Raw genomic sequence first — 57,122 nt, 5'->3', positions numbered from 1 at the left:
CCCCGGACGCACATCCAGCTGAGGAGCATTCCCGTGGCCCAGAAAGTTCTCGTCGAGATCCTGGACGACATCGACGGCAGCACCGCCGCCCAGACCGTTCAGTTCGGCCTCGACGGCGTCACCTACGAAATCGACCTTTCGGACGAGAACGCCTCCGCCCTGCGCGACGAACTGGCCCGCTACATCGCCGCCGGACGGCGCATCGGCGGCCGCAAGGTCCGCGTCGCCACCGGGCAGTCGACCACCACCAGCACCACCGACCGCGAGCGCAACCAGCAGATCCGCGCCTGGGCCAACGCGAACGGCTACGAGGTCTCCGAGCGCGGCCGCCTCTCCTCCGAGGTGATCGCCGCCTACGAGCAGGCCCAGGTCGAAGAGGCCGAGGCGCCCGCCGCCCCGCCGCGCAAGCGCGCCCCGCGCAAGAAGGTCGCCGCCGCCAAGAAGTAACGCGGTGGGCGGCGGATCACTGGGGAGAGATCACCGCAACCGTCGGTGGCGAGGGCGGAAACCCCTCGCCACCGACTCCGCGTGGGAGACGTCACACTTCCCCGCGTTGTCAAGAATTGTCATCGCATTCCCCGGCGGCGTTTCCGGAAACGTCAGCCGCGCAGCGCCGGCCCGATCCAGCGGCGGACCAGGGCACGCAGCTCGTCGTCGCTGAGCGGCGGTGTCGAGGGGTACTGCAGGAACGACAGGAACAGCCGCATCAGGACCTCGGCGAGGCCCTGGAGCTCCTCGTCGGACGCGATCCCGGCGCCCGCCCAGTCCACCGTCAGGTTCCGGAGGATCCGCGCCCCGTACGAAAACGCCAGCGGCGAAATGACGCCGTCGGTGAAGAAGTCCGCTTCGCCCGCCTGCAGCAGCAGGCCCATGTGCGGCTCCCCGGGCAGCGTCCGGACGGCGAACACGACGGACTCCACCGCGGCTTCGGCGGCCGTGCCGAACGCGGCCAGGTGCCGCTCCATCCGCCCGGCGAACTCTTCGACGCCGTCCAGCGCGACGGCCCGCAGGATGTCCTTCAGCCCCGGGAAGTAGCGGTAGACGGTCTGCCGGGTGACGCCCGCTTCGGCGGCGACGTCGGACAGGCTCGTCTTGCCCAGGCCGGCCCGGTCGAGGCACGCCGTCGCCGCTTCGACGATCCGCCGGCGTGCCTCGTCTTCGGTGCCGGGCGGGTTGCCCTGCCATCCGTGGTGCCCCATGCCGCCATCTTCCCCGAGCGGAGCGCTCAGCCCGGGACAGGGGCGCGGACGCGCCGGTACAGCGCCACCAGCAGCAGGCCGGCCCCGGCGAAGCAGGCGAGCGCGTACAAACCGCTGCCGATCGGGGTGCCGTCCGCGGTGACGCCGTCCTCCGCGGTGAAGTAGGACGGCAGCGCCCCGAGCCAGAACACCGCCATCGCACCCAGATAGACGGCGGGGTAGAACCGCGTGAAGGCCGGCAGGGGCTCGCCCGGTTCTCCGGAACGCAGGTGCGCCACGACGATCCAGGCGCCGGCCACCCACAGGAGCCCCAGCTCGATGCCGAGGATCCAGGCCCGGGCGGTGACGTTGTCGCCGGCGAAGCCCGACGGGATCCCGGCGATCGCCATGGCCGGCGGGGTGAGGACGCCCGCCAGCAGGATGCGCAACGGCAGCCGGCGCCGGGGCGGGCCACCCGTCAGGCGGACGACCAGCCAGGTCATGGCGGCCATCGAAACGGAAGCGAACAGCAGCATGCTGTTCAGCGGCACCGACGCCAGGGCCGGGTGGTTGACGATCGTATTGGCCGGGTTCCACGCCCACCACTTCAGCTGCGGGCCGAGGTGGTCGAAGACTTCGTAGAACACCTGGCAGGCGAAGGCCACCGCCACCGAACCCCGCAGCGCCCCGCGCCGGAAGAGCCCGAGCGAGCGGACGACTTCGTAGGCGAGCTGGCTGATCACCGGGTAGAACGCCACGATGTAGAGCGGCAGCCGGTCCCCCATGAACTGCGCGGTGAACAGGTTGTGGGCGAAGATGAAGCCGTACAGCCGGTCGAGCCCGAACCACTCCGGGAAGTACAGCGGCGGTTCGGTGACGAACAGGTAGACCAGCGAAGCCCACCACAGCGCCAGGTTCGCCGGATCGCCGGCACGACGCCGCCGCAGCGCGTGCACCAGAGCGAACACCGCGCCGCCGACGATCAGCACTTCCAGCAGCGGCATCGTCCAGTGGGCGAGCGCCCACGGCGGCCGGACCGACACCACCGGCGACACGTCGTGGCAGTCGAACCCCAGCCCGCGGGTGACGGCTTCGGCGTCCGGCCCGCACGCCGTGCTCATCGCGCGGTCGCCGTCGCCGCCGAGTAGTCCGTGGCCGGCGGTTCCGCCTGGGGGTCGAACCCGAACGGCACGCGGTGGCGGCCCAATGCCGCGCGGACGCGGTAGCGCACCAGGCCCGCGAGGACGCGCGGGTTGCGCAGCATCTGCGCCAGCGATTCGTCCAGGTTGAACACCTTCGCGAAGTGCTCGTCGACCACGTCGTCCTCGCGGGCCGCGCCGACGACGAGGCTGAACGCCGGTGCCGACATCGCCGCGACGATGCGCCGCCGCCACTCCGGTAGCCGCTCGGTGCCCACCGCGCACGCGTAGCCCTGGTCGCGGGCCATCGCCAGGCTCCACGGCACCCGCAGCGATCGGCGTTGCGCGGCGAAGAAGCGCGCGGAGAACTTCGCGTCGAGCCGCTCGGCGCGGGACAGGTGCTCGCGCAGCAGCAGCGCCGATCCCGAGGCGGAGCTGATGCCCTGGGCGTAGAAGGGGTTGAACGCGCAGATCGAGTCACCGACGAAGACCAGCCGCCGCGCCCGCGTGCGCAGGCGGTCGTAGCGGCGCCACTTGTTGCCGGTCGACCGCGTGAGGTGGACCGGCGAGGCGGGCACGCAGCGGTCCATGGCGTCGGCGAACAACGGCGTCCGCACCCGGCGCGCCGTCTCCGCGAAGGCGGCCGTGGTGCTGGGCATCTCCAGTCCCCACGAGCCCATGCAGGCGATGACGCGGTTGCCTTCGATCGGGAAGAAGTTGACCAGGAACTCGTGCTCGGCGGGGTGGTCGCCCTTGTCGGGCGTCGGCATGATCACCAGGTGCCGCCACCACCAGGAGGCGGGGCGTTCGGCGGGCAGGTCGTACCAGCGCGAGGTGTAGGTGACTTTGGCGTCGAGGGTCTGCACCTCGGGTTCGGGCCAGCCGGCCGCCGCGAGCCAGCCGGAAACCGGGGAACCGCGGCCCATGGCGTCCACGACGAAGTCGGCGTCGACGTGCTCCTCGTCGAGTTCGACTCCGGTGACCTCCCCATCCGAGGTGGTCAGGCCACGCACCGAGACCCCTTCGCGGACGACGACGTTCGCCAGCTCGCGCACCTTGTCCCGCAGCACGCGTTCGATGAGGATCCGCGAGCCGTAGACCATCGTCATGGCGCTGCGCTTGCGGGCCGACCAGCCCGGCCCGTCGAGGTAGGCGGCGTCCATGGACGGCATCAGCAGCAGCCCGCCGGCCGCGATGAGGTCGTCCTCGAACCCGGGGAACAGCGCGCCGATCGCGCGCCGCCCGGAGTTGAGCAGGAAGTGCGGGTGCTTGCTCTGCGGGACGCCGCGGCGGTGTTCGGCGCCGTCGGGCAGTTCGTCGCGTTCCAGCACCAGCACGCGGTCGAAGTGCGGGGCGAGCGCTCCGGCCGTGCACAGGCCGGCGGCACTGCCCCCGAGGACGACGGCGGTCTTGCCGAGCCGCATGCGGATCAACTCCCGTCATTCATACAAAGAGACACCGAATGTATGAATGACCACCCATGGGTGTCAAGCCCCCGGTAGGTCCACAGTGGACACGGCAGGCAGATTTCCGGCTTACCCGGCGCCCCGTCGGCCCTGCTCGCTTCAGCCGGGGGAATGCCGGTCGGGGCACCCCGCACAACCGTGCACGCCGGGCGGAGGCCGTCTCACGGGCTCACCCGGCTCCCGGAGGAGTCCTCTGTGGTCGCACGAGCGAGCGGCACCGGAAATGCCGAAGGGCCCCGCACCGGCTCGGTGCGAGGCCCTTCGGGGAAAGCCCGGTTACTACTTCTTCTTGGCCGCGGAGGTGCGCTTGGCCGGGGCCTTGGCGGCCGCGGTCTTCGCCGCGGTCGTCTTGGCCGCGGCCGGCTTGGCGGCGGCGGTCCGGGTGCGCGTCGTCGTCGCCTTGGCCGGGGTCGCCTTCGCCGTGGTGGCCTTGGCCGCCGTGGTCTTCGCCGCGGTGGTCTTCGGGGCCGCCTTGGTCGCGGTGGCCTTGGCGGCCGGCTTCGCCGCGGTGGCGCGGGTCCGCGTGGTCGTCGCGGCCGGCTTGGCCGCCGCGGCGCGGGTGGTGCGAGTCGTGGTCGCCTTGGCCGGCGCGGCCGCCGCGGCGGTCTTGGTGGCCGTCGCCCGCGTGCCGGCGGCGGCGCGCTTCACCGGGGTCGCCTTCGGGAGCTTCTTGGTGCCGGAGATGACATCCTTGAAGGTGGTGCCGGCGCGGAACGCGGGCACGTTGGTCTTCTTCACCTTCACGGCCTCACCGGTACGCGGGTTCCGCGCCGTGCGAGCCGCGCGAGCGCGCTTCTCGAACACCCCGAAGCCGGTGATGTTGACCTTCTCGCCCTTGTTGACCGTCCGGATGATGATGTCCACCAGACCGTCCACGGCCTGCGCAGCCACCTTCTTGTCGTCGCCCAGACGCTCCGACAGCGCCTCGATCAGCTGGGCCTTGTTCGTCATTCCAGTCCTCCGTAGTGGAACTACCAGTCAGGCCCATCACGGCCGACAGCGCACAGGGTATTACCAAAGCCGCACAAATCCAAACAGCGCAAGCACCTTAACTCTGTTGTGTCGCGCGGGATTCCGGCCCGGACGGACCGGCACCGGCGGACCCGCGTCCGACCCCGAAGCCGTGACCTGCGGCTTTCCTTCGCGGAACACCGGCCCGGCGCCAGGGAAGTCCTCATAGGACAAGTCGGGGCCTGTGCCCGACACCACGAGCATTCCGGCGGGACGACCGCGAAATCGAACAATTGATCGACGTCGAGCCATCGGAAAACCCTCCGCCGCAACCGAATCGCGGCACGGGCGTAACGACCTCGGTGCCCCACGCGACCCCTTGAGTGCCGGGAGATATTCGCCGGCCCCCGGGGGTCGGCGGGGGTGGAGGCACGACCATGCGGAGCCGCAACACCGCCGATTCGTTGCAAGTCCATGCCGTGGCCGGATCCTACGTCGTGCTGTTCGGGATCGACCTGCCGAAGCGATTCACCAAGAACCTCCTCGGTTTCGCCATCGAGCGCACCGACCGCGCCAAGAAGGAGCGCTACTGGCTGCGCGGCCTGAAGGTGTTCGAGGAAACCTCCCGCGGGATCCCGCCCGGCACCTCGGTCAGCCTGCGCGACCACCCGCTGCAGTCCTTCCAGTGGGGCGACTACACCGCCGAGCCCGACCACGACTACGAGTACCGCGTCGTCGCCCTGTACGGCACGCCGAAGAACCTGGTGGTGCGCCGCGAGGTCACGGTGTCCGTCCACACCGAACCCGTCGACACCGGCACCCACGCCGTCCACTTCAACCGCGGGGTCGCCGCCAGCCAGGCCTACGCGCAGGAATTCGGCCGCCCGCCGCGCGACGGCGACCGCGGCGATCCCGCCTACGACTGGCTCTCCCGGGGCCTCGAGGAAGCCCTGCTGGAGTTCATCGGCTCGGCCGCCGGGCCCGGGTACGCGCTGCGTGGCTCGGTCTACGAGTTCTCCTACCCGCGCGTCCTCGACGCCCTGAAGGCCGCCGTGGACCGCGGCGCCGACGTCAAGCTGGTCTACGACCGGCGCGGCCGGGCGAGCACGGATCCGAAACGCGCCAAGGTCTGGCAGCAGTCGGAACCGGCCATCGCCGCGGCCGGCCTGGACGCGTGCGTGATCCCCCGGAAGACCAACAGCGCCATCTCCCACAACAAGTTCCTGATCCTGCTGCGCGACGGCACTCCGCAAGCTGTCTGGACGGGCTCGACCAACATCACGTGGGGTGGCCTGTTCGGGCAGTCCAACGTCGGGCACCTCGTCCGCGACCCCGCGGTCGCCGCCGAGTACCTGGCCTACTGGACCCGCCTGTCCGCGGACCCCGGCTACGACGAGATCCGGCCCGCCAACACGAGCGCCACCCCCACGCCGGCCACGCCGCCGCCCACCGGGATCTCCCCCGTCCTCAGCCCGAGAACCACCCTCGACCTGATCGACTGGTACGCGGGCGTTGCGGGGCGCGCGAAGAAGTCGTTCTTCATGACCGCGGCGTTCGGCGTGCACGACAAGATCGCCGAGGCCATCGCCGCGGAGTCCGACGTGCTGCGCTACCTCGTGCTCGAAGAACCGCCCGACAGCGGGGACGTCGAATTCACCCGGGACAACGACGTCAAGGTCGCCGTCGGGTCGCTGCTGAGCACCGACATCCTCGACCGCTGGACCAAGGAACAGCTGACCGGCCTGAACTTCCACGTCCGCTACACCCACACGAAGTTCATGCTCGCCGACCCGCTGGGCGACGACCCCCTGGTGATCACCGGCTCGGGCAACTTCAGCGACGCCTCGGTCCACGAGAACGACGAGAACATGCTCGTCATCCGCGGCGACACCCGCGTCGCCGACATCTACCTCGGCGAGTTCATGCGCCTGTTCACCCACTTCTACTTCCGGTACCTCCGGCAGAAACTCCGCGACGACTCCCGCGACGTCGCCCACCTCGCCCCCGACGACAGCTGGGCGGCCCGCTACTACGACCGCAGGACCCCCGGCTACCGCCAACGGCTGCTGTTCCGCTGACCGGAGGAGAACGGATGCCGCCGGCCGGCTACGGCGTCCTGATCGGCACGCTGGTCGCCGGTCCGCTCGCCACGACGGTCAACGCGATCGGCGCACCAAAAAACCCGCCTGACCTGGGTCAGACGGGTTCCGTTACTGCTGGTACCCCCGATGGGATTCGAACCCACGCTACCGGCGTGAGAGGCCGGCGTCCTAGGCCGCTAGACGACGGGGGCTTAGGATCTTCCCTGGTTTCCCAGGGGCTTTTCGGTTTTTCTTGCTGAAGAGAACCTACCAGAAGCGATTTCCCGCTTCGCAGGGGGGTCACTCTCCGCAGCTGGGGTACCAGGACTCGAACCTAGACTAACTGGACCAGAACCAGTCGTGCTGCCAATTACACCATACCCCAGTGAGGTACTGCTCCGGCTGGCCGGTTCAGCACCGCACGAGGAGAAATACTAGAGCACGCCGTTCCGGACGGTGAACGCGGGGGTGCCCGTGGGGGCGCCGCCGCCGCGCTGGGCCGGGACGCCGATCGTCGCGTACTCCGAAACCAGCAGCTCAGGCAGCTCCGCGAGGCCGGCCACCGTGTGGACGCCCTCCGGGGCGCGCTCGCCGATGCGGTCGCGGTCGAGCCAGACCGCTCCCAGACCCGCGTCGCGGGCGCCGATCGCGTCGGTGTCCAGTTTGTCGCCGACGTGGACCGCCTGGGCGGGCGCGCAGCCCAGGCCGAGGCACACCGTGTGGAACATCACCGGGTCGGGCTTGGCCACCCCGAGCTCGCCGGCGATGGCGACGTGGTCGAAGAAGGGCGCGAGCCCCAGATCGGCGATCTTCTTCCGCTGGTGCCCGCCGGAGGCGTTGGTCACCGCGGCCAGCATCAGGCCGGCCGCGCGCAGCCATTCCAGGCAGTCGAGGACGTCGTCGAACAGCTGCCAGGAGTGGTCGAGCAGTTCTCTTCGGCGGCGCTCGAACGAACTCACCTGCTCGGCGTCGGCGCAGATGCCGATCTCGGCGAGGAAGCAGTCGGTGCGCCGCTGGTGCATCGTCGCGTAGTCGAGTTCGCCCGCGACGACGAGCGCCACGTGCTCTTCGGTGATGAGGTCCCACAGCGGCCACAGGTCGCCCCGGCCGGTGAGGATGTGGAGGCTGCGGCGGATCGCGGCGGTGCAGTCGATGAGCGTGTCGTCGATGTCCAGGCACACCAGCCGGAGCTCGGGCGGCGCCCAGGGCTCGGACGCCGCCGCGGCGGGCGGGGCGGTTCGCGACGGGGTCCGGGGTGCCAGGGCGAAATCCACCCAGTGAGGCTAGGGCAACCGCAGCGTTCGCGACGCTGCCAAAGAGGTGATTGCCGCTCCCCTGTTCCGGCGCACCGGCTCTACTCCCAGTCGGTGCGCCGTCCCCGTTCGGTTATCCGGCCGCACGCGCCGACCTCGCCCGGGGTGACCGTGCGGCAATCGATTCCCCGGTGAAACCCCTTGTCCCGCTTGGGAATCCGCTCCGTCCACAAGGGCAGGTCCGCATTCCGCCGCCGCTCCCGCACCCGTCCGGTGCACGGTCGACCAACTGTCGCGTGTGGACGGTTTCGGGCAACCGGGCGGCGGACGCGCCGCCGTCGCCCGATCAGCGTATCTCCGGTCACACCCCTTGACGCCGGTGCCGGACGGGTGCATCCTCGACTTATTCAACACGCGATGAATAAGGGAGATGGTCGAGATGACCGAGCGCACGACCTGCGTCGTCATCGGTGGCGGGCCGGCCGGGATGGTCACGGGGCTGCTGCTGGCCCGGGCGGGTGTCGAGGTGACGGTGCTGGAGAAGCACGCCGATTTCCTGCGCGATTTCCGCGGGGACACGGTCCACCCGTCGACGCTGACGCTGCTCGACGAGCTGGGCCTGGGCGAGAAGTTCCACGCGCTGCCGCACAGCGAGTTGACCGCGGCGGGCTTCCCGGAGGAGGACGGCACGCTGATGAAGCTGGCCGACTTCACCCGGCTCAAGGTCGCGCACCCCTACATCGCGATGGTGCCGCAGTGGGACTTCCTCGACCTGCTGGCCGAAAGCGCCCGCAAGGAGCCGACGTTCGTCCAGCGCATGGAGACCGAGTGCACCGGCCTGGTCCGCGAACACGGCCGCGTCGCCGGCATCACCTACCGCACGACGGCCGGTGAGACCGGCGAAATCCGGGCCGACCTGGTGATCGCGGCCGACGGCCGCTGGTCGCTGGCGCGCCGCGAAGCCGGCCTGGTGCCCCGCGAGTACGACTGCCCGTTCGACGTCTGGTGGTTCCGGCTCTCGCGCGGCGACGACGAGGAAGGCGGCATGCTGCTGCCGAAGATGCGCGACCGCCGGTTCGCGGTGCCGCTCCCCCGCCCGGACTTCTACCAGGTCGCCTACCTGGCGCCGAAGGGCGAAGACCTCCGCGCCCAGGGCATCGAAGCGTTCCGCGAGAACGTGACGCAGATCTGCCCCGAGTTCCACGACCGCGTGCACGAGCTGGAGACGATGGACGACGTCAAGTTCCTCGACGTGCGGCTGAACCTGCTGCGCAAGTGGCACGTCGACGGGCTGCTGTGCATCGGCGACGCGGCGCACGCGATGTCGCCGATCGGCGGTGTGGGCATCAACCTGGCGGTGCAGGACGCGGTCGCGGCGGCGACGCTGCTGGCCGAGCCGCTGCGCCGGGGCCGTCCGACGGAGGCCGAGCTGGCGAAGGTGCGCTCGCGCCGGCTCGCGCCGACGCTGATGGTGCAGGGGCTGCAGCGCCTGATGCACCGGACCGTGGTGCGCGGGGTGATGAGCGGCAAGCGCAACGGCCCGCCGCTGCCGATGATCAAGGCCTTCGCGCGGTTCCCGCGGCTGTCGTACTTCCCGGCCCGGCTCCTCGGCCTCGGGCTGCGGCCGGAGCACGCTCCGGCGTTCGCCCGGCGGCCGATGGAGCCGGTGGCCCGGGGTTAGACGTTCTCGACCGGGTTGGTCAGGGTGCCGATGCCTTCGATGGTGATCGAGACGCTCTGGCCGCCCTCGATCGGGCCGACGCCCTCGGGGGTGCCGGTGAGGATGATGTCGCCGGGCAGGAGCGTCATGACGCCGGAGACGAACTCGACCAGCTCGGGGATCTTGTGGACGAGGTCGGACGTGCGGCCGTCCTGCTTGAGCTCGCCGTCGACCTCGGCCCTCAGGGAGAGGTCGGAGGCGTCGATCGAGGTCTCGATCCACGGCCCGATCGGGCAGAAGGTGTCGAAGCCCTTGGCGCGGCCCCACTGGCCGTCGGACTTCTGCAGGTCGCGGGCGCTGACGTCGTTGGCGACCGTGTAGCCGAGGATGACGCTCGCGGCGCGGGCGGCGGGCACGTTCTTCACCGGCTGCCCGATGACGATGGCCAGCTCGCCCTCGAAGTCGACGCGGCCGACGTCCGGGCGGCGGATGGCCGCGTTGGGGCCGATGACCGTCGTCGACGGCTTGAGGAACAGCATCGGGGCGCTGGGCACCTCGTTGCCGAACTCGGCGGCGTGCTTGGCGTAGTTGCGGCCGACGGCGATCACCTTGGACGGCAGGATCGGCGCGAGCAGCCGGACGTCGGCCAGCGGCCACCGCTTGCCGGTGAAGTTCGGCTGGCCGAAGGGGTGTTCGGCGATTTCGAGGACCTGGGCGTCGTCACCGTCGCCTTCGATCGAGGCGAACGCGACACCACCGGGATGAGCAATTCGGGCTAGGCGCACGCAGCCAGTCTACGTGCGCCCCTCCCTTGCTTCAGGCCACGGTCGTGCTCTTGTGCACCAGCGCGTCGCACAGGGCCAGCCAGCTGGCCTCGACGATGTTGCCGTGCACGCCGACGGTGGTCCACTCGCGTTCGCCGTCGGTGCTCTCGACCAGCACGCGCGTCACCGCGTCGGTGCCGGGGTGGCCCTGGAGGATGCGCACCTTGTAGTCGGCCAGCTCCACACTGTCCAACCAGGACAGGTGCGGGCTCAGCGCCTTCCGGAGGGCGGCGTCGAGGGCGTGCACCGGCCCGATGCCCTCGGCGGTGGCGATCACGCGCTCGCCGCCGACGTGCACCTTGACCGTGGCCTCGGCCATGATCTCGCCGTCCGGGCGGTGGTCGAGCACCACGCGGTAGGACTCGAGCTGGAACGGCGCTTCCACCGGGACGTCGGCTTCCTGGCGCAGCAGGAGTTCCAGGGAGGCGTCGGCGGCCTCGAAGGACCAGCCTTCGGCTTCGAGCCGCTTGACCTTGGTGATGGCGCTGGTGAGCGCTTCGGGCCGGCCGGCAAGGTCGACCCCGAGCTCACGTCCCTTGAGCTCGAGGCTGGCCCTGCCGGCCATCTCGGTGACCAGCACCCGCATGTCGTTGCCGACGGAAGACGGATCGATGTGGTTGTACAGCAACGGATCCACCTTGATCGCGCTCGCGTGCAGTCCCGCCTTGTGGGCGAAGGCCGACGCCCCTACGTAAGCCTGGTGGGTGTAGGGGGCGATGTTCGCGATTTCGGCAAGGGCATGGGAGACCCGGGTCAGCTCGGCCGCTCCTCCGGTCGGGAGGACGTCCATGCCGAGCTTGGTCACGAGGTTCCCGGTCACGGCGAAGAGGTCGGCGTTGCCGGCCCGTTCCCCGTAACCATTGGCGGTGCACTGGACGTGCGTCACGCCGGCCTGCACCGCGGCGACGGAGTTCGCCACGGCGCAGGAAGTGTCGTCCTGACAGTGGATCCCGAGCCGGAATCCGGTCTTTTCCTTGATCTCCTCGACCGTCCGGGCGAGGCCGAGCGGCAGCTGGCCGCCGTTGGTGTCGCAGAGCACGAGAACGTCGGCGCCGGCGTGCGCGGCGGCGTCCAGGATGCGGAGCGAGGTCTCGGGGGAATACGCGTAGCCGTCGAAGAAGTGCTCGGCGTCGAGGAAGACGCGCCGTCCTTCGCGGGTGAGGAATTCGACGGTGTCCCGCACCATCGCACAGGCTTCGTCGACGTCGACGCGGAGGGCGCGTTCGATGTGCCGGAGATCGGACTTGGCGACCAGGGTGACGACGGGTGCTTCGCTGTCGAGAAGGGCCTGGACCTGCGGATCGGCGTCGGCGGTGAGGCCGGCCTTGCGCGTGGCGCCGAACGCGACGAGCGCGGCGTGCTTCAGCTTCAGCTCGCCTTTCGCGGCGCGGGCGAAGAATTCGGTGTCCTTGGGGAGCGCCCCGGGCCAGCCGCCTTCGATGAACCCGACCCCCAGCTCGTCCAGCAACCGCGCGACGGCGAGCTTGTCCTGGGCGGAGTAGGAGATGCCCTCCCGCTGCGCACCGTCGCGCAGGGTGGTGTCGTAGAGGTGGAAGGCGTCGCCGAGCGGGGTATCGGCGGGCTCCTTGCGGGTCACGGTCTTCTCCTCGCGGTTTCTGGCGTCTTCCTGGCGTTTCGAGGCAACAAAAAAACCTCCCGCATGGGTGCGAGAGGTTGCGCGCCGGGGGCTCTTGTGGAGCTATCGTCCGGCGCGCTCGTCGATAATGATCGCGAAGCTGGTCACGGTCGCATCATGCCACAGGGGTTCCGCGAAAGTCCACAAGCTGGGGCGAGCTCCCACCATTCGGGAACCGCGCCGGAGTTTGTTGCCCGCCGGCTTGGGCGGATCGTCCGGCGAGCGGCTCGGTGCCCACCACCCCGAAGCCGCAATTGTCACTACGGCCGGTGCTGGCTTCGGATCGGGGTGCCGGGGCAGGCCTGGGCGGGGTGCAAGTCCGGCTTTGCCGGAGCCCCGCCGGAGAGGGTGGGGTCCGCTCGCGAGTTGCGAGCGGCGCCGGCGGGGCCCGTGGTGCCGCGAATGACTCATTCGGGACGTGCGAGGTCTCGAATGAGTCATTCGCGACCTCCGGCGGCCCCCCGAACGGGCACGAAAAAGCCCCGCACCCACCACCGGGCACGGGGCTTTCCCGAAAAAGATCAAGCAGTACGCACGTTCGAAGACACCAGAGCCGCGAGCCGGTCCCCGATCGCCTGGGTCGCTCCCGGCGAAGACTGGTCGCGCGTCGCCAGGTCGAACGCCACCGATGCCTCGATCCGCCGGGCCGCTTCCTTCTGGCCCAGGTGGTCCAGCAGGAGCGCCACCGACAGCACCGCCGCCGTCGGGTCGGCCAGGCCCTGGCCCGCGATGTCCGGGGCCGAACCGTGGACCGGCTCGAACATGCTCGGGTTGCGGCGGGTCATGTCCAGGTTGCCGCTGGCCGCCAGGCCGATGCCGCCGGTCACCGCGGCCGCGAGGTCGGTGATGATGTCGCCGAACAGGTTGTCCGTCACGATCACGTCGAACCGCGACGGGTCCGTCACCAGGTGGATGGTCGCCGCGTCCACATGGGAGTACGCGACCGTCACCTCCGGGTGCTCCAGCGAAACCTCTTCCACGATCCGCGACCACAGCGAGCCGGCGAACGAGAGCACGTTGGTCTTGTGCACCAGCGTCAGGTGCTTGCGCGGGCGGGCCTCGGCGCGGTTGAACGCGTCCGCGACCACGCGCCGGACCCCGAACGCCGTGTTGACGCTGACCTCGGTCGCGATCTCGTGCTCGGTGTCCTTGCGGATCAGGCCACCCGTGCCCGCGTACGGGCCTTCGGTGCCTTCGCGCACGACGACCATGTCGACGTCGCCCGCGTCGGCCAGCGGTCCCCGGACACCCGGGTACAGCCGCGCCGGGCGCAGGTTGACGTGGTGGTCCATCTCGAACCGCAGGCGCAGCAGCAGGCCGCGCTCGAGGATGCCGCTCGGCACCGTCGGGTCGCCGACCGCGCCCAGCAGGATCGCGTCGTGCTGGCGGAGCTCGCCGAGGACCGACTCCGGGAGCAGCTCGCCGGTCGAGTGCCATCGGGCGGCGCCGAGGTCGTAGTTCGTGATCTCCGCCGTCGGTACTACCTCGCCGAGCACCTTCAGCGCCTCGGAGACCACCTCGGGCCCGATCCCGTCTCCTGGGATCACCGCGAGCCGCATCCACACACCTCCGTCGACCGGACCACCGGCCGCACCGATGGCCCACCGCAACAAAACGCCAGCAGCCGGAAGGTTACCGGCCGTAGACAAACCGCCGTAGCCGCACCACCCTTATGCCGCATCCTCCCACGGGGTGAGACACCCAATCGGGTGAACGCCAGCGGGGCGCCCCCGGCGGAAATCCGCCGGAGACGCCCCTGGTCCTGCACGAATCGATCTTGCCGCGGACTAGCCGCGACCAGCCCCGATCGGTTGACGCTCGTTCCCCGGCCGGGCGCCCTGCGTCGCGTCCACCTTGACCACGTTCGCCCGGTTGCCCGCGGCGTTGTGGTGCTCGATGGCGAGCAGGCCCAGCGCGTTGTCGGCCGCGGCCGAGGCCGCGTTGCGGGTGACGACCAGCGCCGTGCCCGGCTTCGCGACGTAACCCAGCGCGGCGTCGCCGCCGCCCTGCACCGCGTAGCCCGGCGCGAGCGCGTCGAACGAAAGCGGCGTGCCGACGTAGTCGATCAGCCCGTTCGTCGTGCCCGGCGCGACGTAGAAACCGCTCACGCCCACCGTGTAGGAGATGCGGTGGGACTCGGCGTTCGCGTCGATGCCCAGCGCGGCCAGCGAAACCGGCAGCGTGAGCACGTTCGTGTCGAACACGTTGGTGTCGACGTCGCCGAGCTGGCCGTTGACCGCCTGGACGTCCACGGTCGGGAAGCCCGGGGTCAGCGCGACCGTGGTGGCCAGGAGGACGTCGGTCGAGGTCGCCTTGGTCACGTAGGTCTCGAAGTCCGGTTGCCCGTCCCCGGTCGTGTCGATGTCGACGAACGGCGAGGTGTTGCTGCCGATGTTCGCCCAGTCACCCCAGGTGGACAGGCCGAACGCGAGGATCGCGTTCTCCGGCTCGCCCTGGGCCTTCGCCAGCGGAGCGGTGGAAGCCGCGCCGATGTAGCGGAGGTCGCCGCCCTTGGCCGTCTTGTTCAGCGTGCAGTCGGTGACCACGTCCGCGTCGCACTCGGGCAGCTGCGGGGACTCCGCCTGCAGCTCGAGCACGCTGATCAGCGAGCGGTACCGCTGCGCGCCGGTGCCCTGGTCGACACCCTTGCCGGTCAGGTTCAGCACGGCCTGGGTGGCGTCCGGCGCGAACTTCACCGACGGCGGCGTCGAAATCGTCGACACCGGCTTCGGCGCGGCGTAGACCGACACCCGCAGCGGCACCTTGGCCCCGCTGACCGGGGTGAAGGCGACGCGCCCGGAGGCGTCCGCGACGAACTGGCGGGCCAGGCCGGCCTGGGTGGCCTGCATGGTCGGGTCCATGACCTTGCGCAGTGCCTTGGCGTCGGTGATCTTCAGCGTCACCTTGACCTTGGCGGTGCCGCGCGGGGTCAGCTTCACCGTCGGCTTGTCCACTGTGTACTCGACACCCGGCAGCGCGTTGACCGCCTGGTAGGCGACCGAGTACTCGGCGGGCGTGACGCCCTTGTTGACCAGCTTGATCGTCTTCGACAGCGTCACCGGACCGGCCGCCTCGACCGTGCCGAAGCTGACGCTGACCGCGCCCGGGTCGTCGACGACGTAGGCGAGCACCTGGTTGTCCAGCGCCGCCTTCGCGTCGATCCGGCCGCTGCCGACGCGCTGCGGCGCGTAGGTGTGGCCCGCGCCGTCGGAGACGTCGTGGCCGGCGGTGTCGATGACCGAGGCCTTGACCTCCTCGACCGACCAGTCGGGGTGCGACTGGCGGATCAGCGCGGTGATGCCCGCGGTGTGCGGGGCGGCCATCGACGTGCCGCTCAGCACGGTGCGGCCGTTGCCGCTGCCGCGGAAGGCCGAGGTGATCGTGTCACCGGGGGCGGCGACGTCCGGCTTGAGGGCCGGGCCGCGGGTGCCGCGCGAGGTGAACGAGCTCGGCGTGTCGACGATCTTCTTGTCGTAGGTCTGGATCGAGGCACGGCCGGTGCCGTAGAGCCGGACCTGCAGCGTGCCCGCGGTCAGCGCCGCGCGCAGCGTCTTCGTGGCGGAGCCGGTGAACTGGAACATCGGGATGGCCGCGTTGCCCGCGATGCCCGCGCTGAAGTGCTCCAAAGTGGACGAAAGGAGCGCGCCCTTCGCCCCGGCGGCCTGCGCGTTGTTGGCGCGTGCGGCCGAGCCGCAGGCGCGGGTCGAGTCGTTGTCGTCCCACTCCAGGAAGACGAACTTGCCGGCGGCCTTCGCCTTGTCCTCGGCGGAGTACGGCGCACAGCCCGCCGCGTTCGCCGCCGACAGGGCGACGACCGGCGCGGTCAGGTCGAGGGTGTCGTAGCCGGTGTAGTTCTGGCTGTACTGGCCGGTCTTCTGGCCCGCGGCCGTCGCCGGGGCCTTGACCTCGGCGGCGTCGCGCAGGATGCCCGCGTCGCGCGTGCTGGCGACGGTGAGCGCCTCGGGGGTGTTGCCCGGGGAGCCGGCGACGTCGTTGATGTCGCCGCCGTTGCCCGCGGAGATGACCGGGAGCACGTTGTTCGCGGCGAGCTTGCGCACGAACAGCGAGTCCGGGTCGTCCGGCGCGCCGAAGTCGGAGCCGAGCGAGAGGTTGACGATGTCGAGGTGGTCGGTGAAGTCGCCGTCGCCGTCCGGGTCGAGCGCCCAGTCCAGGGCCTGCGAGGTGACGTTCGTCGAGCCGGTGCAGCCGAACACCTTGATCGCGTAGAGCAGCGACTTCGGTGCGGTGCCCGGGCCGATCTGCATCGCGTCGACCTTCTTGGCGTCGAGCTTCTTGTAGTCGCCCTTGAAGGTCTTGCCGTCGGCGGTGACGCCGAAGCCGCCGATGGTGCCGGCGACGTGCGTGCCGTGCTCACCGCAGGCGAGCGGGTTGGGGTCCGGCTTCGGGGTGGTCTTGCCGGCCGTCGCGGCGTCGTAGTCGTCGCCGACGAGGTCGGTGCCGCCGACGACCTTGGCGCTCGGGAAGAGCGGGGTCGGCTTGGTCGAGTCGACGCTCTTGTAGGCGGCCTGTGTGCCGGGGCCGCCGAAGTCGGCGTGGGTGTAGTCGATGCCGTCGTCGATGACGCCGACGCGGATGCCGTCGCCGAACTTGCCGGTCTGCTGCCAGGCGGTGAGGGTGTTGGTCAGCTGCTCGGCGCTGGCGTTGGTGCGGGTCTTCGGGACGACCGTGCGCACGGCGACGACGTCGGCCCGCTTCGCGACCTCGCGCAGCTTCGCGGCGTCGGCGGTGACGACCACACCGGGAACGGCGTTGGCGGTCTGCGTGACGACCTGCGGCTTGGCGTCGGCCGCGCGCAGCTGCCCGACGACGGAGTCCACCGCGGCGGCGGTGTCGGCCTTGGCGGCCTTGGCGGCCCGCTTGGCCTGTTCCTTGCCCTGCGGCTGCGCGGCGGCGAACGCGTCGACGGCCGGCTTCTTGGCCAGTTCGACGAACGCGGTGACCCGGCCCTGCGCGGCCCCCAGGCGCGGCGAAAGCTTGCCCTGCAGCTTCGCGTCGTCGATCTTGGCGGGTGCGACGCCGTCGGCGAGCGGCACATCGGCTGCGCTCGCGACCGGCGCCCCGAGCGCGGCCGCCAGAACGACGGCGAAGGCCGCCGTCGTGGCGCGCGCGGGGAGGCGGGATCTGCTCATGAGTCGGCCCCTTACTCGAGGTCTGGACCCGAACCTGCCTGCCGCTCCGGACACCCCCGACGGTGAAGCGCGGCACAGCGCCGTGCCCTCGACGACGCGTGGTTCGACCTCGCGCAGAGAACCTAATGCCCCAAAACACCTACTTACGTAGGCAAAGGACTCCGTTATGTAGTTGTGATTGCGCTCGAAGGCCCCCTACCGGGTGGCAGGGGGCCTTCGAAAGGGTTACGTCAGTTGAAGTCGACGGCGCGGATCGTGTGCGCCCCGACCGAGGCTCCGATCGGCTCCAGCAGGTGCGCGTCGATGTGGCGGTCGACGCGCAGCAGCATCACCGCGTCCGAGCCGTCCGTGGTCTGGCTGATCTGGGCGGCCTCGATGTTGATGCCCGCCTCGCCGAGGAGCGTGCCGACCCGGCCCATCACGCCCGGGCGGTCCGGGTACTCGACCAGCAGGACGGTGCCCTCGGCGCGCAGGTCGAAGCCGCGGCCGTTGACCTCGACCAGCTTCTCGACCTCGTCGAGGCCGGTGACCGAACCCGACACGGTCAGCACCGAGCCGTCCGCGTGCACCGCGCGCACCGTGACCAGGCTGCGGAACTTGGGGCTCTCCGGCTCGGTCTCCAGCTCGACCTGCACGCCCAGCTTCTCCGCCAGCTGCGGCGCGTTGACGAAGGTGACCTGGTCCTCGACCACGCCGGTGAACACCCCGCGCAGCGCCGCGAGCTGCAGCACGCCGGTGTCCTCGCTGGAGATCTCGCCCTTGACCTGGACGGTCACCGTCGTCGGCGACGTCGGGTTGAGCGCCGTCAGGAGCTGGCCGAGCTTCTGGACCAGCGACAGGTACGGGCGGACGTGCTCGCCGACCGCGCCGCCGCCGGTGACGTTCACCGCGTCCGGCACGAAGTCGCCGCGCAGGGCCAGCAGCACCGACCTCGCGACGTCGGTGCCCGCGCGGTCCTGCGCCTCGGCCGTGGAGGCGCCCAGGTGCGGCGTCACGACGACGTTCTCCAGCTCGAACAGCGGGCTGGAGGTGGTCGGCTCGGTGACGAAGACGTCGACGCCGGCGCCGCCGACGTGGCCCGAGCGCAGCGCGTCGGCCAGGTCCTGCTCGACGATCAGCCCGCCGCGGGCGGCGTTGACGATGATGACGCCCGGCTTGGTCTTCTTCAGCGCCTCGGCGTCGATGAGGCCCTTGGTCTCCGGCGTCTTCGGCAGGTGGATGGAGATGGCGTCGGCGCGGCTCAGCAGCTCGTCGAGGGTGACGAGCTCGATGCCCAGCTGCGCGGCGCGGGCGGCCGAGACGTAGGGGTCGTAGGCGATGAGCTTCGTGTCGAAGGCGGCGAGGCGCTGGGCGAACAGCTGGCCGATCTTGCCGAGACCGACCACGCCGATGGTCTTGCCCTGCAGCTCGACGCCGGAGAACGAGCTGCGCTTCCACTCGCCGCCGCGCAGGCTCTGGTCGGCGGCCGGGACGCGGCGCGCGACCGACAGCAGCAGGGCGACGGCGTGCTCGGCGGCGGAGACGATGTTCGACGTCGGCGCGTTGACGACCAGGACACCGCGCTCGGTCGCGGCGGGCACCTCGACGTTGTCGAGGCCGACCCCGGCGCGGGCGACGACCTTGAGCTGCGTGGTGGCCGCGAAGACCTCGGCGTTCACCTGGGTGGCGGAGCGGACCAGGAGCGCGTCGACGCTCTTCACCGCCTCGAGCAGCGCGGACCGGTCCGTGCCGTCGACGTGCCGGACCTCCACCTCGTCACCGAAGACGCTCAGCACGGAGGGGGCGAGCTTCTCCGCGATGAGGACGACGGGCTTATTGGGCTTGCTCACGATGCGGCTCCCACTATCTGGTCACTTCCAGGACGCTCTGTGTCGACAAACGGTCAAAGCACGTCGTTGTGCCCCGGTCGAGCCGGAGTTTAACGCGAGGTGGCGCCCCTTGGCGTCCCCCGGCGTTAACTCGCCCGTAATCCCTCGAAAACAAGAGCCAGGAGGCGTTGCATGCCCCCTTCGCCGGGCAGGTGACCACCCGCCCAGGATGCCGCGTGCAGCAACAGAAGCAGCTCCTCCGCGGTGACGTCCCGGCGCAGCTCCCCCGCACGCTTCGCACGTTCCACCAGTTGGGAACCGACCTCGCGCATTCCGTGGCACGATTCGTACAACCGGGACGTTTCGTCGTTCAGCGCGTCTGCGGTGAGCTCGACCAGGCCACGGAAGGTGCCGGTGGCGTCGCCGAGCCCGGCGAGCCACGCGTGCAGGGCGTTCAGCGGCTCGGGGTGGGCGAGCAGTTCGCGGGCCCGCTCGGCGTGGGCGTCGAACCGGGCGCGCAGCAGCGTCTCGAGCAGCGCGTCCCGCGTCGGGAAATGCCGGTACAGCGTGCCGATGCCGACGCCGGCGCGGCGCGCGATCTCTTCCAGGGACGCCTCGACGCCGTGTTCGGCGAAGGCGCGCTGAGCCTCTTCAAGGAGGCGCTCGTAGTTGCGGCGGGCGTCCGCGCGCATCGGTTTGACGTCGGTCATCGCACTCCCGACCCTACCGGGTAGCCAATCGGAGGCAGCCTCCGTATATTAACCGGAGGCTGCCTCAGCTTACTGGAGGGAATTCGAGGATGACCTTGATCGAAGACACGCGGGCACGGCTCGGCGCGGTCGGCGCCTGGCTGCCCAGTGCGCCCATGGCCCCGCCACCGGACGTCGAGCGCGCGGCGACGCAGCGGCTGGCGGAGGCCGGCTACCGCTCGGTCTGGAGCGGCGAAGGACCCGGTACGCGGGAGGTGTTCGCCTGCTTCGGCGACCTCCTGGCCACCGTGCCGGACGTCGTGCTCGGCGCCGGCATCGCGAACCTGTGGGCCCGGCGCGGGACGACCGCGCAGAAGGGCGGCGCGACGCTCGCCCAGGCCCACCCGGGCCGGTTCGTGCTCGGCATCGGCGCCGGGCACGCGTTCCAGGCCGCGAAGCTCGGCGAGGAGTACCGCCCGCTCGACCGGATGCGCGCCTACCTGTCCGAAATGGACGCAAAAGCGGCCGAAAATCCGTCTCCCGTGGCGTTTCCGCGCGTACTGGCCGCGGTCGGGCCGAAGATGCTGGAGCTCGCCCGCGACCACGCGGACGGCGCGCACCCGTTCGCCCAGCCGGTCTCGCACACGCCGTACGCCCGCGAGATCCTCGGGCCGGACAAGCTGCTGATCCCGCAGCAGACCGTCCTGCTCGGCACGCGCGAGGACGCTCGCGAAAGCATCCGGCACCGGGTGGCGCAGTCGCGCGAGTACTCCGTCACCGTCTACCTCGCGGGCTGGAAACGGCTCGGCTACACCGACGCGGACATCGCCGGGCCGAGCGACCGGTTCGTCGACGACCTCGTGCTCTGGGGCGACGCGACAACCATCGCGAAACGCCTCGGCGAACTCCTCGACGCGGGCGCCGACCACGTGCTGCTCACGCCGGCCGCGCCCTCGTTCGAGTCCACTGTGGAGACCCTGCTCGACCTGGCTGTGGCGGTGACCCGATGAGCGTCGGGATCTGGCGGTTCTTCGACGGCGCCCCGGTCGGCGCGCTCCGCGAAACGGCCGCCGAGGTGGAAGAACTCGGCTTCGCCGCGATCTGGTTCGGCGAGTACGCCGGCCGGGAGGCGTTCACGCAGGCGGCACTGCTGCTCGCGGCGACGAAGAAGCTGACCGTCGCCACCGGGGTGGCGCGGTTCGACCAGCGCTCCCCGCTCGCCGCGGAAGGCGCCATCCGGGCCTTGGGTGAGGCGTACCCGGGCCGGTTCGTCGCCGGACTGGGCGGGCACCGGCCTGGCGCACGGCCGCTGACGGCGTTGCGCGAGTACCTCGACGGGATGGACGCGGCCGAGCTGCCGGGCCTGCCGCAGCCGTCGCCGCGGCCGCGCCGGGTGCTCGCGGCGCTGGGCCCGAAACTGCTGGACCTGGCGGCCGAACGCGCCGACGGCGCCCACCCGTACTTCGTCCCGCCGGAGCACACCGCGATGGCGCGCGAACGGCTCGGGCCGGGCAAGTACCTCGCCGTCGAACAGGCGGTGGTCCTGGACACCGCACCGGACGCCGCCCGCGAGCACGTCGGTCTGTACGTCGGGCAGGCCCCGCACCACCAGGAGAACCTGCGCCGGCTCGGGTTCACCGACGACGACCTCGCCGACGGCGGCAGCGACCGGCTGGTCGACGCCATCGTCGCGACCGGCGAACAGGCGATCGCGGACCGGATCCGGGCCCACCTCGACGCCGGCGCCGACCACGTCTGCGTCCAGGTCCTGGCCCGCACGGAGAAGTCCTACCGCAGGCTGGCCGACCTCCTCCCGTGAACGAAGGGTCGACACGCGTGATCGGGAGGTCGACACGCGTGATCCGAGAGACGACACACCCAACAAGCCCGAGCTCCGCCGTGTCGACCCTCCAATCACGCGTGTCGACCCTCCAATCACGCGAGTCGACCCTCCCATCACACCGGGGTACGCTGGCGGGGCGCGGCCGGGGCCGCGTCCCGTCCGCGGAAAGGGCCGAGCCCACCCTCGCTTCACCGCACCACCAGCTCCGCACCTTCTTTCCTGCCCGGTGCCGGCGGACCACGGGCGACGAGGGAAGGAGGCACCATGGGCACGCTGCCCGCCAAACCCAGCCTGGACCAGTTGCGCAAGCGCGCGAAGGAACTCGCGCGCGCCGAGGGCGTCAAACTCGCCGAAGCGCAGTTCCGGATCGCCCGCGACCACGGCTTCCCGAGCTGGCCGAAACTCCGGGCGTACGTCCGGCGCGTCACCGAACACGGCGAACACCTGCAGCATCCGTACCACCAGGACGTCGAGTACTACGCCGAACGCGCCCTCGGCCTGCTCGCCTCGGCCGAAGACGACACGCCCGGCGCGAAGGAGCCGTTCGACCGGTGGAGCCGGCCGCTCACCCGGGACGGCGCCCGCGCGGTCGTCGCCCACGAGCACGGTTTCGGTTCCTGGAAAGCACTCCGCGAGCACGTCAGGTCTCTTGTGGACAGTGGTGAGCCGTTCGCCCGTGCCTACCGGGCGATCGAGGACCGGGATCCCGCGCGGCTCGAAACGCTCCTGGACGAGTTCCCCGGGCTCGTCGATGCGCGCGGCACCAACGGGAACGACCTGCTCGGCATGGCCGGCGCCACGCACGACGAGCGGCTCAGCCGGATCCTGCTCGACCACGGCGCCGACCCGGCGCGCGGGAACGTCCACGGCTGGACACCCCTGCACCAGGCCGCCTACAGCAATCTGCCGCTCCTGCTCGACCTGCTCCTGCAGCACGGCGCGCCCGTCGCCGTCTCCGCTCGCGGCGACGGCGGCACTCCCCTGGTCGTCGCCCTGTTCTGGGGCCACCGCGCGGCCGCGGAGAAACTGGCGGAGCACAGCCGCGCGCCGGGCAACCTGCGGGTCGCGGCCGGGCTGGGCGACGTCGACGCCGTCAACGATCTCCTGACGTCCGGCCGCGGCGGCGAACACCGGGGCTTTTACCGTCCCCACAGCGGTTTCCCGGCCTGGCAGCCGACCGACGACCCCGTCGAAGTCCGGAACGAAGCGCTGTCCTGGGCGGCCCGCAACGACCGCGCCGACGCACTCAGGACGCTCGTCGCGCGGGGCGCCGACGTGAACGCCGACGTCTACCGCGGCACGGCGCTGGCCTGGGCGGCGGCGTCGGGCAAGCTCGCCGCCGTCCGGACGCTCCTCGAGCTCGGCGCCGACGTGAACTTCCCCGGTACGTTCGGCGGCCCGAACCACGGCGAGGGGGTCACGGCCCTGCACCTGGCCGCCCAGTCCGGTCACCTCGACGTCATCCGCGTGCTCGTCGAGAGCGGGGCCGACCCCGGCGCGCGGGACGCGATCTTCGGCAGCACCCCCGAGACGTGGGCGGAGGTGTGCGGGCAGCCGGCCGCGCGCGACCTGCTCCGGTAGACAACCGGAGTCAGTAGTCCGTATCGTCGTAGACGGACTACTGACTCCGTTTTGCCCACTGGGAGGATTCGTGACCACACCCCGCGAGGTCTTCGCCGCGCTGTCCGACGGCATCGGCGAAGGGCGATGGGAAGACCTTTCCGCGCTCTACGCCGAAGACGCCGTCGTCGAACACCCGCAGGCCGTGCCGCGGCCCACCCGCACCACCGGCCGCGCGGCGATCCACGAACGGTTCACCGGCGCCCTCGCCGGCACCCTGCGGCTCAAGCGCAAGAACATCGTCGTGCACGAGACCACCGACCCCGAGGTGATCGTCGCCGAATACGACTACGACGCCGAATCCGTCGAGACGGGGCGGACCATCCCGACGGCCAACATCCAGGTGCTGCGCGTGCGCGACGGCCTGATCGTCCACTCCCGCGACTACCACGACTACCTGCGGCTCGCGGTCATCCGCGACGGCGTCGACCAATTGGTGAAGGCCTACGAGCAGGCGCCGCCGCGGGAACTGTCCCCGGTCGCCCCGGAAAGCTCGGGCACGGTGTTCGAGCGGCTCGTGCACGGCGTCGCCGGCGGCCGCTGGGACGAGCTGCCGGAGCTGTACGCCGAGGAAACGCACGTCACGCACCCGTTCCAGCCGGGTTCCGGGGTTTTGCGCACCCGCGACGAGCTGCGGGCGCACTTCGCGGCGGGCAAGGCGCTCGACCCGCGGTTCTCGGTCGCGGACCTGGTGACCTACCAGGGCACCGATCCCGAAGTGCTGATCGGCGAGTTCGCCTACCAGGGCAGCTACGGCGGGAAACCGGTCCGCATCGCGAACATCTTCGCCATGCGGGTTCGCGACGGCCTGGTCGTCGAATCCCGCGACTACGGCGACCACCTCGGCATCGCCGGGGACCTCGGCCGGATCCCCGAGCTGGCCGCGAAACTCTCCTAGGGCAGGTCGAACTCGCCGTCGTCGACGCCTTTGAGGAACGCGTCCCATTCCGACGGGGTGAAGACCAGGACCACGCCGTCCGGATCCGTCGACTTCCGCATCGCGACGTAGGTGACGCCGTCGGTGTGTGGCACGAAGGCGTACTCGACGACCTCTTCGAGGGTGACGCCCGCAGGTTCACCCCGGATCCACTCGGCCCGTGACAGGTCGAGGTGGTGCCGGATGTGCTCCTTGTCATCGGTCATGCGGCCAGCGTAACGAGACACCGAAGGGGACGCCCGGCAGCGAGCGTCCCCTTCGGCGTCGGCGAAAACGTCAGGCGGTCTCGGTGATCGGCCGGTCCACCCACGACATCAGGTCGCGCAGCTTCTTGCCGGTCGCCTCGATCGGGTGCTGGTTGCCCTGCTCCTCGAGCTTGGTGAAGTTCGGCCGGCCGGCCTCGTCCTCGGCGACCCATTCGCGCGCGAACGTGCCGTCCTGGATCTCGCCGAGGATCTTCTTCATCTCTTCCTTGACCGCCGGCGAGATGACGCGCGGGCCGCGGGTCAGGTCGCCGTACTCGGCGGTGTCGGAGATCGAGTAGCGCTGGCGCGCGATGCCGCCCTCGTACATGAGGTCGACGATCAGCTTGAGCTCGTGCAGCACCTCGAAGTAGGCGATCTCCGGGGCGTAGCCGGCCTCGGTGAGCACCTCGAAGCCGGTCTGCACCAGCGCGGACGCGCCACCGCAGAGCACGGCCTGCTCGCCGAAGAGGTCGGTCTCGGTCTCCTCGGTGAACGTCGTCTTGATGACACCCGCGCGGGCGCCACCGATGGCGGCCGCGTAGGACAGCGCGAGCGCCTGGGCGTTGCCGGAGGCGTCCTGCTCCACGGCGATGAGCGCCGGGACGCCCTTGCCGTCGACGAACTGGCGGCGGACCAGATGGCCCGGGCCCTTCGGGGCGACCATCGCCACGTCGACGTTCGACGGCGGCTTGATCAGGTCGTAGCGGATGTTGAAGCCGTGCCCGAAGAAGAGGGCGTCGCCGTCCTTGAGGTTCGGGGCGATGTCCTGCTCGTAGATGAAGCGCTGCTTGGTGTCCGGCGCCAGGATCATGATCAGGTCGGCCTCGGCCGACGCCTCGGCCGGGGTGAGCACGCGCAGGCCCTGCTCCTCGGCCTTCGCCCGCGACTTGGACCCCTCGGGCAGGCCGATGCGGACGTCGACGCCGGAGTCGCGCAGGCTCAGCGAGTGGGCGTGGCCCTGGCTGCCGTAGCCGATGACAGCGACCTTGCGCCCCTGGATGATCGAGAGGTCGGCGTCGTCGTCGTAGAAGATTTCCACTGCCATGGGGGTACTGCTTCCTTTCCTGACTTACTTCTTTATCGCGGTGATGTGGCGGTGATCGAACGGGCGCCGCGACCCACCGCGACCATGCCGGACTGCACGAGTTCGCGGATGCCATACGGCTCCAGCATCCGCAGCAACGCACCGATCTTGTCGGACGTCCCGGTGGCCTCGACGGTGAGTGCCTCGGGAGAGACGTCCACCACCTTGGCCCGGAAGAGCTGGACGGTTTCGAGGACCTGGCTGCGCACGGTGTTGTCGGCGCGCACCTTGACCAGCAGCAGTTCGCGCTGCACGGCGGTCGACTGCTCCAGCTCGACGATCTTGATCACGTTGACCAGCTTGTTGAGCTGCTTCGTCACCTGTTCGAGCGGTAGCTCTTCCACGGCGACCACGATCGTCATGCGGGACACCTCGGGGTTTTCCGTGGGCCCGACGGCGAGGGACTCGATGTTGAACCCGCGGCGGGAGAACAGGCCCGAGACGCGCGCGAGCACACCCGGCTTGTTCTCGACCAGGACACTCAGCGTGTGGACGCTCATCTCTAGCGCTCACCCTCTCCGGCGGCATTGGCGGCTGTGTCTTCCTGGACCGTCTCGACCGAAACTTCGTCGTCGTCGAACAGCGGCCGGATGCCCCGGACCGCCATGATCTCGTCGTTGCCGGTGCCGGCCGCGACCATCGGCCACACCTGGGCATCCTTCCCCACGACGAAGTCGATCACGACGGGGCGGTCGTTGATTTCCATCGCGCGGCGGATGGTGGCGTCGACGTCTTCCTTCGTCTCGCAGCGCAGGCCCGCGCAACCCAGCGCCTCGGCCAGCAGGACGAAGTCCGGGATGCGGTGCTTGTGCGTGCCGAGGTCGGTGTTGGAGTACCGCTCCGAGTAGAAGAGGTTCTGCCACTGCCGGACCATGCCCAGGTTGCCGTTGTTGATCACGGCGACCTTGATCGGCGCGCCCTCGATGGCGCAGGTGGCCAGCTCCTGGTTGGTCATCTGGAAGCAGCCGTCGCCGTCGATCGCCCACACCTGCGTGTCCGGGACGCCGAACTGCGCGCCCATCGCGGCGGGCACCGCGAAGCCCATGGTGCCGAGGCCGCCGGAGTTGATCCAGGTGCGCGGGTTCTCGTACTTGACGAACTGCGCGGCCCACATCTGGTGCTGGCCGACACCCGCGGCGTAGACGGCGTCCGGGCCGACGAGCTCGCCGATCCGCTCGATGACGTACTGCGGCGACAGCGAACCGTCGTCGGGCCACTCGTAGCCGGCCGGGTAGGTCTTGCGCCAGTCGTCGGCCTGGGTCCACCAGTCGGCCAGGTCCGGCCGGCCGCTGTGGTCGAACTCCGCCTTCACGGCGATGATGAGCTCGCCGATGATCTCCTTGCAGTCGCCCACGATCGGGACGTCGGCCTTGCGGTTCTTGGAGATCTCGGCCGGGTCGATGTCGGCGTGCACGATCGCGGCGTCCGGCGCGAACGAGGACAGCTGGCCGGTGACCCGGTCGTCGAACCGGGCACCGAGCGCGATCAGCAGGTCGGCGCGCTGCATGGCGGCGACCGCGGCGACCGAGCCGTGCATGCCGGGCATGCCGAGGTGCTGCGGGTGCGAGTCGGGGAACGCGCCGCGCGCCATCAGCGTGGTGACGACCGGGATGTTGGTCAATTCGGCGAGCTGCTTGAGCTGCTCGTGCGCTTCGGCCTTGATGACGCCACCGCCGACGTAGAGCACCGGGCGCCGCGACTTCGCGATCAGCTTCGCGGCTTCGCGGACCTGCTTGCCGTGCGGGCGCAGCGTGGGGCGGTAGCCCGGCAGCCGCAGCTCCGTCGGCCAGGAGAACGAGGTCATCTCCTGCAGCACGTCCTTGGGGATGTCCACCAGGACCGGGCCGGGGCGGCCGGTCGCGGCCAGGTGGAACGCCTCGGCGATGGTCCGCGGGATGTCCGCGGGGTCGGTGACGAGGAAGTTGTGCTTGGTGATCGGCATGGTGATGCCGCAGATGTCGGCTTCCTGGAAGGCGTCGGTGCCGATCAGCGCGCGGGACTGCTGCCCGGTGATCGCCACGACCGGGACCGAGTCCATGTTCGCGTCGGCGAGCGGGGTGACCAGGTTGGTCGCGCCCGGGCCCGAGGTGGCCATGCAGACGCCGACCTTGCCGGTGGCCTGCGCGTAGCCGGTGGCGGCGTGGCCGGCGCCCTGCTCGTGGCGGACCAGGACGTGCCGGACCTTCGTCGAGTCCAGCAGCGGGTCGTAGGCGGGCAGGATGGTGCCGCCCGGGATCCCGAAGACCACCTCGGCGCCGACGGCCTCGAGCGAGCGCACGAGGGACTGGGCGCCGGTGACGCGCACCGGCGTTCCCGCCGGTGGGGCCGGCTTCGGACGTGCTCCGGGCGTCGGCCCGGGCTTCGCGTCGCTGCGCGACGTCGCACTGGTCATCGGATCTGCCTCGTGGGTCTCGGTGTCACTCGTTCGGGTCGGTTTTGTGCGGTGGGGCGGGGAATTGCTTCCCTAGGGCAACAAAAAACCCTCGCCGACCGTAAGGTCGCACGAGGGTTCGCGCGTCGACGCAGCGGAAAGTCTTCCCTAAGCGTCGACGCGCTTGGGAAGTACGAGGCCGGTCAGCGGTGTCACGGCGATGACGCTAGACCGAACGCCCTCCGGGTGTCAACTCTGCGGGATGGTGTGTCCGCATGGTGGACGTGGGTCACACCGGCGAGACCCGGGTCCGGGCCGGCGGTGCGCGCGGTGCACCATTTCCGGGTGGCCGAAAAACAGCAGGACGAAGGCCGGAAGGCCGTCTTCCGCGTCCCCCGCACGTCCTTCATGGCGATCGCCCTCCTGACGATCTGCGTGACGCCGATCGCGCTCGGGGAGATCCCGTACCTGCAGTGGCTCTACATCTTCCCGATCGCGCTGGCGGTGTTCGTGGTCCGCCACCGCACGATCGCGACGCGCTCGGGCCTGGCGGTCCGCACGGTGTTCGGCCACCGCGACATCCCGTGGTCGGCGCTGAAGGGGCTCGCGATCACGAAGCGGGCGCGCGTGCAGGCGGTGCTGCAGGACGACACGAAGGTGCCGCTGCCGACCGTGCGGACCCGGCACCTGCCGGTGCTGTCGCTGGTCAGCGAGGGCCTGGTCGCGGACCCGAGCGGGGTGCTGCAGGACGAGGACATCAAGCCCGGGACGCCGTCGGCCGAGTAACCCTCGCGGCGGGCCGGGCGCGGCCGTCACCCGGTCCCCGCCCCCACCCTCAACGGACGAGCCTCACCCGGCAGCGTAAATTGGTCCTACCAGTTTCGCTGGCCACCCTTTGACCTGGGAGTTCCCGTGCCGCCTCTCCGTTCCCGGACCACCACCCACGGCCGCAACGCGGCGGGCGCCCGCTCGCTCTGGCGCGCCACGGGCATGACCGACAGCGACTTCGGCAAGCCGATCGTCGCGATCGCCAACTCCTACACGCAGTTCGTGCCGGGCCACGTGCACCTGAAGGACCTCGGCGAGATCGTCGCCGAGGCGGTCAAGGAAGCGGGCGGCGTCGCGCGCGAGTTCCACACGATCGCCGTCGACGACGGCATCGCGATGGGCCACTCCGGCATGCTCTATTCGCTGCCTTCGCGCGAGATCATCGCCGACTCGGTGGAGTACATGGTCAACGCGCACCAGGCCGACGCGCTGGTGTGCATCTCCAACTGCGACAAGATCACCCCGGGCATGCTCAACGCGGCGATGCGCCTGAACATCCCGGTGGTCTTCGTCTCGGGCGGCCCGATGGAGGCCGGCAAGGCCGTGGTCGTGGGCGGCGTCGCGCAGGCCCCGACCGACCTGATCACCGCGATCGCGGCGTCGGCGAGCCCCGAGGTCGACGAGGACGGGCTGGCCGTCGTCGAGCGTTCGGCGTGCCCGACGTGCGGGTCGTGCTCCGGCATGTTCACCGCGAACTCGATGAACTGCCTGACCGAAGCCCTCGGTTTGTCGCTTCCCGGCAACGGCTCGACGCTGGCGACGCACGCAGCGCGCCGGGCGCTGTTCGAGGAGGCCGGGCGCACGGTCGTCGAGCTGTGCCGCCGTTGGTACGAAAACGACGACGAGTCGGTCCTGCCCCGCTCGATCGCGTCGAAGGCGGCGTTCGAGAACGCGATGGCGCTGGACATGGCCATGGGCGGTTCGACGAACACGGTGCTGCACATCCTCGCGGCCGCCCAGGAGGGCGAGGTCGACTTCACGATCGCCGACATCGACGCGATCGGCCGCCGGGTCCCGTGCCTGTCGAAGGTGGCGCCGAACTCCGACTACCACATGGAGGACGTCCACCGCGCGGGCGGAATCCCGGCGATCCTCGGCGAGCTCCACCGCGGCGGCCTGCTCAACACGGACGTGTGGTCGGTCCACTCGCGTGATCTCGAGTCGTGGCTTTCCGCGTGGGACATCCGGGCGTCGTCGCCCTCTGCTTCCGCCGTGGAGCTTTTCCACGCGGCGCCGGGCGGGGTGCGCACGACGCAGGCGTTCTCGACGTCGAACCGCTGGTCGTCCCTGGACACCGACGCCGCGGAGGGCTGCATCCGCGACGTCGAGCACGCGTACACGAAGGACGGCGGCCTGGCGATCCTCCGCGGCAACCTGGCGGAGAACGGCGCGGTGATCAAGGCCGCGGGCATCGACGAGGACCTGTGGCACTTCGAGGGCCCGGCCCGGGTCCTGGAGAGCCAGGAGGAAGCGGTGTCGGCGATCCTGAAGAAGGAGATCCAGCCGGGCGAGGTCCTGGTGATCCGCTACGAGGGCCCGGCGGGCGGCCCGGGCATGCAGGAAATGCTCCACCCGACGGCGTTCCTGAAGGGCTCGGGCCTGGGCAAGAAGTGCGCCCTGATCACGGACGGCCGCTTTTCGGGTGGCTCCTCCGGCATTTCGGTGGGCCACATCTCCCCCGAGGCCGCGGCGGGAGGCCTGATCGGCCTGGTGGAGAACGGCGACCGGATCCTGCTGGACATCCACGAGCGCCGCCTGGAGCTCCTGGTGGACGACGCGATCCTGGCCGAGCGCCGCGCGAAGATGGAGGCGTCGGAGAGGCCGTGGCAGCCGAAGGACCGCCAGCGCCCGGTGACGGCGGCCCTGCGCGCGTACGCCCGGATGGCAACCTCGGCGGACACGGGCGCGGTCCGGGACGTGAACAAGTAAGTTTTTCGAGAAGGCCGCCCCGGTCCGCCAGGGCGGCGTTCGCGAGGTTTCCGAGAAGGCCGTCCCGGATCGCCGGGGCGGCCTTTTCCGCGTCCAGCACACCCCCGCCGCTCGGGGGACCCCCGATTTCAACGTTACCGAAGCCGACCGACAGTTCCCGCCCGCCGGAGCCGAGTTGTCCACAGGGCTGACCGAGGACGCCGAGTTGTCCCCAGGGGCCGCTACCTCGTCAAAACGATGACCACCACGGCCGCCGCGGCGGCCAGCAGCAGTGAAACCAGTCCCAGCGGCAACGGCCGCTTCCGCCACGGGGTGTTCCGCTCCAGCGAAATCGGCCCGGCCCCGGTGAACAGCAGGCTCAACGCCGAAGCCGCCAGCAGCAGCTCGAACTCGAACCCCTGCCCCGAGCCCTCGAAGAACCCGCCGTGGAACTTCGCGTACACCGCGTTGGCCGCCACTCCGAGCAGGCCGGCCGCGGCCAGCGGCGTGAACAGCCCGACGATCACCAGCACCCCGCCGGTCACCTCGGTGATGCCGGTGATCCACGACAGCAGCGTCGTCTGCTTGTGGTAGCCGTACGTCTCCAGCACCCGCGCGAACCCGCCGATGCCCGGCCCGCCGAACAACCCGAACAGGTGCTGCAGCCCGTGCGCGCCCATGGTCACGCCGAGCGCCAGCCGCAGGATCAGCAGGCCGAGGCCGAGCCCGCCCTGGCGCGGCGTGTCGTCCGACCGATCGTCCTCGACGCCCGACAGGAGGCTGGTGGGCTGCTGCGAAAAGTCGTCTCCACTGCTCACCCGCGCAGGTTAGGGGAATCGCGCGGGCCTGGCGAGCTCAGTATTCACCGTGGACGAGGTTGTCCGGCAGCTCGCCACCGGCGTACCGGGCGATCTCCGCCGCGGCGACCGCGTACGAACGCCCCCGCACCCCGCGCACCGCCCCGCCGACGTGCGGCGTCAGCAGCAGCCCCGGCGCCGTCCACAGCGGGTGCCCGGCCGGCGGCGGCTCGGGATCGGTGACGTCGAGAGCGGCCCGCAACCGGCCCGTGGTCAATTCCGCGACCAAAGCGTGCGTGTCCACGACGGCGCCGCGCGAGACGTTGACCAGCACCGCGCCGTCGCGCATCCGCCCCAGGAACTCCGCGTCGACCATCCCGCGGGTCCGGGACGTCAGCGGCACCATCAGCACCACGACGTCGTGCAGCTCCAGCAGGCCGGGCAGCTCCCGCACGCCGTGCACGCCCTCCCGCGCGGTCATCCCGACCATCGTGCACCGCGCGTCGAACGGCTCCAGCCGGCGCCGCAAGTGCCGTCCGAGGTCGCCGGCGCCGATGACGAGCACGCGTTTGCCCTGCAGCGTGTCCGCCGTCTGCCGGTCCCAGCGGCCTTCGCGCTGCGCCGCGGCGAAGATGTCCAATTTCCGGTAAATGGACAGCAGCGCGGCGACGACCCACTCGGCCGTGCTCCCGCCGTGCGCGCCCCGGCAGGTCGAGAGCAGGACGCCGTCGGGCACCTTGCCGACCCAGTCCTCGGCGCCGGCGGACAGCAGCTGGATCAGCTTCAGGTTCGGCACCGTCCGCCACAGCTGCTCCCCCGGCGGGTGCTTGCCGGGGATGAGCACCTCGGCCTTCGCGGCCTCGGGCGGCACCGGTTCGCCCCACTGGTAGCGCACGGGCAGGACCCGCGGGACCTCGGCGAGCACGGTCAGGCCCTCGTCGTCGGGCACCAGCACGGTCAGCGTCATGATCCCAACGTAATCGAGGAGTACTCACCCATGGTTCACGCACCGGCCCCTAGGCTGGGGGATCATGCGCACCCGCTACCGCTCGGCCCTGCTGGCGATCCTGGCCTGCGGCGTCCTGCTGCCCGCCGGGTGCGCGCGGTTCGACGACACCGCGGCGGGTCAGACGTTCAGCCCCGCCCCCGTGCCGAGCCCCGAGTCGCCACCCGAGGTCCAGGGCCCCGGCGCGGACTCCGGGAGCGACGGCAAGCAGGCGCGGCCCGGCCAGTCGGCCGCCCCCGTGCCGCCGCCGCAGGGCTGCAAGGACTTCGACCCGGCGGTGATCGCGACGTGCCTGGACACCGTCGCCGCGGTGGCCGGCCTGCCCGGTGACGGCTCCGCGCCAAGCGCGCTGGCCGGCGAGCGCAAGAGCGGCCGCGTCCTGCTGGCCACCGGCGGCAAGGACGCGACGGACTTCGCGAAGCTCGACGTCCAGGCGGCCGGCGACGGCGGCCTGACCGGGCTCGCGCTGTCGCCGTCGTACGTCGAGGACCAGCTGGTCTTCGCCTACATCACGACCGCGACCGACAACCGTGTCGTGCGCTTCGCCAAGGGCCAGGCGCCCAAGCCGGTCCTCACCGGCATCCCGAAGGGCGCGTCCGGCAACCGCGGCACGATCGGCACCGACAACCGGGGCGCGCTGCTGGTCGCGACCGGCGACGCGGGCAACCCGGGCGCCGCGGCCGACCCGAACTCCCTCGCCGGGAAGCTGCTGCGGATCGACACCTCCGGCAAGGCCGCGGCGGGCAACCCGAACGGCGCGCTCGTGGTGGCGACCGGCCTGCACTCGCCGGGCGGGGTGTGCGCGTCGGCCGACGGCGGGCGCGTCTGGGTCACCGACCACCTCGCCGACAAGGACGCCCTCTACCGGGTCCAGGGCGGCCAGCCGCTGACGACGCCGGCGTGGACGTGGCCGGACAAGCCGGGCGTCGCGGGCTGCGCCGACTTCGTCGACGCCAACGGCTCGCTCTCGATCGGCACGTCACTGGCGGGCAACCTGCAGAACCTGCCGGTGACCCCGGAGGGCGCGATCAGCGGCAAGCCGACGGTCAGTCTCGACGGCAAGACCGGCAAGCCGCCGGTGACGTACGGGCGGCTCGCCGGCATGAGCATGATCAACCCGCAGCTGGCGGTGGCGGGCACGGTCAACAAGGACGGCGGCACCCCGGTCTCCAGCGACGACCGCGTCGTGCTGATCACCCCGGCCACGTCCGGCGGCGGCAACGGCAAGGACTGACCTGCGGTTTTCCGCCGTCGCCGACATTCGACCACGGCGAAAACCGCATCGGCCGTCGCCGCCCGCAGCCGGCCGATCGGCGTGGCACCAGCCGAGCGTGTGACAGCTCGGCTCACGCCAGGGGCTTCAGCTCCACCCGCCGCCCCTCGGCCGACGACGTCAGCCCGGCTTCGGCGACCTGCAGTCCCCGGGCGGCCGAGAAGAAGTCGTAGCGGTGCTGCCGTCCTGCGACGACGTCCCGCACGAACTCCTCCCACTGCGCCTTGAAGCCGTTGTCGAACTCGGCGTTGTCCGGCACTTCCTGCCACTGGTCGCGGAAGGGCTCGGTCGCCGGCAGGTCCGGGTTCCAGACGGGCTTCGGCGTCGCCGACCGGTGCTGGACGCGACACCGCCGCAGCCCGGCGACCGCGCTCCCCTCGGTGCCGTCGACCTGGAACTCGACCAGCTCGTCACGGAAAACCCGCGTCGACCAGGAGGAGTTGATCTGCGCGATGACCCCCGACTCCAGTTCGAAGATGCCGTACGCGGCGTCGTCGGCCGTCGCCGCGTACGCCTCGCCCTGCTCGTCCCAGCGGCGCGGGATATGCGTTGTCGCTTTCGCGGTCACGGCCTCGACCCGGCCGAAGAGGTTCTCGAGCACGTAGTTCCAGTGGCAGAACATGTCGAGCACGATCCCGCCGCCGTCTTCGGCCCGATAGTTCCAGCTCGGGCGCTGCGCCTCCTGCCAGTCGCCCTCGAAGACCCAGTAGCCGAACTCGCCGCGCACCGACAGGATCCGCCCGAAGAACCCGCCGTCGACCAGCCGCCGCAGCTTGAGCAGCCCGGGCAGGAACAGCTTGTCGTGCACGACGCCGTGGCAGATCCCGGCGTCCCGCGCGAGCCCGGCCAGCTCCAGCGCCGATGTCAGTTTTTCGGCAAGGGGCTTCTCGGCGTAGACGTGCTTGCCCGCGGCGATCGCCGCCCGCACCGACGGCTCGCGCGCCGACGTCAGCTGCGCGTCGAAGTAGACGTCGACGTCCTGAAGCGCGGAATCGGCGTCGGTGGTCCACGCGGTCAGGCCGTGGCGGTCGGCGAGATCCTTGAGCTTCGCGGCGTTGCGCCCGGCGAGGATCGGCTCGAGCTGCACGCGGCTGCCGTCCGGCAGGATGACGCCACCCTGCTCGCGGATCGCCAGGACCGACCGGAGCAGGTGCTGCCGGTAACCCATCCGGCCCGTCACCCCGTTGAGCAGCACTCCGATGCTGGACTGGTTCATCACTGCAAGCCTTCCTGGTCGGATCCGTCCCATGGGATGTCGTATTCGGCCCGGCGTCCGCACATGCCGTAACCGTCCGGGTTCGACGGCGTCGCGACCCGCAGGCCGGACCGGTCGAGATGGCTCCCGTCGCCGTCGGCGAGCGCCTTGAGATGGGCACCGGTCAGTTCGGCGGCCCGCAACGCCCCGGCCTGCCAGCGCGGTACCCACTCTGCGACCTTCGGCGCGACGAGCGCGACGGCCGCCCGGTGGAACGCCCGCAGCGGTTCCGGATCACCGTCCCGCAGGGCGTTCCGCAGCGGCAGATACCCACGAATCGCCAGGTCACGGCGTTGCCGAGCAGCGTCGTCGGTTTTCGGCAACGCCGCGGCCTCGGCATAGGCGGCCGGGTCGGCGAGCACGTCGGGCGGGAACGTGAAGACGGCATCACCGGCCTCCGGCAGCCCGCTGTTCTGCATGAGGACGGTGACGCGCAGGCCGTCGCCCTGCACCATCCGGTGCACGGTCCCGGGCGTGAACCACGCGATCACGCCGGGCTCCAGCGGCGTCTCCGCGTAGCCGCCGGCGCTCAGCGTCTGGACGGCCCCGTGACCCCCGGTGACGACATAGGCCTCGGTGCAGGCGAGGTGGACGTGTGGGCTGCCGCCGCAGACGCCGTCCTCGGCCGCCCAGTCGTAGGCGCGCAGGTGCGAGACGCCGATGCCACCCGGGAGCGGAAAGTCGGTCATGACCAGCCGTGCCCGTCGAGGTAGCCGGTCACCCGGTCGCGGTCCCAGGCCCCGTCGACGACGACGATCCGGTAGCGGTAGGCGAAGCTTTCGCCCGGTGGCAGGTCGAATTCGTCGAAAAACGCCCACGAGAAGGCGACCATGGGCGCTTCCTGGGCCCGGACGAACCAGTGCGACTCGTGGATCGCCTTGTCGTTCTCGGGCGCGTGGGCGAAGACGAGCGTCGAACGCGCGTCGACATCGTCGTGCTCGCCGACGAACGCGAGCCACGGCGCCTGGGCGCCCATCATCGCCTCGCCTTCGAGGTCCCCGGGGCCCAGGACCTGCCCGCCCCCGAAGTCCCGAGGCCCGCGCCAGTGCAGGCCGGTGTACCCGGCCAGCTCACGCCCGGCGGTGGTCGGGCTGCCGAACACGAGCGGGACGTCCCGGAGGTTGGTCAGTTCGATCGACCAGTCGAGCGCCCAGGACCCGTCGTCCGGCTCGACCGAGTGGACGACGATGTCCCGCCGCTCCCGCGCCCACTCGTCCCCGCCGTTGGCGACCCAGGTGAGGTCCTCGGTGAAGGCCAGCCGATCGCGTGCGACGGTGAAGGCGGCGAACCCGTCGTGCCGCATGGAGCCGATGCGGTCGGGAAGTTCCTGGTACCAGTCGCCGGGGACGTAGGTGTGGCCGCCCCAGAAATTCTGCCCGGACAGGTGACTCGACGTCATCTGCAGCCCCTTGTGCCACCGGTGGTCGGCGGGCCGGTACCCGCTGACGTGCCGGCCGCCGAGGGTCCGCAGCGGGTGGGCGTAGGGCTTGCGCGACTCGAAGGCCACTGGGTCGGGCTTGTACACATAGGACATCAGCTGGACGCCGCCCGCCTCGACGCACACGCTCTCGCCGTGCCGGTGGGTCACCGTGATCGTCGCGCTCATCCGCGGCCTCCTGCCTGGTCGCCCGCCATCGAGCGGTAGAAGGGTTCACCGGGCCCGATCTCCTCGCGGCGCACGCCGAGCCCGGTGCCGGCGGACTTGTAGAGCGCGGCGATGAACTCCAGTACCTGCCGCCCGTCATCCCCGCTGCACGGCGGCCGCCGCCCGGCCCGATAAGCGGCGAGGATCGGCGTGAAGGCGGCGGCGTGCGAGCTGTCGACGTCGGCAGCCGGGGTGTGCCACCGCTCGACGTCCGCTTCGGCGACCTGCGGCGCCGGCGTGTAGCGCCAGTCCTTGACGCCGTATCCGTAGAGGTGACTGAGCTCGGCGGTGGCGCGTTCGCAGTCGATCCGGATCCGGCTCACTTCGTCCGGCGAGAGGACGCTGTTGACGACGGTCGCCAGCGCCCCCGACTCGAACCGGACGAGCGCCGTGGAGACGTCCTCGGTCTCGACGTCGTGCACGAGCCGCGCGGTCATCGCCCGCACCTCGGCCCAGTCGCCGAGCAGGTGAAGCAGCAGATCCATCTGGTGGATGCCGTGCCCCATGGCCGGCCCGCCGCCCTCGGTCTCCCAGCGTCCCCGCCACGGCACCGAGTAGTAGGCAGCATCGCGGTACCAGGTGGTCTGGCAGTGCGCGACGAGCGGACGCCCCAGCTCCCCACCGGCGAGCAGCTCCCGGAAGTGCGCGGCGGCCGCCCCGGACCGCTGCTGGTAGACAAAGGCGGCGTACGGCCCACCGTCCCGCTCGGCGACGGTCATCTCGTCGTACTCGGCGAGCGACCGGCAAGGCGGCTTCTCGCACCAGACCCAGGCGCCGCTGCCAAGGGCCTCATTCGTCTGCTCGACGTGCAGGCTCGGCGACGTGCAGATCGAGACGAGGTCCGGTTCCTGCTCGGCCAGCAGGGTGCCCAGGTCGTGGTAGGGCTTGGCGTGCGCGGTCACAGCGCAGAAAGCGGCGACCCGCGCCTCGTCGACGTCGGCGGCGGCCACGATGTCGACGTCTTCGTGGTGGGCCTCGAAGGCGGTCCGGTGGCTCTCGGCGATGGCCCCGGTCCCGATGACCGCCACCCGTAAGCGCTTTCCTTGAGCCAACCCGGGTCTCCCTCCACGGCTCCGGCACCCCCAGCAGCACCGATCCGCCCAGCCCGTTCACCTGCGAAGGCGGCGATCTCCGTGGCGGGGCCTGCGCCTCTCCGACCGTTCCAGAAAGCGCTTTCTCACGCAATGGCCGACCGTGATGTCAACGTTGTCAACGACCGCGATCCACCGGTCGGACGACTCCCGCACCCGGTCGAAAATTCTCCAGTGGCAGGATTCTTACGGAAGGGGACGCGAAGATCAGCCGTTCTTGCTGCGCGTCTTCCGCAGCTGCCGGCTCTCGGCCCGCATCGCCCGCATGTCCAGGAAAGCGACGACGCCGGACACCAGCGCCGCGAACAACCCGAGGAACCGGCCCAGTCCGGGCCTGATGGCGACCCCCGCGGCCTCGAAGATCCCGCGCTGGTCGGCGTCGAACTCCCACTCCAGGGTGACCCAGCCCAGCACTATCAGCAGCAGTGACGCCGCGGCGACGACCAACCACAGTTGCGGCAGGCCGCTGACGCGCACGGTGCGGATTCGCCCGAAAACGACCACGACCAGCCCAGCCACCAGCAACGGCAGCGGCGGGCACCAGGCGAAGAAACTCGAGTGCCACGCGTCACGGACGACGTCGCCCTGGGGCAACTGCGCGAGGATGTCTTCGATGTCCGGCCTGGTGGCGGTCAGCGTGGTCCACGGCAGGAACGTCGACCCCAGTGCGAGCAGCCCGGCCGCCAGGCCGAGCCACTCGCGCCAGGTGACGCTTTTGACGAATCCCGGCAACGTCAGGAACCGACGCGCTCGATGATCAGCTCGCGCACGCGCTTGGCGTCGGCCTGCCCCTTGGTCGCCTTCATGACCGCACCGACGATGGCGCCCGCCGCGGCGACCTTGCCGCCGCGGATCTTGTCCGCGACGTCCGGCTGCGCCGCCAGGGCCTCGTCGATCGCCGCGAGCAGCGCCGAGTCGTCCGAGACGACCTTCAGCCCGCGCTTCTCGACGACCTCCCGCGGCTCGCCCTCACCGGCGAGCACGCCCTGGACGACCTCCTTGGCGAGCTTGTTCGTCAGCTCACCGGACGACACGAGCCCGATGACCTCGGCCACCTGCTTCGGCGTGATCGGCAGGTCGGTCAGCTCGACCTCGCGCGCGTTGGCCTCCTGGGCGAGGGTGTTGACCCACCATCCACGGGCCTCATCCGGCGACGCGCCGGCCTCGACGGTGGCCGCGACGAGGTCGACCGCACCGACGTTCAGCAGGTCACGCAGGGCTTCGTCGGAAAGTGACCATTCCTGCTGGATCCGCTTCCGCCGCTCCGAAGGCATCTCCGGCAGCGTCCCGCGCAGCTCCTCGACCCATTCACGCGACGGCGCGATCGGGACCAGGTCGGGCTCCGGGAAGTACCGGTAGTCCTCGGCGGTCTCCTTCGTCCGGCCCGACGACGTGGTGCCGTCGGCCTCCTGGAAGTGCCGCGTCTCCTGCTTGATCGAACCGCCCTCGGCGAGGATCGCCGCCTGCCGCGTCATCTCGTAGCGGACGGCGCGCTCGACGCTGCGCAGCGAGTTGACGTTCTTCGTCTCGGTGCGCGTCCCGAACTCGGTCGCGTCCTTCGCCATCAGCGAGACGTTCGCGTCGCACCGCAGCGAGCCCTGGTCCATCCGGACGTCCGACACGTCGAGGGCGCGGAGCAGGTCGCGCAACGCGCTCACGTAGGCCCGCGCGACCTCGGGCGCCCGCTCACCGGTGCCCTCGATCGGCTTTGTCACGATTTCGATCAACGGCACGCCGGCCCGGTTGTAGTCGAGCAGAGAGTGCTCGGCACCGTGGATCCGGCCGGTGGCGCCGCCGACGTGCAGCGACTTGCCGGTGTCCTCCTCCATGTGCGCGCGCTCGATCTCCACGCGCACGACCTCGCCGTCGTCGAGCGTGACGTCGAGGTAGCCGTTGAAGGCGATCGGCTCGTCGTACTGCGACGTCTGGAAGTTCTTCGGCATGTCCGGGTAGAAGTAGTTCTTCCGGGCGAACCGGCACCACTCGGCGATCTCGCAGTTGAGCGCGAGACCGATCCGGATGGCCCCCTCGACGGCTTTGCCGTTGACCGCCGGCAGCGCGCCGGGGAGGCCGAGGCAGGTCGGGCAGACCTTCGTGTTCGGCTCGCCGCCGAACTCGTTCGGGCAGCCGCAGAACATCTTCGTGTTGGTGTTCAGCTCGACGTGCACTTCGAGCCCGAGGACCGGGTTGAAGCGTTCGATGACGTCGGCGTAGTCCATCAACTCGGCCACGGCAGTCACTTCGTTCCTCCCAGCTCCGGGACCTTGTGGATGAGCGCCCCGCCGGCGGCGGCGTCGCGAGCGGCCTCGTAGGCGGCGCCGACCCGGTAGAGCCGGTCGTCGGCGAGCGCCGGGGCCATGATCTGCAGCCCGACCGGCAGCCCGTCCTCGTCGGACAGCCCGCTCGGCACGCTCATGGCGGCGTTGCCGGCGAGGTTCGACGGGATCGTGCACAGGTCGGCGAGGTACATCGCCATCGGGTCGTCGACGCGCTCGCCGATCTTGAACGCCGTGGTCGGCGTCGTGGGCGAAACGAGGACATCGACCTGCTCGAAGGCGGCGTCGAAGTCACGCGTGATCAGCGTGCGCACCTTCTGCGCCGAGCCGTAGTAGGCGTCGTAGTAGCCGGACGACAACGCGTAGGTGCCCAGCATGATCCGCCGCTTGACCTCGGCGCCGAAGCCCTTCTCGCGCGTGAGCGACATGACCTCTTCGGCGCTGTGCGTGCCGTCGTCGGCGACGCGCAGGCCGTAACGCATGGCGTCGAACCGCGCGAGGTTCGACGAGCACTCGCTCGGCGCGATCAGGTAATAAGCGGGCAGCGCGTAGACGAAATGCGGACAAGAGACCTCGACGACCTCGGCGCCCAGCGCCCGCAGCTGCTCGACCGCGGCCTGGAACGACCGCAGCACGCCCGGCTGGTAGCCGTCGCCGCCGAACTCCTTCACGACGCCGACCTTGACGCCCTTCAGGTCACCGTTCGCGCCCTGGCGCGCAGCGGCGACGACGGGCGGCACCGGCGCGTCGATAGACGTCGAGTCCCGCGGGTCGTACCCGGCGATGACCTCGTGCAGCAGGGCGGCGTCGAGCACCGTCCGCGCGCAGGGCCCGGCCTGGTCGAGCGAGGACGAAAAAGCGACGAGGCCGTAGCGGGACACCCCGCCGTAGGTCGGCTTGACCCCGACCGTGCCGGTGACGGACCCGGGCTGCCGGATCGACCCGCCGGTGTCGGTGCCGATGGCGATGGCGGCCTCGAACGCCGCGATCGACGCCGACGAGCCACCGCCCGACCCGCCCGGGATGCGGGCGTGGTCCCACGGGTTGTGCGTCGGGCCGTACGCGGAGTTCTCGGTCGACGACCCCATGGCGAACTCGTCCATGTTCGTCTTGCCGAGGATGACGACGCCGGCCTCGCGCAGCTTGCGCGTCACCGTCGCGTCGTACGGCGGCAGCCAGCCTTCGAGCGTTTTCGAACCACAGGTCGTCGGCACGCCCTCGGTGGTCAGGACGTCCTTGAGCGCGAGCGGCACGCCGGCCAGCGGTGACGCGGGCGCCTTGCCCTCGGCGAGGCCTTCGTCGACGGCCTTGGCCGCGGCCAGCGCGCCCTCGGTGTCGACGTGCAGGAACGCGTGGATGTGGTCGTCGACCTCGGCGATCCGGTCCAGGTGAGCCTGGGTCACCTCGACCGCGGACACCTCGCGCGAGTGGATCTTGCCCGCCAGCTCGGCGGCGGTCAGCTTGATGAGCTCGGTCACTGCTCTTCCCCCAGAATCCGCGGCACCCGGAAACGCCCGTCCTCGGCGGCCGGCGCACCGGCCAGCGCCTGCTGCTGCGTGAGCCCGGGGACGACGACGTCCTGTCGGAAGACGTTCGTCAGCGGCACGGCGTGCGACGTGGGCGGCACGTCGGCGGCGGCGACCTCGCTCACCTTGGCCACCGAGTCCAGGATCTGGTCGAGCTGGCCGGCGAAGACGTCGATCTCGTCGTCGGTCACGGCCAGCCTGGCCAGCTTCGCGAGGTGCGCGACCTCGTCTCGGGAAATGTTGGGCACGCGGGTGCCTCCCGGGTTGTGCTGTGCGGGTTGTCTCGGAAGCTGCAAGTCTATGGTGGCGGCGCGGGCGGACTCGACTGGGTTACGCCCGGCGCAGGCCGGCTGCCGTCCGGCGACGCTCACATCCCGCCCGGCGGACAGCAGGTCCCGCGAGCCGGGTGGGTCTGTCACAATCGGCGACCGGCATCGAGCGTCCCACGGCAAGGCTGGGACGCCAGAGGTGAGAGGGGCGCGTGGTGTCGTTCCTGATCCGGGTCCTCCTTCCGGACAGCCCGGGGACCCTCGGCGCGGTCGCCACGGCGCTCGGCACGGTAGGCGCCGACATCCTCAGCGTGGACGTCGTCGAGCGCGGCAGCGGGGTCGCCGTCGACGACCTGGTGGTCGAGCTCCCTTCGGGCCGCCTGCCCGACGCGCTGATCACGGCCGCGGAGAGCGTCGAGGGCGTCGAAGTGGACGCGGTCCGTCCCTACGCGGGAGTCCTGGACACGCACCGCGAGCTTGAGCTCGTGGAGGAAATCGCCGCGCAGCCGAAGTCCGGGCTCGACATCCTCGCCGAGGGCGTCCCCCGCATCGTGCGCGCCGGCTGGGCGATGATCGTCGAGCATTCGGAGACCGGTGCGGTCCGGCTGGCGTCGTCCAGCGCGGCTCCGGAGACCCCGATCACCGACCTGCCCTGGCTGCCGCTCGAGCGCGCGACGGTCCTCGACAGCGAGGAAGCGTGGATCCCGGAGACGTGGAAGGAGCTCGGCACCGAGCTCGCCGCGACCCCGCTCGGCAAGCCGGGCAAGGCGCTGCTCGTCGCTCGCCCCGGCGGCCCGAACTTCCGCGCCGCCGAGGTCGCCCGGCTCGCCCACCTCGCCGGCATCGTCGCGGTCGTCCTCGACGGTTAGCCCTCGCTTGTCGTCGAAAAAGGGACGAGCCCTTCACGGGTCCGTCCCTTTTCGACGAGGCCCAGGTCAGACGTCGATTTGATAGGCGATGAGCGTGATGTGCGGGAACGGCCGCCAGTCCCGTTCGGCCAGGCGCGTGAACCCGAGACGCTCGTAGAGCCGATGTGCGCTGTGCATCCGGTCGAGGCTGCTCAGCACCACCTTCCGGAGCCCCCGCGCCCGTGCGCGGTCGAACACGGCCTTGATCAGGGCCTCGCCGATACCGCGACCACGCGCCGACGGCGCCACCGCCAGCATCCGGAACTCGAGCTCACCCGGACGCGAGATCTCGGCGTACTCGGACCCCGGGTCCACGACGGTCACCGTGCCGAGCACCTCACCCGACCCGTCCACAGCGACGAGGACCTCGGCCGCCTCGACCCGACGCGCGATGTCGCGGAGCGCCGCGTCGTAGCCGACGTCGCCGGCCAGGTGACCATCGGCTTCGTACGCCTGCACCGTGACCTCGCCCGCCGCCGCGTACTCCTCGGCCCGCGGCGGCCGGATCTCGACGTCACCCATCCACTCCCCCGGCTTCTTCTTCCGCGGTCTCCTCGCCGGTCGGCAGCGCCACCTCCCGCGCCGCGTCGGGGCCCTGCTCCAGCAGGACGCGGAAGCCGGCCTCGTCGAGCACCGGCACCTTGAGCTGAACCGCCTTGTCGTATTTCGAACCAGGCGAATCCCCGACGACGACGAACGCGGTCTTCTTCGACACGGACCCGGCGGCCTTGCCACCGCGCGCCATGATGACTTCCTTCGCTTCGTCGCGGGAGAAGCCGTCGAGCGAGCCCGTCACCACGATCGACAGCCCCTCGAGGTGACGCGGGATCGACTCGTCTCGCTCCTCTTCCATCCGCACGCCGGCCCGTCGCCACTTTTCGACGATCTCGCGGTGCCACGCGACTTCGAACCACTCCTGCGTCGCGTGGGCGATGGTCGGGCCGACGCCGTCGACCGCCGAAAGCTCCTCCTCGGTGGCCTGCTCGATCCGCTCGATCGAGCCGAACTCACGGGCCAGCGCCTGAGCCGCGGTCGGCCCGACGTGCCGGATCGAGAGGGCGACCAGCACCTTCCACAGCGGCCTGTCCTTCGCGGCATCGAGGTTGGCTAGCAGCTTCCGCGCGTTCGCCGACAGCTCGCCGGCCTTCGTCCGGAACAGTTCGACTTCGGCGAGGCTGTCTTCGTTCAAATCGAAGACGTCGCCCTCGTCGGCGACGACCCGGGCGTCGAGCAACGCGACCGCCGCCTCGTACCCGAGGACCTCGATGTCGAAGGCGCCGCGCCCGGCCAGGTGGAACAGGCGCTCCCGCAACTGCGCGGGGCAGAACCGGGTGTTCGGGCACCGGATGTCCTTGTCGCCTTCCTTCTGGTAGGCGAGCTCGGTGCCGCATTCCGGGCAGTGGGTGGGCATAACGAACTCGCGTTCGTCGCCCGTGCGCGCGTCCACCACCGGCCCCAGCACCTCGGGGATGACGTCGCCAGCCTTCCGGATGACGATCCGGTCGCCGATCAGCACGCCCTTGCGCTTGACCTCCTCCTGGTTGTGCAGGGTGGCCCTGGCCACGGTCGACCCCGCAACCGTCACCGGCTCGGTGACGGCGAACGGGGTCACCCGCCCGGTCCGGCCGACGCCGACCTGGATGTCGAGCAGCGTGGTGATCGCCTCTTCCGGCGGGTACTTGTAGGCGATCGCCCAGCGGGGCGCGCGCGAGGTCGTGCCCAGCCGCCGTTGCAACGCCACCTGGTCGACCTTGATGACGACGCCGTCGATCTCGTGCTCGGCGTCGTGCCGGTGCTCGCCCCAGTAGGCGACGTGCGCGGTGAGCTCGTCGGCCGAGGTCAGGACCTTGCTGTGCGGCGACACCGGGAGCCCCCACGCGGCCAGCGCATCGTAGGCCTCCGATTGGCGCTGCGGCTCGAAGCCCTCGCGCTTGCCAAGCCCGTGGCAGATCAGCCGCAGCCGACGCTCGCGAGTGATCTTGGGGTCTTTCTGCCGCAGCGACCCGGCCGCGGTGTTGCGCGGGTTCGCATACGGCGGCTTGCCGGCTTCGACCATCTTCGCGTTCAGCTCGAGGAAGTCCTCGACGCGGAAGAAGACCTCGCCGCGCACCTCGACCAGGGCGGGCACCGGGAACTCGTCGGTGCCTGCCAGCGTCAGCGGCACCTGTTCGAGGGTGCGGACGTTGAGCGTGACGTCCTCACCTGTCCGGCCGTCACCTCGTGTGAGCGCTCGGGTCAGGTGGCCGTTTTCGTACAGGAGGTTGATCGCCAGGCCGTCGATCTTCAGTTCGGCGAGGAATTCGGTGCGCCCGACCTCCTTCTCGACGCGTTCCACCCAGGCCAGGAACTCGTCCTGGTCGAACACGTTGTCCAGGCTGAGCATGCGCTCGAGGTGGTCGTGCGCGGTGAACTCCGTCGAGAACGTGCCCCCGACCCGCTGGGTCGGGGAATCGGGCGTGACCAGCGCCGGGTGCTCGTCCTCGATCCGCTGCAGCTCGCCCAGCAGCTCGTCGAACTGTCCGTCCGAGATGATCGGCGAGTCCAGGACGTAGTAGCGGAACTGGTGGTCGCGCAGCTCCTCGGCGAGGGCGCTGTGCCGCTCGCGCACGTCGGCCGGGACGTCGGTGACGTCCTCCGCGGCCACCGGGGCGTCGACCGCCGCAACCTGGTCCTGGGGAAGTTCGGTGCTGCTCACGGGTGGTAACCCTAGCCGGAGGTACCGACATTTTCGTCTGGTCCGCCGCCCAGTCCGCGGACCAGTTCACGGAACTCCAGAAGGGTGATGGAGCCGGCCGGTTCGGCCTCCGCGGTCTCGACGCGCCGTAACCGTTCGGCGGCGAGCCGTTCACCCAATGTCGCGTCGAGCGGCAGGAAGGTCATGGTCCGCCGGGTCGCGTCGTCGAGGTCGCCGAAGCGCGGGTGGAAGACGGCGACGTCGACCACGTGCTCGTCGTCGTCCACCTGGGCGACGACCCGGACGTCGGCCAGCGCGATCCGGTGCTCGCCGAGGTTGACCGTGACTTCGGTCGGATCGGGCACGGGTGGGACCGAGTCGTGGTACTCCCAGATCGCGTCGTCCGGCGGCGCGGCGGCGCGCCACGCGTCGGTGAACGGCCGTACTTCGGGGTCTTCCTGGCCGGTCACGACCAGGGCGTAGATCGCCTGGCGACCACGCTCGAGCGAGAAGTGCAGCCGCGGGTGCAGCGCCTCGACCAGCTGGCAGAGCTCGTGCTCGACGCGGTGCGGCTCACCCTCACCGAGAGCCGCGCTCACCATCGGGAGCAGGTCGAACCAGCCGTGCCAGAACGCCTCCGCGGCGGTGGCCGGGTCGTCCGGCACCGGCTGCTCGGGCCATGCGGTGCGCGGGTCGGGCGGATCGGCGGCGGCGTTCTTGCGGCGGAACAGACGCATGGTTTCGGGTGGTCCTCGTTCGGTCGGCTACCTCGCCAACGCTACTTGCCGGCCGAGGCGGACGCCGGTGAGTCGCCGGATTCCGTCACCAGCCCTCCGGCGGCTCCACGAAGGCTTTGCCGAGATCCCGTGTGAGCGAGAGGGCACGGCGCATCCATTCCGGTGTCGCGCCGGCGAGGCCGCAGGCGGGCGTGGGTACGGCTCGTTCGGCGAGGACGCTGCGGTTGAATCCGAGCCGGTCGGCCAGCCGGAACGCCGGCTCGCCGACGTCCTTCAGACTCGGAGAGGCCCCGGACGCCGTGGCCGGCACAGCGCCGAGGAACAGCGTGGCTCCGCCGTCCCACACTTCGCCGATCTCGTCGAGGAACGCGGCAGAGGCACCGTCGAGCGCGGCGAGGTCGAAGGCCAGGGCGTCCGCGCCGGCTTCTCGCAGCAGACCGAGGGGCGGTTTCGCGGCGCAGCAGTGCAGGATCACCGGGCGCTCGGTGATCCGCCGGGCGCCGTCGATGACCGTGGTGAGCAGCTGACGAGCCTCGGGCGCCGGCACCGCGGCGACGTTCCCGTATCCGGACGGCGTCGACAGGCTGCCGGCCAGCACCGCGGGCAACGACGGTTCGTCGAACTGGACCACCACCGGCGCGCCGGTCCTGGCCTGCACTTCCGCGACGTGCTCGGCGAGGCCGTCCAGCAGGGACGACGTGAAGTCGCGCAAGGCCCCGCGGTCGGTGAGCACCCGATGCCCCCGGGGCAGCTCGATTCCGGCTCCGAGCGTCCAGGGTCCGGCCACCTGGACCTTGAAGACCGGCGGCGTGACACCGGCCTTCTCGCGCGCTTCTTGCACGGCGTCGAGATCCCAGCGAAGCAGATCGACGGCCCGGCGATGCTCGTGCCCAGGCCGGGACGCAACGCGGTAGCCACTCGGCACCACGTCGACGGCCAGGTCGACGAGCAGCGCGGCGGTCCGGCCGAGCATGTCCGCGCCGACGCCGCGGACCGGCAGCTCGGGCAGGTGCGGGAAGTCGGGCAGTTCCCCGAACACGACCGCGGCCGCTTCGGCGGGATCGGTGCCCGGCATCGAGCCGATCGCCGTCGCGGCTCCGCTGGGCCAGATTCGCTCACTCACGACCACCGATTCTGGTCGATCTCCGCGGGCGAACACCGGCCGGGGCACCACGATGCGGACATTCACCGCATTTCCCTTGACCGGCACCATGAGTGCGCCCGCGGCGATAGGCTGACCGGCCATGACGAGTTCGCCACCGCAGCCGGGCTGGTACCCGGACGCGCGGGACCCCCGTCTGCACCGATGGTGGGACGGCCAGGCCTGGACCGCCGACACCCGGCCGGCTCATGCCTTCCCACCACCGAGCGATTCCGAGCCGATCGAGCTGGACATCGAGCGCGCCCACGACCCGACCCGGATCCAGAACCAGGTCAACCGCGCGACACGTGGCCGAGGCGGCACGCGCGCCGGGGGCGGGACCCTGTTCAGCGAGCCGGTGCTCGTGGTCAACCAGCGCGCCAAGCTGATCGAGATGGCCAACGAATTCGGCGTCTTCGACCAGCACGGCAACCAGCTCGGCGGGGTCGTCGAGGTGGGCCAGAGCACGCTGAAGAAGGCGATCCGGCTGCTGACCAACTACGACCAGTTCCTGACCCACAAGTTCGAGGTCCGCGACGCCAACCACAGCACCGTCCTCAAAGTCACGCGGCCGGCGAAGGTGTTCAAGTCCCGCTTCCTGGTCACCAGGGCCGACGAGACGCCGATCGGGGAGATCGTCCAGGAAAACGTCTTCGGCAAGATCCGGTTCGGCTTCATCGTCGACGGCCAGTCGGTCGGCGGGATCTTCGCCGAGAACTGGCGCGCCTGGAACTTCTCGATTCGCGACCACGCCGGCACCGAGGTCGCCCGGGTGACCAAGACCTGGGGCGGGTTCCTCAAAGCCGCTTTCACCACGGCGGACAACTACGTCGTGGAGATCCCCCACCCGCTGCCGGATCCGCTCGCCAGCATGGTGGTCGCCGCAGCCTTGACGATCGACACCGCCCTGAAGCAGGACACCGACTGAGCGAGTGACCGGCATCTCATCTCCTCCCGGTGGACAGCGGGCCCGGCACGGCTCAGGGTGAAGAAAGGCCGGGACGCCGCAGTCTCGCCGGGACGGAGGTCACCGTGGAACCGTTGCCGGAAAGCAGCGACAGGAACTGGACCGAGCCCGGGATCTACGAGGTCTCCTCCGGCGTCTACCGGATCCCGTTGCCGCTGCCCAACGACGCTCTGCGCGCGGTCAACGTCTACGCGGTCACTGACGGGGAGAAGCTGGTCCTGGTCGACTCCGGCTGGGCGTTGACCGTGGCGCGGCAACAGCTCGCCGACGCCCTGAGCGGGATCGGCGCACAACTCGCCGACGTCAGCGAGTTCCTCGTTACCCACGTGCACCGCGACCACTATTCGCAGGCAGTGGTCCTCCGTCGGGACTTCGGTTCGAAGATCGCCCTCGGCCAGGACGAAGAGCCATCGCTCAAGGCGTCCGGCAATCCCGACCGCCTGCCGATGGAAGCCCAGGTCGACCTGTTGTTCCAGGCCGGAGCCGGCGAAGTCGTGGAAGCGCTGGCCCGGCAGTTCGGCACGAATCGCCGACACACCGAAGCCGACCTCTGGGAGGCACCCGACGAATGGCTGACGCCAGGACCGAGGTCGATCCTGCCCGGGCGCGAATTCGACGTCGTCGCCACCCCGGGACACACGTCCGGACACGTCGTCTTCGTCGACGACACTGCCGACCTGTTGTTCTCCGGCGACCACGTGCTGCCGCACATCACGCCCTCGATCGGGTTCCAGCCGGTGCCGGCCGAGCTGCCGCTCAACGACTTCATCGACTCCCTTCGCCTGGTGCGAGCCATGCCGGACCGCCGCATGCTTCCCGCGCACGGCCCGGTGTCCGAGAGCGTGCACACTCGGGTCGACGAACTGCTGGAACACCACCGGCAGCGGCTCGAGACGATCGCCTCGCAGATTGTGGCCGGCGCGACCTGCGCGTACGAGGCCGCACACCGGATCGGCTGGACCCGCCGCAACCGCAAACTGTCCGAAATGGACTCCTTCAATCAGATGCTCGCGGTCTTGGAAACAGCAGCACACCTCGACCTTCTGGTGTCGCAGGGAAAGCTGAAGGCCCAGGTTGTCGACGGCGTTCGCCGTTACGCGCTGCCCTGAGAGGCGGTCAGCACTGCGAGTAGCCTCCCCGTTGCAGTTAGGCCCACCCTCAGGCCTCCTGCATACTGGGTAAAATGGAGGTCATCAGACGCGCCCGGGCAACGGATATCGAGGCGCTCGTGCGCCTGTTCGGGGCTCCGGGCGGACCATTGGCAGCCGCGCTCCGGGAACTCATGAACACTCCGCACGTCACGCTGGTCGTCGCCGAGGACGACAATGGCGTCGCCGGCGCTGCACAGCTGACGCTGCTCAGGGGCCTCGCCTGGGACGGCGCGCCCCGCGGTCTGCTCGAAGGCATCCGCGCGGCCCGACGCGGAGTGACCAGCGCACTCCTGACCTGGGGCATCGACGAAGCCCGTCGGCGCGGCTGCACGCGCATCCATCTCGACTCCGGACTGAACCGTGGCGACCTACGAGACTTCTACGCACGCTTCGGTTTCGAGTACAGCTACCAGGGATTCACCCGCGTCCTGTGATACTGGCTTCGTGGCCGACTACACCATCCGCAGGGCACAGCGTGAAGACATCGACGCCATCGTGCACATGCTGGCGGACGACCAACTCGGCGCCACCCGGGACGATCCCGGCGACCTCGAGCCATACCTGCGTGCCTTCGACGAGATCGACGCGGATCCCCATCAATTTTTGATGGTCGTCGCGTTCGACGACAAGCCGATCGGTACCTTGCAACTGACGATCATTCCAGGCCTCGCCCGGCGCGGCGCGCTCCGGGGCCAGATCGAGGCCGTCCGGATCCACGCCGACCATCGGGGCACCGGACTGGGAGCCGCTCTCGTCCGCTGGGCGATCGACGAATCGCGGCGGCGCGGGTGCGCCCTCGTGCAACTCACGTCGGACACGTCCAGAGCGGAAGCGCACCGGTTCTACGAGCGCCTCGGATTCCTCCCCAGCCACATCGGATTCAAGCTGAAGCTCTAGGCAGCGGCGGCTATCAGGCGCACAGCGGCTGCGCTTATCCACTTTGGACATTAGTACCCCCTCGGTCGCGACGCGGATGTCCATGCCTGCGCACGATCCCGAAGCAACAGCGATTCGTCAAGCGAATGGCACGAATGGACCGTTCGCTCCCTTTCGATGACTTTCCTTGCGAGCCGTCGTACCGTCGTGCTCATGACATCTTCACAACCGATCCGCAACCTCGTCCCTGCCCCCACCCAAAGCGCCGAAGGCGAACTTCCCTTCGTACTCCCCTTTGTGCTGCGATCGATTCGCGCCAACCCGAACACGTTGCAGCGCATGAAAGACGAGCAGGTCGTCGATCTGATCCGCGACACCGACGCAGAAATCTCGAAGCTGCAAGCACTTCAGTTGAGAGCGATCGCCGACCTGAGCGTGCGCCGGAGACGCGCGCCCAGCGCGTCATCCGAAGTCGCGTTGGCCTTGTCCATAACGGAACACCGCGCCAGCGCCATCGTTTCTGCGGCCAACGCGTTGATCGCGCGCCTTCCCCGCATGCTGAACCTGATGGACGACGGCCGGCTCGATCTCTATCGCGCCATGAAGGTCACCGACGCGACGGCATGGCTCTCCGGAGACCACGTACGCGTCGTCGACGAGACGCTCGAGGACCGTGTGCCGGGCCGGAATGCCACTCAGGTCCGCCGCGCCGCGGCCTACGCGGCCGCACAGGCCGACCCTGAGGGCGCAGCGCTTCGCAACGAGCGAAAGCTCGTCGAGCGGCGGCTCACCCTGCATCATCAGGACACCGGCGTGACCCATCTGTCGGTCAACAACGCACCGACCGAGAAGGCGACCGCCGCCTATGCCCGCGTCGACCAGGCCGCCCGTGCGTTGAAGACGCCGGACGAACCGCGAACGCTGGACCAGCTCCGCGCCGACGTGGCCATCGATCTGCTGCTCAGCGGTACCGGCGGCCCGAGTGAACGCACCGAGGTCTTCCTGCACATCGACCTGGCCACCTACCTCGGCCTCAACCAGACCCCGGCAGCGTTGTCCGGTCGCGGGCCCATCGCGGCCGCGCTGGCTCGCCAGATCATCGGCGGCCCTGGCACGACGCTGCGCCGGGTTCTCACCGACCCGCGAACCGGTCACGCGGCCGAACTGTCGCCGACGCGCTACCCGATCGATCAGAACGAGTTCATCCGGGTTCGCGACCAAGAGTGCCGGCACCCCGGATGTACCCGTCCCGCACAGAGTTGCGGGGTCAAAGCGACTCGCGCGAAGGGTGAGGCCGAAGGCGTTGCGGATCAGGCAGTCACCTTCTGCTCGCGGCACAGCAAGCTGACGGGACTGCCTGGCTGGGACTACGAAGTCACCCCAGACGGCACTGTGAACGTCGCTACACCGACCGGACAGGTCCAATCGACAACGCCGCCGTCGATGCACCCCGGCCGACGGTCGAACCGGCCGCGAAAGTGACTAAAGATCAGCGGGTGCTCGAAATCTTCGCACTGCCGAGGACGACGTCCCCACTGTCGGGATCGGGTCGGTAGAGAACGACGACCTGGCCCGGAGCGACTCCGCGCAGCGGCTCGCGCAAGTGCACGGTCATGGTGTCGTTGTCCACGTCGGCGACCGCATCGACGATGCCTCCATGGGCCCTGACCTGGACCACACATTCGGTGGGTTCGGTCAGCGGCCGACCACTGGGCCAGATCGCGCGGTCGGCCTCGATCACCTTGACGCCGAGCCCGGCCGCGGAGCCGACCCTTACGGAACCCGACACCGGTTCGAGCGACAGGACGTATCGAGGACGACCATCCGGCGCCGGAGCGTCGATGCCCAGGCCCTTGCGCTGGCCGACCGTGAAACCGTGCACCCCGGTGTGCCGGCCGAGCACCGCACCCGTTTCGGCGTCAACGAGCTCGCCGGGACGCTGTCCCAGCCGGTTCTCCAGGAACTTCTTGGTGTCGCCGTCCGGGATGAAGCAGATGTCGTGGCTATCCGGCTTATTGGCGACGGACAAGCCTCGCCGCTCCGCCTCAGCCCGTACGTCGGTCTTCCAAGAACCGCCCAAGGGAAACATGGCGTGGCTGAGCTGTTCCGGTGTGAGCGACGCGAGCACGTAGGACTGGTCCTTGCCACTGTCCGCACTACGACGCAACTCAGGCACACCGTCGACCACCGCGAGACGCGCGTAGTGGCCTGTCGCGACCGCATCGAATCCGAGCGCCATTGCCTTTTCGAGCAGTGCTTCGAACTTGATCTTCTCGTTGCAGGTGACGCAGGGGTTCGGGGTGCGTCCGGCGGCATACTCGCCGACGAAGGTTTCGACAACCTCTTCGGTGAAGCGCTCGGCGAAATCCCAGATGTAAAACGGAATTCCGAGGATGTCAGCGGCCCGGCGGGCGTCGTGCGAGTCCTCGATCGTGCAGCATCCGCGCGAGCCGGTCCGCAGAGTTCCCGGCTTGGCCGACAGAGCCAGGTGCACGCCGACCACGTCGTGCCCGGCGTCGACCGCGCGCGCCGCGGCAACCGCCGAGTCCACTCCTCCGCTCATCGCGGCCAAAACCCGCATTGCCTTACACCTCTTGCTTCTGGGTCTGCTTGCGCATTCCGGCAAGGCCGGCCTGCCGGGCGCGCATGACGACGCCACCGATCTCCGCAGCCACGGCCTCGACGTCCGCGGCGGTGGAAGTGTGGCCGAGAGAGAACCGGAGGGAACCGCGAGCCGCCGCCGGGTCGGCACCCATGGCGAGCAGAACGTGGCTCGGCTGGGCGACGCCAGCTGTGCACGCGGATCCTGTCGAGCATTCGATGCCTCTGGCGTCGAGCAGCATCAACAGGCTGTCGCCGGCGCACCCGGGGAAAGTGAAGTGGGCATGGCTGGGCAGCCTCTCGCCGTCTCCACCGTTGAGTACAGCATCGGGAACCTCGCGTTGGACAGACTCGACGAGCTCGTCCCGGAGTTCCTCGACGCGTTTCGCGTACTCGGCACGGGTCGCGACGCTGATTCGGACAGCAGCGGCAAATCCCACGATCGCCGGGACGTCCAGGGTGCCTGAGCGGACATTGCGCTCCTGGCCTCCGCCGTGCAGCAGGGGGGCGCAAGGCACGTCACGTCCGAGCAGAAGCGCTCCCACCCCGAACGGGCCACCGAGCTTGTGTCCGGTCAGAGTGAGAGCGGCGGCGCCACTGGCGGCGAAATCTACCGGAGCAGCCCCGACGGCCTGGACGGCGTCCGTGTGGAACGGGATGTCGAACTCGGCGCACACTGCCGCCAGCTCGGCGATCGGGTTAATCGTGCCGACCTCGTTGTTTGCCCACATCACGGTGGTCAACGCCACAGTCTCGGGATCCGCGGCGATGGCTGCGCGAAGAACGTCAGGCGACACGCGGCCCTGGCTGTCGATGTCCAGCAGAGTGATTTCAGCGCCGCTGTGGGCCTCGAGCCATTCCACGGTGTCGAGCACGGCGTGGTGCTCTGCAGCACCACACAGGATGCGGCTGCGCTGCTGCCGCTCGCTGCGGCGCGCCCAGTAGATGCCCTTGATCGCGAGGTTGTCGCTCTCGGTTCCCCCGCCGGTGAAGATCACCTCGGAGGGCCGAGCCCCCAGCGCCTCGGCGATGGTTTCGCGGGCTTCTTCGACCATCCGCCGGGCCCTGCGGCCCGAAGAGTGCAGCGCCGAGGCGTTGCCCACGGTGGACAGCGCCTCGGTCATCGCCGCTATGGCTTCGGGCAACATCGGAGTGGTTGCCGCATGGTCGAGATAGGTCATCGCTGTTCCAGGGTAGTCCGCTCCAGCGCGTGACGAAGTGCACCCTGGCTCTGGAAGTGGGCTGTCACACCTTTGACGGCCACCGCCCGGTCAGCCGGACACCTACCATCGCGAGTGCCACCAAGGCCACCGTGAGCAGGGCCATCGCCGGCGACGGGTCGAGAACCGAGCCAACCATCCCGAGCAGGACGCCACCCAGGCCGATGAGCAGCGCGGAGCCGACCCAGTCCGCGAGCTGCATCGCTGAAGTGTTGAATCCTCGCTCGCCTTCAGGCGAGTAACGGAGGAGAAGGACCGAAATCGCGGGCATCGCGATCCCCATGCCTGCGCCACCCACCGCGCAGGCCACGAATGCGGCCCACCCGGGGAACCACGGCTGCGAAACCAGGCCGAAGCAGACCAGGCCTGCCGCGACCAGCCAGAACCCGGTACGCAGCGAAGCCTCCCTCGACCAACCGAGGTAGCGGCCTTGGGCCGCCGACGCCGCTGACCAGCCCAAAGCCGTGATCGTCAGCGGCAGGCCGGCGAGGGCGGGGCTGTAACCGTGGACCGCGCTCATCGTCAGCGGGAGGTACGCCTCCATCCCGGCGTATGCCCCGGCGATAAGGGCTCGGGAAGCGATGACTGTCGGCAGGCCGGGGCGGGAAGTCAACGTCCCGGCCGGCAACAGGGTGCGGAGCGCGTAACCCAGTGCGATCAGCCCGACCGCGCCGTAGCCGAGCGCGACCAGCGACTGGTGCTGAGCCGCCCAGGTCAAGGCCGCGACGCCGAGCGCGGCGATGATCGCTTGTGCCACGCTCGCCCGTCGGCCGCCCTTGGCAGGTTCGTGCGCGGGCAAGCGCCGGACGACCACGGCCAGCATGAGCACGCCGATGGCCACGAGAGGCACTAAGCCGACGAAGACCCAGCGCCAGCCGATGCTGACCGTCACGACTCCGGCCACCGAAGGCCCGATGACCGCGGGCAGGACCCAGGCGGCCGCGTTCGCGGCGTAGATGACCGGGCGTTCGTGGTCGGTGAACGTCAGGGCGATCAGGAGCGAGACCGAGACGAGGAGCAGCCCCGAGCCGAAGCCCTGCAGCGCGCGGCCGAGGAGGAGCATCGGCATTCCGGTCGCCGTCCCCGCGACCACGAGACCGGCCGCGAAGAGCAACGGCCCGGCGAGCAGCGCCGGCGCCGGGCCGCGGCGGTCGCCGATCCGGCCCGACAGCACCGTCGCCACCACGCTGGAGATCAGGAAGATCGTGAACGGCCACGAATAGAGCGACAGCCCGTGGAGGTCGGCGACCAGGGTGGGCATCGCCGTCGCCACGCCCATGCTCTCGAACGCGACCAAAGTGACCACGAGCAGCAGCGCGATCGTGGTCAGCCGGTGTTCCGCACTCCAGAGCACACTGCGGCGACGGGGTGCGGAGTCGATCGTCGAGGCCATGATCAGCAGCGTGCAACCTCCAGTCCGCTGGAGGTCAAGGCGGCTCAGGCGGAGCGGTGCGCTACCGGCTCCAACGGCAGGTCGCGGGCCAGCGCGGCCGCTTCGCCGCGGGAGGTCACGTCCAGCTTGTCGAGGATGTTGCGGACGTGGAACTTCACCGTGTGCTCGCTGAGCTGCAGTTGTTCGGCGATCTGCCGGTTGCGCAGGCCCTGGGAGATGCCCGACAGGACCTCCAGTTCGCGCGGGTTGAGCCGGTCAAGTGGACGCAGCTCCGGCGGTTCGGCCACGCCGAGCGGGAGTACTGCGGTGACCGTCGTGCCCCAGGCCGGCACGGCGTCTACCTCCCAGTGGCCGCCCAGGGCCGTGAGCCGCTCGGTCAGGCCTCGGGGCGGGACTGCGTCGGCGACTTCGGGACAGTCGTCGCGGACGGTGATCCGCAACACCGGGCCGTCCACGCGCCAGGACGCCCTCAGGCGCGTGGTCGCGGGACGGTCCACGGCCGCGAGCACCAGGCCGCGGGTCAGGGTGCGTGCCGTGTGGGCGATGTCCTGCGGAAGGGACGCGTCGCCGATCGGGTCGACGAGGTCGACGTCGACCTCCGTGTGCCGGACCAGGTCGGCGAGCTGGGTCTTGAGGACGGCGAACGCCGCGTCTGTCTGTGCCGCGGACAGGGCCTGGTCGCGGTTGACGACGCCTTTGAGCTCGAGCAGGGCGTCGGCGGCGAGGTCGACCGCGGTGCGGCGGGCGACGGCGTCGGAGAGCCGGCCGGAGCGGAGGACCGACAGGAGTGTCACCAGGGTTGCCGCGTGCGTCTGGCCGAGGTCGGTGATCGCCTGGGCGCGTGCGGACGCCGCGGCGAGGCTGCTGGCCAGGACGTCCGGCTCCGGATCCGTCGCCCGCTGGCCCGCGTCGGTACTGACGATGTGCCAGAGCCGCGCCGCCAGCTCCAGTTCGGCGGATGGCGGCTCGGCGGCCTCCGGCACCACGGCGATCACCGCGCCCTGGCCGACCGCCGGTCTCGAAGCGAGCAGGACCAGACGGCGCTCGACGCCACCGAGGACGCCGTCGATCAGCAGGGCCTTGCCCGGCTCGCTGCGGTCGGCCAGCCGCTGCAGCTCGACGCTCGTCACGGCTTGAGTGATCGCTTCGTCGCCGATGGACTTGAGCGGGCTGCGGGGACAGTCGCCCGTCTGCATCGCCGCCGCGCGGTGCGGGATCAGCTTGCCCAGCTCGGCGGTGAACCGGCCGAGGAACTGGGGCCGCGGCGCCGACAGGAGGTGCTCGACGACGTCCAGCACGTGCCGCGGATCCGACCAGGAAGCGTCCATGACCCCAAGGTAGGCGCGATCGGGATCCGCCGACCTGCTCGTCCGGCTAGTGAACACTGCTCGTCCGGACGGTTCGGCGGCTCCGGCGGGCGAGTTGACTTCCAGGGGAGGACATTCGAACCGAAGGTCACGAACCAAGGAGCGAGACACCACCATGCGAGCGATCACCTTCTCCGCATACGGCGGACCGGAAGTCCTGCAGCTGTCCGACGTCCCGACGCCTCAGCCGGGCCCGGGGCAGGTTCGGCTGGCCGTGCGGGCCGCCGGGGTCAACCCGATCGACTGGAAGATCCGCAACGGCGCCATGCAGCAGAATT

The 57,122-nt window shown here is 70.3% G+C and carries 50 protein-coding genes and 2 tRNA genes (1 of these 52 only partly in view); 17 read left to right on the top strand and 35 right to left on the bottom strand.

Annotated features, from left to right (window positions below; translation table 11 throughout):
• The first annotated feature begins 33 nt into the window (after positions 1-33).
• Complete coding sequence (locus ACWDN5_RS04570; protein ID WP_086848477.1) at positions 34-447, top strand: histone-like nucleoid-structuring protein Lsr2; 414 nt, start codon at positions 34-36, stop codon at positions 445-447.
• Positions 448-599: 152 nt separating this feature from the next.
• On the opposite strand, the gene ACWDN5_RS04565 is transcribed toward ACWDN5_RS04570, so the two are convergent.
• The 4 genes from ACWDN5_RS04565 to ACWDN5_RS04550 all read right to left on the bottom strand — a co-directional run bounded on the left by ACWDN5_RS04565 (position 600) and on the right by ACWDN5_RS04550 (position 4,734).
• The gene (locus ACWDN5_RS04565; RefSeq protein WP_449674454.1) at positions 600-1,199 is read right to left on the bottom strand and encodes a TetR/AcrR family transcriptional regulator; all 600 of its coding nucleotides are present in this window, start codon (positions 1,197-1,199) and stop codon (positions 600-602) included.
• Positions 1,200-1,225: 26 nt separating this feature from the next.
• Positions 1,226-2,299 carry a hypothetical protein gene (locus ACWDN5_RS04560; protein WP_449674452.1) on the bottom strand — a complete coding sequence of 358 codons (1,074 nt, stop codon included), beginning with the start codon at positions 2,297-2,299 and terminating at the stop codon, positions 1,226-1,228.
• Positions 2,296-3,741 carry an FAD-dependent oxidoreductase gene (locus ACWDN5_RS04555; RefSeq protein ID WP_449674471.1) on the bottom strand — a complete coding sequence of 482 codons (1,446 nt, stop codon included), beginning with the start codon at positions 3,739-3,741 and terminating at the stop codon, positions 2,296-2,298. The genes ACWDN5_RS04560 and ACWDN5_RS04555 overlap by 4 nt, the downstream gene beginning before the upstream one ends.
• Positions 3,742-4,062: 321 nt before the next feature.
• Positions 4,063-4,734, bottom strand: a complete 672-nt coding sequence (locus tag ACWDN5_RS04550; protein WP_449674451.1) for an HU family DNA-binding protein — start codon at positions 4,732-4,734, stop codon at positions 4,063-4,065.
• Positions 4,735-5,213: 479 nt separating this feature from the next.
• On the opposite strand from ACWDN5_RS04550, the gene ACWDN5_RS04545 reads away from it, so the two are divergent.
• Positions 5,214-6,812: a phospholipase D-like domain-containing protein gene (locus tag ACWDN5_RS04545; RefSeq protein ID WP_449674449.1), complete on the top strand. Its 1,599-nt coding sequence runs from the start codon at positions 5,214-5,216 to the stop codon at positions 6,810-6,812.
• A 139-nt stretch (positions 6,813-6,951) separates the two neighbouring features.
• Here ACWDN5_RS04545 and ACWDN5_RS04540 read toward each other — a convergent pair.
• The 3 genes from ACWDN5_RS04540 to ACWDN5_RS04530 form a co-directional block, all read right to left on the bottom strand.
• A tRNA-Glu gene (locus ACWDN5_RS04540) sits at positions 6,952-7,027 on the bottom strand.
• 101 nt (positions 7,028-7,128) lie between these two features.
• A tRNA-Gln gene (locus ACWDN5_RS04535) sits at positions 7,129-7,200 on the bottom strand.
• A gap of 49 nt (positions 7,201-7,249) precedes the next feature.
• Positions 7,250-7,996, bottom strand: a complete 747-nt coding sequence (locus ACWDN5_RS04530; protein WP_396136970.1) for an HAD family hydrolase — start codon at positions 7,994-7,996, stop codon at positions 7,250-7,252.
• A 502-nt stretch (positions 7,997-8,498) separates the two neighbouring features.
• On the opposite strand from ACWDN5_RS04530, the gene ACWDN5_RS04525 reads away from it, so the two are divergent.
• Positions 8,499-9,749, top strand: coding sequence for an FAD-dependent oxidoreductase (locus ACWDN5_RS04525; protein ID WP_449674447.1), 1,251 nt, complete (start codon positions 8,499-8,501; stop codon positions 9,747-9,749).
• Here ACWDN5_RS04525 and ACWDN5_RS04520 read toward each other — a convergent pair.
• The 6 genes from ACWDN5_RS04520 to ACWDN5_RS04495 form a co-directional block, all read right to left on the bottom strand.
• Entirely contained in the window at positions 9,746-10,513 is a 768-nt protein-coding gene (locus ACWDN5_RS04520; protein WP_449674445.1) for a fumarylacetoacetate hydrolase family protein, read from the bottom strand. The genes ACWDN5_RS04525 and ACWDN5_RS04520 overlap by 4 nt on opposite strands.
• Positions 10,514-10,544: 31 nt before the next feature.
• Complete coding sequence (gene cimA / locus ACWDN5_RS04515) at positions 10,545-12,149, bottom strand: citramalate synthase (protein WP_449674443.1); 1,605 nt, start codon at positions 12,147-12,149, stop codon at positions 10,545-10,547.
• A 560-nt stretch (positions 12,150-12,709) separates the two neighbouring features.
• Positions 12,710-13,747: a 3-isopropylmalate dehydrogenase gene (locus ACWDN5_RS04510; protein ID WP_091306264.1), complete on the bottom strand. Its 1,038-nt coding sequence runs from the start codon at positions 13,745-13,747 to the stop codon at positions 12,710-12,712.
• A 228-nt stretch (positions 13,748-13,975) separates the two neighbouring features.
• Entirely contained in the window at positions 13,976-17,338 is a 3,363-nt protein-coding gene (locus ACWDN5_RS04505) for a S8 family serine peptidase (protein WP_449674441.1), read from the bottom strand.
• Positions 17,339-17,568: 230 nt separating this feature from the next.
• Positions 17,569-19,167 (bottom strand): phosphoglycerate dehydrogenase, encoded by a 1,599-nt coding sequence (serA, locus tag ACWDN5_RS04500; RefSeq protein ID WP_449674439.1) that lies wholly within the window; start codon positions 19,165-19,167, stop codon positions 17,569-17,571.
• A 125-nt stretch (positions 19,168-19,292) separates the two neighbouring features.
• Entirely contained in the window at positions 19,293-19,856 is a 564-nt protein-coding gene (locus tag ACWDN5_RS04495) for a TetR/AcrR family transcriptional regulator (protein WP_449674438.1), read from the bottom strand.
• Positions 19,857-19,945: 89 nt separating this feature from the next.
• On the opposite strand from ACWDN5_RS04495, the gene ACWDN5_RS04490 reads away from it, so the two are divergent.
• From ACWDN5_RS04490 to ACWDN5_RS04475, 4 genes are all read left to right on the top strand, one after another.
• Entirely contained in the window at positions 19,946-20,845 is a 900-nt protein-coding gene (locus tag ACWDN5_RS04490) for a TIGR03620 family F420-dependent LLM class oxidoreductase (protein WP_449674436.1), read from the top strand.
• Positions 20,842-21,654 carry a TIGR03620 family F420-dependent LLM class oxidoreductase gene (locus ACWDN5_RS04485; protein WP_449674434.1) on the top strand — a complete coding sequence of 271 codons (813 nt, stop codon included), beginning with the start codon at positions 20,842-20,844 and terminating at the stop codon, positions 21,652-21,654. Before ACWDN5_RS04490 ends, ACWDN5_RS04485 begins: the two co-directional genes overlap by 4 nt.
• 288 nt (positions 21,655-21,942) lie before the next feature.
• Positions 21,943-23,259, top strand: a complete 1,317-nt coding sequence (locus ACWDN5_RS04480) for an ankyrin repeat domain-containing protein (RefSeq protein ID WP_449674432.1) — start codon at positions 21,943-21,945, stop codon at positions 23,257-23,259.
• A gap of 70 nt (positions 23,260-23,329) precedes the next feature.
• Positions 23,330-24,196, top strand: coding sequence for a nuclear transport factor 2 family protein (locus ACWDN5_RS04475; RefSeq protein ID WP_449674430.1), 867 nt, complete (start codon positions 23,330-23,332; stop codon positions 24,194-24,196).
• On the opposite strand, the gene ACWDN5_RS04470 is transcribed toward ACWDN5_RS04475, so the two are convergent.
• From ACWDN5_RS04470 to ACWDN5_RS04455, 4 genes are all read right to left on the bottom strand, one after another.
• Positions 24,193-24,441, bottom strand: a complete 249-nt coding sequence (locus tag ACWDN5_RS04470; protein ID WP_310974678.1) for a DUF397 domain-containing protein — start codon at positions 24,439-24,441, stop codon at positions 24,193-24,195. The two genes, ACWDN5_RS04475 and ACWDN5_RS04470, sit on opposite strands and share 4 nt — an antisense overlap.
• A gap of 70 nt (positions 24,442-24,511) precedes the next feature.
• Positions 24,512-25,525: a ketol-acid reductoisomerase gene (gene ilvC, locus ACWDN5_RS04465; RefSeq protein ID WP_086842286.1), complete on the bottom strand. Its 1,014-nt coding sequence runs from the start codon at positions 25,523-25,525 to the stop codon at positions 24,512-24,514.
• Between the two features lie 32 nt (positions 25,526-25,557).
• A complete protein-coding gene (ilvN, locus tag ACWDN5_RS04460) occupies positions 25,558-26,064 on the bottom strand; it encodes an acetolactate synthase small subunit (RefSeq protein ID WP_003080760.1) in 507 nt (168 codons plus the stop codon).
• Positions 26,065-26,066: 2 nt separating this feature from the next.
• Complete coding sequence (locus tag ACWDN5_RS04455; RefSeq protein WP_449674428.1) at positions 26,067-27,956, bottom strand: acetolactate synthase large subunit; 1,890 nt, start codon at positions 27,954-27,956, stop codon at positions 26,067-26,069.
• 324 nt (positions 27,957-28,280) lie between these two features.
• On the opposite strand from ACWDN5_RS04455, the gene ACWDN5_RS04450 reads away from it, so the two are divergent.
• Positions 28,281-28,721, top strand: coding sequence for a PH domain-containing protein (locus tag ACWDN5_RS04450; protein ID WP_310974680.1), 441 nt, complete (start codon positions 28,281-28,283; stop codon positions 28,719-28,721).
• Between the two features lie 126 nt (positions 28,722-28,847).
• Positions 28,848-30,692 (top strand): dihydroxy-acid dehydratase, encoded by a 1,845-nt coding sequence (gene ilvD / locus ACWDN5_RS04445; RefSeq protein WP_310974681.1) that lies wholly within the window; start codon positions 28,848-28,850, stop codon positions 30,690-30,692.
• 221 nt (positions 30,693-30,913) lie between these two features.
• On the opposite strand, the gene ACWDN5_RS04440 is transcribed toward ilvD, so the two are convergent.
• Positions 30,914-31,489 (bottom strand): DoxX family protein, encoded by a 576-nt coding sequence (locus ACWDN5_RS04440; protein WP_449674425.1) that lies wholly within the window; start codon positions 31,487-31,489, stop codon positions 30,914-30,916.
• 37 nt (positions 31,490-31,526) lie between these two features.
• Positions 31,527-32,435: a 2-hydroxyacid dehydrogenase gene (locus ACWDN5_RS04435; RefSeq protein WP_449674423.1), complete on the bottom strand. Its 909-nt coding sequence runs from the start codon at positions 32,433-32,435 to the stop codon at positions 31,527-31,529.
• 64 nt (positions 32,436-32,499) lie between these two features.
• On the opposite strand from ACWDN5_RS04435, the gene ACWDN5_RS04430 reads away from it, so the two are divergent.
• Entirely contained in the window at positions 32,500-33,708 is a 1,209-nt protein-coding gene (locus ACWDN5_RS04430) for a PQQ-dependent sugar dehydrogenase (RefSeq protein ID WP_449674421.1), read from the top strand.
• Positions 33,709-33,820: 112 nt separating this feature from the next.
• Here the strand turns inward: ACWDN5_RS04430 and ACWDN5_RS04425 are convergent, their stop codons facing one another.
• From ACWDN5_RS04425 to gatC, 8 genes are all read right to left on the bottom strand, one after another.
• Entirely contained in the window at positions 33,821-34,963 is a 1,143-nt protein-coding gene (locus ACWDN5_RS04425; RefSeq protein WP_310974685.1) for a Gfo/Idh/MocA family protein, read from the bottom strand.
• Positions 34,963-35,691, bottom strand: a complete 729-nt coding sequence (locus ACWDN5_RS04420; RefSeq protein ID WP_449674419.1) for a cupin — start codon at positions 35,689-35,691, stop codon at positions 34,963-34,965. The genes ACWDN5_RS04425 and ACWDN5_RS04420 overlap by 1 nt, the downstream gene beginning before the upstream one ends.
• Positions 35,688-36,608: a DUF6807 domain-containing protein gene (locus ACWDN5_RS04415; RefSeq protein ID WP_449674417.1), complete on the bottom strand. Its 921-nt coding sequence runs from the start codon at positions 36,606-36,608 to the stop codon at positions 35,688-35,690. Before ACWDN5_RS04415 ends, ACWDN5_RS04420 begins: the two co-directional genes overlap by 4 nt.
• Complete coding sequence (locus ACWDN5_RS04410) at positions 36,605-37,675, bottom strand: Gfo/Idh/MocA family protein (protein WP_449674415.1); 1,071 nt, start codon at positions 37,673-37,675, stop codon at positions 36,605-36,607. Before ACWDN5_RS04410 ends, ACWDN5_RS04415 begins: the two co-directional genes overlap by 4 nt.
• A 270-nt stretch (positions 37,676-37,945) precedes the next feature.
• Positions 37,946-38,476: a hypothetical protein gene (locus ACWDN5_RS04405; RefSeq protein WP_449674469.1), complete on the bottom strand. Its 531-nt coding sequence runs from the start codon at positions 38,474-38,476 to the stop codon at positions 37,946-37,948.
• Positions 38,473-39,978, bottom strand: a complete 1,506-nt coding sequence (gene gatB / locus ACWDN5_RS04400) for an Asp-tRNA(Asn)/Glu-tRNA(Gln) amidotransferase subunit GatB (protein ID WP_310974689.1) — start codon at positions 39,976-39,978, stop codon at positions 38,473-38,475. Before gatB ends, ACWDN5_RS04405 begins: the two co-directional genes overlap by 4 nt.
• Positions 39,975-41,492, bottom strand: coding sequence for an Asp-tRNA(Asn)/Glu-tRNA(Gln) amidotransferase subunit GatA (gene gatA / locus ACWDN5_RS04395; protein ID WP_449674414.1), 1,518 nt, complete (start codon positions 41,490-41,492; stop codon positions 39,975-39,977). The genes gatB and gatA overlap by 4 nt, the downstream gene beginning before the upstream one ends.
• A complete protein-coding gene (gatC, locus tag ACWDN5_RS04390; protein WP_310974691.1) occupies positions 41,489-41,788 on the bottom strand; it encodes an Asp-tRNA(Asn)/Glu-tRNA(Gln) amidotransferase subunit GatC in 300 nt (99 codons plus the stop codon). Before gatC ends, gatA begins: the two co-directional genes overlap by 4 nt.
• 236 nt (positions 41,789-42,024) lie before the next feature.
• On the opposite strand from gatC, the gene ACWDN5_RS04385 reads away from it, so the two are divergent.
• The gene (locus ACWDN5_RS04385) at positions 42,025-42,678 is read left to right on the top strand and encodes an ACT domain-containing protein (RefSeq protein WP_043781008.1); all 654 of its coding nucleotides are present in this window, start codon (positions 42,025-42,027) and stop codon (positions 42,676-42,678) included.
• Positions 42,679-42,744: 66 nt separating this feature from the next.
• Here the strand turns inward: ACWDN5_RS04385 and ACWDN5_RS04380 are convergent, their stop codons facing one another.
• The 4 genes from ACWDN5_RS04380 to ACWDN5_RS04365 all read right to left on the bottom strand — a co-directional run bounded on the left by ACWDN5_RS04380 (position 42,745) and on the right by ACWDN5_RS04365 (position 47,251).
• Complete coding sequence (locus tag ACWDN5_RS04380; protein ID WP_449674412.1) at positions 42,745-43,239, bottom strand: GNAT family N-acetyltransferase; 495 nt, start codon at positions 43,237-43,239, stop codon at positions 42,745-42,747.
• Positions 43,232-45,412, bottom strand: a complete 2,181-nt coding sequence (ligA, locus tag ACWDN5_RS04375) for an NAD-dependent DNA ligase LigA (protein WP_449674410.1) — start codon at positions 45,410-45,412, stop codon at positions 43,232-43,234. The genes ACWDN5_RS04380 and ligA overlap by 8 nt, the downstream gene beginning before the upstream one ends.
• Before the next feature lie 11 nt (positions 45,413-45,423).
• Positions 45,424-46,128: a hypothetical protein gene (locus tag ACWDN5_RS04370; RefSeq protein ID WP_310974694.1), complete on the bottom strand. Its 705-nt coding sequence runs from the start codon at positions 46,126-46,128 to the stop codon at positions 45,424-45,426.
• Positions 46,129-46,213: 85 nt separating this feature from the next.
• Positions 46,214-47,251, bottom strand: coding sequence for a methionine synthase (locus ACWDN5_RS04365; RefSeq protein WP_449674408.1), 1,038 nt, complete (start codon positions 47,249-47,251; stop codon positions 46,214-46,216).
• A gap of 121 nt (positions 47,252-47,372) precedes the next feature.
• Between ACWDN5_RS04365 and ACWDN5_RS04360 the strand changes: the two genes are divergently transcribed.
• The 5 genes from ACWDN5_RS04360 (at position 47,373) to ACWDN5_RS04340 (ending at position 51,745) form a co-directional block, all read left to right on the top strand.
• Positions 47,373-48,197 (top strand): phospholipid scramblase-related protein, encoded by an 825-nt coding sequence (locus ACWDN5_RS04360; protein WP_449674407.1) that lies wholly within the window; start codon positions 47,373-47,375, stop codon positions 48,195-48,197.
• A 104-nt stretch (positions 48,198-48,301) separates the two neighbouring features.
• Positions 48,302-49,345, top strand: coding sequence for an MBL fold metallo-hydrolase (locus ACWDN5_RS04355; RefSeq protein WP_449674405.1), 1,044 nt, complete (start codon positions 48,302-48,304; stop codon positions 49,343-49,345).
• Between the two features lie 74 nt (positions 49,346-49,419).
• Complete coding sequence (locus tag ACWDN5_RS04350; protein ID WP_310974698.1) at positions 49,420-49,821, top strand: GNAT family N-acetyltransferase; 402 nt, start codon at positions 49,420-49,422, stop codon at positions 49,819-49,821.
• Between the two features lie 10 nt (positions 49,822-49,831).
• Positions 49,832-50,284 (top strand): N-acetyltransferase family protein, encoded by a 453-nt coding sequence (locus tag ACWDN5_RS04345; RefSeq protein ID WP_449674403.1) that lies wholly within the window; start codon positions 49,832-49,834, stop codon positions 50,282-50,284.
• A 192-nt stretch (positions 50,285-50,476) separates the two neighbouring features.
• A complete protein-coding gene (locus ACWDN5_RS04340; RefSeq protein ID WP_449674401.1) occupies positions 50,477-51,745 on the top strand; it encodes a DUF222 domain-containing protein in 1,269 nt (422 codons plus the stop codon).
• A gap of 7 nt (positions 51,746-51,752) precedes the next feature.
• Here the strand turns inward: ACWDN5_RS04340 and mnmA are convergent, their stop codons facing one another.
• The 4 genes from mnmA to ACWDN5_RS04320 form a co-directional block, all read right to left on the bottom strand.
• The gene (gene mnmA / locus ACWDN5_RS04335; RefSeq protein ID WP_449674399.1) at positions 51,753-52,844 is read right to left on the bottom strand and encodes a tRNA 2-thiouridine(34) synthase MnmA; all 1,092 of its coding nucleotides are present in this window, start codon (positions 52,842-52,844) and stop codon (positions 51,753-51,755) included.
• Positions 52,845-52,848: 4 nt separating this feature from the next.
• Complete coding sequence (locus ACWDN5_RS04330) at positions 52,849-54,045, bottom strand: cysteine desulfurase family protein (protein ID WP_449674397.1); 1,197 nt, start codon at positions 54,043-54,045, stop codon at positions 52,849-52,851.
• Positions 54,046-54,109: 64 nt separating this feature from the next.
• The gene (locus ACWDN5_RS04325; RefSeq protein WP_449674395.1) at positions 54,110-55,477 is read right to left on the bottom strand and encodes an MFS transporter; all 1,368 of its coding nucleotides are present in this window, start codon (positions 55,475-55,477) and stop codon (positions 54,110-54,112) included.
• Between the two features lie 44 nt (positions 55,478-55,521).
• Complete coding sequence (locus ACWDN5_RS04320) at positions 55,522-56,805, bottom strand: helix-turn-helix transcriptional regulator (protein WP_449674393.1); 1,284 nt, start codon at positions 56,803-56,805, stop codon at positions 55,522-55,524.
• A gap of 154 nt (positions 56,806-56,959) precedes the next feature.
• On the opposite strand from ACWDN5_RS04320, the gene ACWDN5_RS04315 reads away from it, so the two are divergent.
• On the top strand, positions 56,960-57,122 hold the 5' portion of the coding sequence (locus tag ACWDN5_RS04315) for an NADP-dependent oxidoreductase (RefSeq protein ID WP_449674391.1). The gene runs 740 nt beyond the window's last position; the window shows 163 of its 903 coding nt (coding positions 1-163); it begins with the start codon at positions 56,960-56,962; its stop codon lies off the right edge, out of view.

The sequence above is a fragment of the Amycolatopsis sp. NPDC003731 genome (assembly GCF_053586895.1).
The sequence above is the reverse complement of the archived record's forward strand: the minus strand, read 5'-3'. Positions and strand labels throughout refer to the sequence as shown.

What these genes read in the sequence shown, in the direction of transcription:
- ACWDN5_RS04565 (WP_449674454.1), bottom strand. Translation starts at nt 1,199, where the DNA reads ATGGGGCACCACGGATGGCAGGGCAACCCGCCCGGCACCGAAGACGAG.
- ACWDN5_RS04560 (WP_449674452.1), bottom strand. Translation starts at nt 2,299, where the DNA reads ATGAGCACGGCGTGCGGGCCGGACGCCGAAGCCGTCACCCGCGGGCTG.
- ACWDN5_RS04555 (WP_449674471.1), bottom strand. Translation starts at nt 3,741, where the DNA reads ATGCGGCTCGGCAAGACCGCCGTCGTCCTCGGGGGCAGTGCCGCCGGC.
- ACWDN5_RS04550 (WP_449674451.1), bottom strand. Translation starts at nt 4,734, where the DNA reads ATGACGAACAAGGCCCAGCTGATCGAGGCGCTGTCGGAGCGTCTGGGC.
- ACWDN5_RS04525 (WP_449674447.1), top strand. Translation starts at nt 8,499, where the DNA reads ATGGTCGAGATGACCGAGCGCACGACCTGCGTCGTCATCGGTGGCGGG.
- ACWDN5_RS04510 (WP_091306264.1), bottom strand. Translation starts at nt 13,747, where the DNA reads ATGCGGCTCGCGGTGATCCCAGGAGACGGGATCGGGCCCGAGGTGGTC.
- ACWDN5_RS04505 (WP_449674441.1), bottom strand. Translation starts at nt 17,338, where the DNA reads ATGAGCAGATCCCGCCTCCCCGCGCGCGCCACGACGGCGGCCTTCGCC.
- ACWDN5_RS04495 (WP_449674438.1), bottom strand. Translation starts at nt 19,856, where the DNA reads ATGACCGACGTCAAACCGATGCGCGCGGACGCCCGCCGCAACTACGAG.
- ACWDN5_RS04490 (WP_449674436.1), top strand. Translation starts at nt 19,946, where the DNA reads ATGACCTTGATCGAAGACACGCGGGCACGGCTCGGCGCGGTCGGCGCC.
- ACWDN5_RS04485 (WP_449674434.1), top strand. Translation starts at nt 20,842, where the DNA reads ATGAGCGTCGGGATCTGGCGGTTCTTCGACGGCGCCCCGGTCGGCGCG.
- ACWDN5_RS04480 (WP_449674432.1), top strand. Translation starts at nt 21,943, where the DNA reads ATGGGCACGCTGCCCGCCAAACCCAGCCTGGACCAGTTGCGCAAGCGC.
- ACWDN5_RS04470 (WP_310974678.1), bottom strand. Translation starts at nt 24,441, where the DNA reads ATGACCGATGACAAGGAGCACATCCGGCACCACCTCGACCTGTCACGG.
- ilvC (WP_086842286.1), bottom strand. Translation starts at nt 25,525, where the DNA reads ATGGCAGTGGAAATCTTCTACGACGACGACGCCGACCTCTCGATCATC.
- ilvN (WP_003080760.1), bottom strand. Translation starts at nt 26,064, where the DNA reads ATGAGCGTCCACACGCTGAGTGTCCTGGTCGAGAACAAGCCGGGTGTG.
- ACWDN5_RS04455 (WP_449674428.1), bottom strand. Translation starts at nt 27,956, where the DNA reads ATGACCAGTGCGACGTCGCGCAGCGACGCGAAGCCCGGGCCGACGCCC.
- ACWDN5_RS04435 (WP_449674423.1), bottom strand. Translation starts at nt 32,435, where the DNA reads ATGACGCTGACCGTGCTGGTGCCCGACGACGAGGGCCTGACCGTGCTC.
- ACWDN5_RS04430 (WP_449674421.1), top strand. Translation starts at nt 32,500, where the DNA reads ATGCGCACCCGCTACCGCTCGGCCCTGCTGGCGATCCTGGCCTGCGGC.
- ACWDN5_RS04425 (WP_310974685.1), bottom strand. Translation starts at nt 34,963, where the DNA reads ATGAACCAGTCCAGCATCGGAGTGCTGCTCAACGGGGTGACGGGCCGG.
- ACWDN5_RS04420 (WP_449674419.1), bottom strand. Translation starts at nt 35,691, where the DNA reads ATGACCGACTTTCCGCTCCCGGGTGGCATCGGCGTCTCGCACCTGCGC.
- ACWDN5_RS04415 (WP_449674417.1), bottom strand. Translation starts at nt 36,608, where the DNA reads ATGAGCGCGACGATCACGGTGACCCACCGGCACGGCGAGAGCGTGTGC.
- ACWDN5_RS04380 (WP_449674412.1), bottom strand. Translation starts at nt 43,239, where the DNA reads ATGGGTGACGTCGAGATCCGGCCGCCGCGGGCCGAGGAGTACGCGGCG.
- ACWDN5_RS04370 (WP_310974694.1), bottom strand. Translation starts at nt 46,128, where the DNA reads ATGCGTCTGTTCCGCCGCAAGAACGCCGCCGCCGATCCGCCCGACCCG.
- ACWDN5_RS04360 (WP_449674407.1), top strand. Translation starts at nt 47,373, where the DNA reads ATGACGAGTTCGCCACCGCAGCCGGGCTGGTACCCGGACGCGCGGGAC.
- ACWDN5_RS04350 (WP_310974698.1), top strand. Translation starts at nt 49,420, where the DNA reads ATGGAGGTCATCAGACGCGCCCGGGCAACGGATATCGAGGCGCTCGTG.
- ACWDN5_RS04340 (WP_449674401.1), top strand. Translation starts at nt 50,477, where the DNA reads ATGACATCTTCACAACCGATCCGCAACCTCGTCCCTGCCCCCACCCAA.
- mnmA (WP_449674399.1), bottom strand. Translation starts at nt 52,844, where the DNA reads ATGCGGGTTTTGGCCGCGATGAGCGGAGGAGTGGACTCGGCGGTTGCC.
- ACWDN5_RS04330 (WP_449674397.1), bottom strand. Translation starts at nt 54,045, where the DNA reads ATGACCTATCTCGACCATGCGGCAACCACTCCGATGTTGCCCGAAGCC.
- ACWDN5_RS04325 (WP_449674395.1), bottom strand. Translation starts at nt 55,477, where the DNA reads ATGGCCTCGACGATCGACTCCGCACCCCGTCGCCGCAGTGTGCTCTGG.
- ACWDN5_RS04320 (WP_449674393.1), bottom strand. Translation starts at nt 56,805, where the DNA reads ATGGACGCTTCCTGGTCGGATCCGCGGCACGTGCTGGACGTCGTCGAG.